The organism is Rhodanobacter denitrificans, from assembly GCF_000230695.2.
Classification (GTDB): domain Bacteria; phylum Pseudomonadota; class Gammaproteobacteria; order Xanthomonadales; family Rhodanobacteraceae; genus Rhodanobacter; species Rhodanobacter denitrificans.
Window position 1 is genome coordinate 451,976 of sequence record NC_020541.1, and the last position, 56,750, is coordinate 508,725.

Sequence of the window (56,750 nt, forward strand, 5' to 3'; positions counted from 1 at the left end):
TGGCGCTGGCCGACGCGCCGCAGGGCGGCTTCTTCTCGCGCCTGTGGGACAGCATCCTGCTGTGGTTCCACAGCGACAAGAAGGTCGACGCGCAAGCACCGGCCAAGGACGCGGGTGCGAAGTGATACGGCCGATCGACTTCAGCAAGGCGAAGCAGGAAGGCAAGGGCTTCCAGTTTCCCGGCGAGTTCGAGATCACCGCGGTCGGCAGCGCCAGCGCGAACCTGCCGACCCACGTGCCGCAACTGCTGGAGCGCGCCGGCCTGCACGTGCTGCACGAGACCGTGCGCCACCGGCACTCCGGCGCGGGCAACTTCGTCTCGGTCACGGTGAGCTTCCGCTGCGACAGCCGCGAGCAGTACGAGGCGGCGCATCATGCGCTGCGTGCCGACCCGGATATCCGGTACACGCTGTGAGGGCAGGGAATAGGGAATCGGAAGCAGGGAAAGCCAGCGTTCCTGGTGCCCGGCTTGGGCAGCCAGCATGAGCACCCCTTGCACGCTTCTCGCCTCAAACAACGATTGCCCGTCCCCTCTTTCCTGATTCCCTTCGCCAACCGTGAACGCCGATTCGCCATTCCCCAATCCCGATCCCCTGCCTTTGGCCATCCGTCGCCTCGGCCGTCAGCCGTACGCGGCGACCTGGCAGGCGATGAGCGCGTTCACCGACAACCGCACCGCCGGCACGCCCGACGAATTCTGGCTGCTGCAGCACGACCCGGTGTTCACCCTGGGCCAGGCCGGCAAGATGGAGCACGTGCTGGCGCCGGGCGACATCCCGGTGATCCCGGTCGACCGCGGCGGCCAGGTGACCTACCACGGCCCCGGCCAGATCGTCGGCTACCCGCTGATCGACCTGCGCCGCGCCGGCGTGGGCGTGCGCGAGCTGGTGCACCGGATCGAGCAGGCGCTGATCGACACGCTGGCGCACTGGAACGTGATCGCGGCGCGCCGCGAGGGCGCCCCCGGCGTCTACGTGGCCGACGCCAAGGTCGCCGCGCTCGGCCTGCGCGTGCGCCGCGGCTGCAGCTTCCATGGGCTGGCTTTCAACGTGGCCATGGACCTGGAGCCGTTCCACCGCATCAACCCCTGCGGTTACAAGGGTTTGGCGGTCACGCAGCTGCTAGACTTGGGCGGTCCGTCGCAGCTGGCCGCGGTCGAGGACGTGCTGGTGGAGGAGTTCTGCCGCCAGTTCGGCTTCGTCGCCGAGCCCGCCGCCCCCATCCTGCCCGAACTCCCCGCCCGCGCCGCGGTCTGAGCTGTCTACATGAGCGAAATCTCCACCTCTCCCAAGGTCATCCCGATCGCCGTCGTCAGCGGCGCGCCCGCGGGTGAAAAGCAGCTGGGCAACGACAAGATCGCGCTGAACCGCGCCGGTTTCGACACCAGCGTGCCGACCCTGCGCAAGCCCAGCTGGATCCGCGTGCGGCTGCCGCAGGGCAACGCCGTGCAGCAGCTGAAGGCGCGCCTGCGCGAGAACTCGCTGGTCACCGTGTGCGAGGAAGCCTCCTGCCCGAACATCCACGAGTGCTTCAGCAAGGGCACCGCCACCTTCATGATCCTGGGCGAGGTGTGCACGCGGCGCTGCTCGTTCTGCGATGTGGCGCATGGCCGCCCGGTGGCGCCCGATCCGCTGGAGCCGGCGCGCCTCGCCGAGACCATCGCCGACATGCGCCTGAAGTACGTGGTGATCACCTCGGTCGACCGCGACGACCTGCGCGATGGCGGCGCCGAGCACTTCGCCGCCTGCATCCGCGCCACGCGCCACGCCAGCCCGAACATCCGCATCGAGATCCTCACCCCGGATTTCCGCGGCAAGGGCCGCATGGAGCGCGCGCTGGAAGTGCTGAAGGAGTTCCCGCCGGACGTGTTCAACCACAACCTGGAAACCGTGCCGCACCTGTACCGCGAGGTGCGCCCGGGCGCCGACTACCAGTGGTCGCTGGATCTGCTGAAGCGCTTCAAGGCGCAGCACCCGCAGGTGCCGACCAAGTCCGGCATCATGCTCGGCCTGGGCGAGACGCACGAGCAGGTGCTGGAAACCATGCACGACCTGCGCGCCCATGACGTCGAGATGATCACCATCGGCCAGTACCTGCAGCCCACGCCGCACCATCATCCGGTGGTGCGCTACTGGACGCCCGACGAATTCGACGCGCTGCGCGAGGAAGGCGAGGCGATGGGGTTCCACCACGTCGCCTCCGGTCCGTTGGTGCGTTCGTCCTACCACGCCGACCTGCAGGCCCATGCAGCCGGTGTCACCGAGTCAGCCTGAGAGCCTCCATGAAATTTCGTCCCGCGCTGGTCCTGCTGCTTGCCTTCACCGCGACCTGCGCGCTCGCGCAGTCGGCCGCCGACCTCGGTGCCGGCAAGGCCCGCAAGGCAGCCAGCTGGCCGCTCACTTCCACCCCCGAGGAGGCGCAGGCCGCACAGCTGTCGGCGCGCTTCCTGACACGTTTCCACTACGATGCGCAGCCGCTCGACGATGCGATGTCGGCGCGCATCTACACCGCGTACTTCAAGTTGCTGGACAGCGAGAAGGTGTTCTTCACCCAGGCCGACATGGCCAAGTTCGCGCCGCTGAAGACCCAGCTCGACGACGCGATCTGGAACCAGGACCTGTCCGCGCCGTTCGCGGTGTTCAACCTCTACGTGCAGCGCGCGGTCGAGCGCATGAATTACGCGCGCGGCCTGCTCAAGCAGGGCTTCGACTTTGCCGCCGACGAGAGCTACACCTTCGACCGCGAGCACGCCGACTGGCCGAAGGACCAGGCTGCGCTGGACGACCTGTGGCGCAAGCGCACCAAGAACGACTGGCTGCGGCTGAAGCTGGCCGGCAAGGACGACGCGGAGATCCGCAAGACGCTGGACAAGCGCTACGCCGGCTACATCGAACGGGTCAGGCAGCTCGACGGCCAGGACGCGTTCCAGACCTTCATGACCGCCTACGCCGAGACTACCGACCCGCACACCGATTACCTCGGCCCGCGCGCGGCGGAGAACTTCGACATCTCGATGAAACTGTCGCTGGAAGGCATCGGCGCGGTGCTGCAGCCGCGCGACGACTACACCCAGGTGCGCGAGCTGGTGCCGGCCGGGCCGGCCGCCAAGTCCGGCCGGATCCAGGTCGGCGACCGCATCGTCGGCGTCGGCCAGGGCGACAATGGCCCGATCGTCGACGTGATCGGCTGGCGGCTGGACGACGTGGTCAACCTGATCCGCGGCAAGAAGGACACCACCGTGCGGCTGGAGGTCATTCCCGCCGACGTCGGCGTGGATGGCAAGCACGAGATGGTCAGCCTGGTGCGCAAGAAGGTCAGCATCGAGGAGCAGGCGGCGAAGAAGAAGGTCGTGGAGATCAAGGACGGTGACGTCACCCGCAAGATCGGCGTGATCGAGCTGCCCACGTTCTACTCCGACTTCGGCGCGCGCAGTGCCGGCGACAAGAATTTCAAGAGCGCCACCCGCGACGTCGCCCGCCTGCTCGGCGAGCTGAAGCATGAGGGCGTGCAGGGCGTGGTGGTGGACCTGCGCAACAACGGCGGCGGTTCGCTGGCCGAGGCCAATTCGCTGACCGGCCTGTTCATCGACAAGGGCCCGGTGGTGCAGGTGCGCGACTCCAAGGGCGAGGTCGAGGAGCAGGGCGACGACGACCCGGGCATGGCCTGGAGCGGGCCGCTGGCGGTGCTGGTCAACCGCGGCACGGCGTCGGCGTCGGAGATCTTCTCCGCGGCGATCCAGGATTACCATCGCGGCCTGATCATCGGCGAGCCGACCTTCGGCAAGGGCACCGTGCAGAACCTGGTCGACCTGGACCGCTTCGCGCAGAGCGACAGCGAGAAGCCGCAGCTGGGCGAGCTGAAGATGACCATCCAGGAATTCTTCCGCATCAACGGCGGCTCCACCCAGCTGAAGGGCGTGACGCCGGACATCGCGTTCCCGAAGAACGGCGACGACAAGGACTTCGGCGAGTCGACCTACGACAACGCGCTGAAGTGGACCCAGATCGCGCCGGCCGATTACCAGGCGGTGGCGAACCTCAACGCCTACCTGCCGCAGCTGCAGCAGAAGCACGCCGAGCGCGTGGCGCAGTCGCCGGCGTGGAAGCTGATGCTGGACGAACTGGCGCAGTACCGCACGATGCGCGCGAAGACCGCGATCTCGCTGAACTTCGCCACGCGCGAGGTCGAGCGCAAGCAGCTGGAGGCGGTCCAGGCCGATTTCCGCGCGCGGCACAAGGCCATCGACGGCACCGACGCCTCGCTCGCCGACGAGGCCAGCAGCCTGGACGACGGCCTCAACGCGAACGAGCGCAGCCTGAAGAGCGAGCTCAAGCAGGAGAAGGAGGCGAAGAAGGCGAAGGACGTGCAGCTCAACGAGACCGCGCACATCCTGTTCGATGCGATCGGCATGATCAAGGCCGACCCGCAGCTGGCCAGCGAGGTGCTGCCGTACGGCGGCAAGTTCTCGCCGCACGCCGTCGCCAGCGTGGCGGCGCCGGCCCCGGCGACGAGCGGCGCCACGCACTGAGCGGGCCTTCCCGCACGACGAAAAAGGCAGCGCGCGGCGCTGCCTTTTTCGTTCCGCGAGCGGGCTCCTACGCCTCGTAGCCGAAGCGGTCGAGCCATGGCCGCAGCAGCGGCAGCACCGGCTCGAACTGTTCGCGATAGTGCTGCCAGCGCCCGACCGCCTTGCGATGGACGCCCTCGGTGACCTGCGCGTAGCTGGGCGTGCTGATGAAACGCTTGCGCCGGGCGTGTTCGGCAAAACGCGTCATCGGCGACGTGTCGGCGATGTCGAGGAATTGCCCCAGGCGGGCAACCTGCGCGTCGAACTGGTCGACCACCGATTCGTAGCGCCACTCCAGCACCTGCGGCGCACAAGCCTCGACGTCACGGTACCACTGCTCGAAGGCGCCGGCGTAGCCCTGCGCCAGGCGCTGCAGCGACGAGCACAGCACCATGAAGGCCGGCGAGCGGAACGGCTGCATGCTGCAGCTGAGCAGCACGTCGCACGGGTGGCGCAGGCACAGGATGATCCGCGCGTGCGGAAACAGCCGCATGATCATCGGCAGGCACAGCATGTTGAGCGGATTCTTGTCCACCAGGCGGCGTCCGCCGAGGTCGGGCAGCACCTCGCCGACCATGCGCCGGTAGACGCTGCGCAGCTGGTCGGCGTCCTGCTGCGTCAGGCTCGCCAGATCCTCGGGATACTGCTGGCCAACCAGCTCCATGCCTTCGATCAGGTCGTGGACGTAGGCGCGCTCGTCCATCGACCGGAAATCCTGATGGGCGTCGAGCATCTGTTCCAGCAAGGTGGTGCCGGAACGGGGGAAGCCGACCACGAAGACCGGACTCTGTCGGCTGCCGGGCGAGGACAGCGGTTTCCAGTCGGCACAGGTGCCGCGCGCGACGTTGCCGCCTGCCACCTGCAACGGTCGGCTGTCGGTGGCCAGCAGTTCCGGCACCACGTTCCGGGCGGTGTCGAGCTGGATCGCGTGCGCCTGCTGCAGGGCCTGCCACGCCTCGGGGTGGCGGCCTTGCCGATCGCGGGCGGAAGCCAGGCCGAAGGCGGCACTGGCCCGGCTCTCGTCGTCGATGGCGCAGGCGAGCACGCGCTGGTACAGCGCGTCGGCCTCGGCATGCGCGCCGCTGCGCATGGCCAGTGCGGCGTGTGCGCGCCAGCCATCGGCGCGGGCTTGCTGTTCATCCGGCGGCAGGGCGTCGAGCGCGGCCAACGGCAACTGCCGCAGTTCGTCTTGCGCTGCGTCGATCCGGTTGTTTCTTTCGTACAGCAGGACGCGTTGCGCAGCGATGCGCAAGCGCATGCCCCCGGCCGCCGCTCCGTCGGGCAGTTGCGCATGTGCCAGCGTGCGCAGCGCCGCGTCCAGGTTGCCCTGGACCGACAGCATGGCGGACAGCACCAGGGCTTGCTCGGCCGGTTGCGCCGGCCAGTCGCCGGCGCCGCTCAGCATGGCTTCCTGGCGGGTGTTGTCGCCGCAGACATAGCAGGCGTACGCCGCCTGCAGCCGGGCTTCGATGAAATGCGGGTCCAGCTGCGCCGCATCCAGCAGCGCCTGCCTGGCTGGCAGCCAACGCCGTTGCTGCGTATGGAGCAGGCCGAGGTTGTAGTGCAGCTCGGCGTCGTCCGGCGCCAGCGTCAGCGCGGTCAGCAGGGCCTGTTCGGCGCCGGCGAGATCGCCCGCCTGGCGGCTGACCACGGCCAGGTTGTTCCAGTAGGCCGAGACGTCCGGTCGCCGCTGCGCCAGCCGCCGGAAGGTGGCCACGGCCTGCGCCAGGCGCGCGGTTGCCTGTTGCGCCAGGCCGAGCAGCAGCAGCACGCTTTCGTCGCTCGCCTGCGCCGGCGTGGCCTGTGCGGCCAGGGCAATCACCCGCTCCGGTTCGCCGGCGTTCCAGGCGCCAGCCATGGCGCCGGCCAGATCCGTGCTCGCGGTGGGCATGCCTTCTCCGTCGATGGTCTTGCGTAACCCATTATGCAAGAGGGCCGCGAATGTTCGCGGCCCTCCCGTTTGCTGCCGGTTTGCTCAGGCGATCAGAACTTGATCGTCGCCCGCGCCCAGTAGTAGCGGCCGAGCACGTCGTACGTGGCGGTATCCACGTTGTAGTTCGCCCCGTTCTGGTAGACCAGCGGCGGCAGCTTGTTGCTGAGATTGTCCACGCCGACGTCGAAGCGGGTGTGGATCGATGGCACCGCGTAGCCCAGCTGGATCGAGTGGTAGATCACCGAAGCCATCGGGATGTTCACCCCGGCGATGGCGGCGTCGGCATTGAGGGCGGTCAGCTTGTTGATGTAGCGCGACTGCCACTGGGCGTTCCAGTTGCCCTTGTCCCAATTGAGCGTGACCGTGCCGCGCCAGCGCGAGATGTTGCCGAATTGCGGGCTCAAGGTGCCGGCGTAGTTGACCGTCTTGGTGTTCGGCTCGCCCGGCGTGGCGTTGACCTTGTAGGTCGAGGTGTAGCTGGTGCTGAGGCCGGCGCGGAAGTTGCCCGGATCCACGCTGCCCAGGTCGAAATGCGGGATCTTGTAGCGCAGCGTGTAGTCGATGCCGGTGGTGCTGAGGGTGCCCAGGTTGACCACCGGCGTGTTGATCAGGAACACCTGGCCGGGCTGGCGGCTGGTGTTGTCCTCGCGATGGATGAACGAGCAGTACGGGCTCGCGTTGTTGTTGTAGCAGGAGCTGACCACCGTGTCGGCCTGGATCGCCGTGAGCGTATCCCGCAGGTAGATGTGCCAGAAGTCGAGGCTGGTGGACACGCCGGGCAGCCAGTCGGGGTCGTAGACCAGGCCGAGGTTGATCGACTTGCCCTTCTCGGGCTTCAGCGTCGCGCCGACGGTGGAGGCGCCCGAATAGAACGTGTTGACCTGCGCGGGCGAGTTGCCGGCCCAGTTCACCGGCACGAACTGGCAGGCGGCCGGATGCGCCGCCAGGTCGGCCGCGGTGCGTCCGACGCAGGGGTCGTTCAGGTTCGGCTGGACCAGGGTGCGGCCGTCGTAGAGCTCGTTGAGGTTCGGCGCACGGAACACCTGGGAGATGGTGCCGCGTACCAGCAGGTCGGCAACAGGGCGCCACTCGATCGCGATCTTGCCGTTGGTGGTGGTGCCGGTGGTGCTGTAGTTGGACGAGCGCACGCCGAGGTCGAGGTTCAGCGAGTGGGCCCATGGCTGGTCGGAAAGCAGCGGGATCAGCGTCTCGGCGTAAACCTCCTTGACGTTGAAGCTGCCACGGCCGGGCGAGCCGCAGGCTTCCTGCAGGATCTGGCAGGTGGTGGTGGTCGGATCGAGCACGGCGAAGTCGCTCACCGTGTAGTTCATGAACTGCTTGCGGTACAGGGCGCCGGCGGACAGCTGCACCGCGCCGGCAGGCAGATCCCACAGCTCGCCGTTGGCGTCGAACTGGGCCTGCTTGGTGGACTGGGTGTAGATGTAGATCGGCGTCTTCACGCCGGTACTCAACACGTTGCCGGCATTCGCCTGGTCGAAGATGTTGGCGCCGGCGTCGACGGCCGCCTGCAGCGAGGGGATGTCCACCTCGTTGGAGTCGCGCTGGTCACGCTTGGTGTGGCTGTAGTTGATCGACGCGTCCCAGTTCCAGCTGCTTTCCTGGCCGAAATTGCCGCGCAGCCCCGCGTTGATCTGCGAGGTGTCCGTGGTGTAGCTGTGCACGCGGGTGCCGGCCCCGGTGAGGCGGGTCTGGAAGTTGTAGCCGCTGTTCGGGTCGCCCGGAACGGGGTTCTGGCTGAAGGTGATGCCGAACGGATTGATCGGGTTGCTGGAGGAGATGATCAGGCCGTCGCCGGTGCCGACCGGCGAGGGCGCGTCCTGGCCGCTGGATACCGTGTGGTTGTAGAACGCATTGACGAAACCGGTCAGATTGTCGGTGAAGTCGTAGCTGCCGAGCACGAAGCCATTGGTGCGCTTCTGCGCGGTCTGGATGTAGTTGAGCGCGGCGTAGTTGAAGGTGTCCGAGCCGAGCCGGCAGCGGTAGTCGCCCAGCGACGAACCGTTGCCCGTGGCCAGGGTCACCTGCGCGTAGCCGCTGGAATTGAGCGTGCAGCCGTATTGGCTGGCGATCGAGGCGGGCACCTGGATGCGGCCGGTCGGGATCGAGCTGGAACCGGCCGGGATGACCGAGCCGCTGGACAGGTACAGCTGCTGCTTGGAGAACTTGCGCCTGGCGCCGAGCGTCGCGTCGTACTTGTTGTAGTCGAGGCCGGCGGCAATGCTGTAATGCTCGCCGGTCATGCCGCCGGTGAGGTTGAACCCGCGGCGCTGGGCGTCGCCGTGGCTGGAGATGCCGTCGTTCAGGCTGAACTGGGCGCCCTTGAAATCCTTGCGCAGGATGAAGTTGACCACGCCGCCGATGGCGTCGGAGCCGTACACCGTGGAGGCGCCTTCGGCCAGCACGTCGACCTTCTCGATCATGTCCGGCGGGATCAGGTTGATGTCCGGGTTGGACATGCGCTGGCCGTTGACCAGCACCAGCGTGCGGCTGATGCCCAGGCCGCGCAGCGAGACGCGCGAGGCGCCATCGCCGGCTTCCAGCAGCGGGCTGGCGACGCCGCCACCGTTGCTGTTGTTCTGCGGGTTGGTCGCGTTGCCCGAAATGCTCGGCATCTGCTGCAGCACGTCACCCAGCACGGGCTTGCCGGAGTTGCTGATGGTCGCGCGGTCCAGCGTCACCACCGGGCTGGCCGTCTCCACATCCACGCGGCGGATCAGCGAGCCAGTCACCACCACCGCTTCCAGATTCTTGGCCTTGCTCTTGGACGGCGGCGTGGCCTGGTCCGTCGAGGTCGGGTTGTCCGTCTGCGGTGCCTGCGCCTGGACGGCGCCCGCCGCCGCGAAAACGCCCGCGGTCAAGGCCAGTCGCACCGCCAGTGACAAGTGATTCATGCCGTATTTCATTTGGTCTCCCCGTTGAATGTTGTTATGTGATGCGTTCCCAGCCTTCGAGCCTGTCGCGTCCCCTCCCCGGGGTACACACTGGGCCACGTCACGACAACCGTCCGCGGTGCCCAGCCGGCAAGAGACTACTCCCAGTATTGGCGCCGCGCACCACCGTCGTCGGCGCGGCCGGCGGTCGACCCGCCCGCGCTCAGGGCTGTCGGGGTGGCGCGGCAGGCGCCGTCCCGCTTTCGCGGTTGAAGTCGCCGATGGCGGCGACCAGGTCGGCCACCGCCGCCCGTTCGGCCTCGCTGAGGTCGGGGTTCCAGCTGTCCACGATCAGCACCACGCGGGTCTGCGTGCTGCGGTTCCACGCTTCGTGCTCGAAGGTGTCGTCGAAGGTGACGCAGCGGCCGTGCTGCCACACGTGGGTTTCGCCGCCCACGCGCAGGGCACAGTCCGGCGGCACGATCAGCGGCAGATGGGTGACCAGGCGCGTGTTGGTGACGCCGCGGTGCGGCAGGATGTGCGTGCCCGGGCCCAGTACCGAGTACAGCGTTTCCGGCGCGTGCTCGCGCACCCGCACCAGTGGCAGCGAGTCCAGCATCGCGCCGGTCTGCGGGCAGCGGGCGCAGTGCAGGTCGTGGCGCAGGCCGTGCCGGTAGAAGAAGAACGCATCCCAGGCCGCCCCCTGCGTACCGGACGAACCGAGCAGTTCGTTGCTGGTATTGGTGCCCAGGAATGGCACCAGCTCGTCCTGGGCGAGCACGCCACGCAGCTCCTCGCCGATCGTCTCGGTGGCCGCCTCCAGCCGCGCATGCTCCGGAAACTGCTCGCGCGGATAGAACGTGCGGCTGGGAATGCCCGGGAAATACAGGAAGGTGGGGCGTTGGCGCGGGTCCGGCAGGTCCGCTTCGCGCTCGTGCAGGTAGATCGCCAGGCACTGGTCGACGCGGGTCAGTTCCGAGCAGCCATAGCGCTGGCGCAGCGGCTCGATGATCGCGTCGAACAGTTCGCGCCGGCCGGCGGCCACGAAGCGTGCGGCCTGCTTCACCGCTTCGCGCAGGCCGGGCGCGGTGGTGGCGTCGCTGAGCCAGCGCCCTTGCGCCTGCGCCGCATCGATCGCGCCGAGGTAGGCCAGCATCGCGTCGTGCCGGTGCCCCAGCCGTTCCAGCGCGACGCCCAGGCGCAGGCGCGCCACGAACATGCCGGGCGCGAGCTGCAGGCCCTGGCGCAGGCTGTCGACGGCGGCTTCGTCTGCGCCGGCCAGCATCTGCACCTCGCCGAGGCGGTGCAGCACGGCCGCGTCCTGCGGCTGCGCTCGGTGCGCCGCGGTCAGCAGGGCGATCGCGCGCTGCGAATCGCCCCGGCCAAGTTCGCAGGTGGCCACGAACTGCAGCGCTTCGGCGTCGTCCGGCAGGACTTCCAGCAGCCGTCGGAAGGCCTGCTCGGCGGTCGCCGCATCGCCGCGCTGCCAGGCGGCCAGCGCCTGCTCGCGGCACGCGGCGGAAACGGCAAGGGGCGACTGCATCGGCAGGATCCATGGCGGGACGTGCGCCGATTATAAGGACGCGCGGCCCCGCGGCCGGTTATTTCCCCGCGCGCGGCGCCGCCCGCTGCTGCTTCAGCCATTGCTGGTAGGCCGCGACGTGCGGCAGCTCGCGCAGCACCTTCGAGCGCGGGTCGACGATCGGCAGGCTGCCGGCCGGCACCTGCAGCTGGCTGCTGCCGTCGCGCATCGGCAGGGTGTGCACGCTGTCGCCTACCTGCACCTCGATCGGCATCGGGAACGGCTTGCCGTGTTCGGTGACCCAGCGCAGTTTCAGCGTGTCGCCCACGCGCTGCTGCTCCAGGCGCGGCAGCGCGGCGTCGCGCAGGTAGACGTCGAAGAGCCAGTCGAGCTTGCGCCCGCTGACCTGGTCGACGATCGCGACGTAGTCGCCGGTGCTGGCGTAGCGCGGGCTGAAGTTGCCGGGTTTCGGGTCGGGGCGGCCGTAGACCAGCCGGCGGATGCTGTCGAAGAAGGCCTGGTCGCCGATCAGCTGGCGCAGCGTGTGCAGCATCAGCGCGCCCTTGTTGTAGATGTCCTGGCCCGGGCCGGCCTTCTCGTCGTAGACCTGTTCCTCGGTGCGGCTGCTGCCGGAGACGATCGGGTGGCGGTTGCGCAACTTCAGGCGCAGCTCGTGCAGCCAGCTGAAATAGTCCATGTCGCCGTTGAGGTACTGGCTGTACAGCGGCTGCATGTATGTGCCGAAGCTCTCGTGCAGCCACATGTCGTCCCAGTCGGCGTTGGTCAGCTGGTTGCCGAACCACTCGTGGGCGAATTCGTGCTGCAGCAGGCTGTCGTAGCCGTATCCGTTCAGGCGGTACTGGTTGCCGTAGGCGTTGAGGGTCTGGTGCTCCATGCCCAGGTGCGGGGTTTCCACCACACCCATCTTCTCGTCGCCGAACGGATACGGGCCGATCTGCTGCTCGAAGAAATCCAGCATGCGCGGGAACTCGCCGAACAGCCGCTGCGCGCCGGCCGCGTGTTCGGGCAGGTACCACAGCTGCATCGGGATGGTGTTGCCGTAGCGGCTGGCGTAATCGCCCTTGAGCAGCTTGAAGGGTCCGACGTTGATCGCGATCGCGTAGGTGTCGGGGTGCCTGGCGCGCCAGTGGTACGTGTGCCGGTCGCCCGCCTCGGTGATGCCGACCAGCACGCCGTTGCCGGGCGCGGCCAGCGTCTTCGGCACGGTGATGAAGGTGTCGACCAGGTCGGGTTCGCCCTGCGGCTGGTCGATGCACGGCCAGAACAGGTCGCAGCCCTCGCCCTCGACCGCGCTGGCCACCCACGGCTGGCCGTCGGCACTGTGGCTCCACACGAAGCCGCCGTCCCACGGCGCCTTCTTCGCCACGTGCGGTTGGCCGCCGTAGCGGATCGTCACGCTGACCTTGCCGCCGGCGGCGAGCATCGCCGGCAGGCGGATGCGCAGGCGACCGTCGGGGTTGCTCCATGTGCCGGCGGCGAGCGGGCGGCCGTCGAGGTCGATGCCGCCGATGGCCAGGTTGCGATCCAGATCCAGCAGCAGCGTGTCGGTGGTGGATGTCGCGGTGAAGCCCAGGGTGGCGACGGCGTCGATGCGCTGCGCGGCCGGCTCGACCGTGAAGTGCAGCTCGGCATGATCGAAGTGCACGCGCGCCTGTTCGGCCGGCATTGCGCCGCCGGAGTTCAGCGTCTGCGCGGTCAGCGCCGGCTGGGCGGTGGCCACGGTCCGGGCGACGGGAACGCCGCTGCAGGCGGCAAGGCCGAGTGCCGTGCAGGCGGCGAGCAGCTGCTGGCGGAAAGGCATGGCGGGTTTCCGGTCGGGGGAACCCGCAGGATGCAGTCTTTCACTCCGGCACGACAACGCCGGAGGTCATGTTGCCGTAGCGCTGCTGCAGGAACGCGAACGTCGCGCGCAGGCCCATCGCCTCGCCGCCGCGCGGGCGGCCGGGACGGTCGGCGTCGTTCCAGGCGTAGGTGTCCAGGTGCAGCCACGGCGTGCCGTCCGGCACGAAGCGCTCCAGGTACAGCGCCGCGGTGATCGCGCCGGCGTGGCGCGACGGGCCGGCGTTGGCGAAGTCGGCCAGGTAGGAATCGAGCATCTTGCGGTACGGCCGCCACAGCGGCAGTTGCCACAGCGGATCGCCGACCGCGCGGCCGGCGGCCAGCACGCCGGTGGCCGCGGCCTCGTCGTTGGCGAACAGCGCGGGCAGGTCCGGGCCCAGCGCCACGCGCGCGGCGCCGGTGAGGGTGGCGAAGTCGAGCATCAGGTCGGGCTGCTGTTCCGAGCCGTAAGTCAATGCGTCGCACAGCACCAGGCGGCCTTCGGCGTCGGTATTGTCGATCTCGACCGAGTGGCCGGCACGGGTGACCACCACTTCGCCCGGGCGCAGCGCATTGCCGGCCACCGCGTTTTCCACCGCGGGGATCAGCAAGGTCAGGCGCACCGGCAGCTGCGCCTGCATCACCAGCCCGGCCAGCGCGATCGCGTGCGCGGCGCCGCCCATGTCTTTCTTCATCCAGCGCATGCCGTCGGACGGTTTCAGGTCGAGCCCGCCGGTGTCGAAGCAGACGCCCTTGCCGACGATCACCAGTCTCGGGTCGGCCTTGCGGCCCCAGCTCAGCTCGACCAGCCGCGGCGCGCGATGACTGGCGCGGCCGACCGCGTGGATGGTCGGGAAGTTCGCCTTGAGCAGTTCGTCGCCGACCCAGTCGCGCACCTTCGCCTGGTGCGTCTTGCCGAGCCGGCGGATCGCATCGCCGAGCTGCTCCGGGCCCATGTGCTCGGTCGGCGTGTTGACCAGGTCGCGCACCAGCGCGGTGGCTTCGACCAGCGGCGCCAGCTGCTGCAACTCGGCGGTCCGCACGGCGAGCCGGGCCGGCGCGCGCTTCGGCTGGCGGTAGCGGGTGAACTGGTAGGCGCCCAGTGCCCAGCCCAGCGCGGCCTGGACCGGGTCGGCCAGCACGCCTTCGTCGGCGAGGTGGTAGCTCGCCTCGGGCAGGCTGCATGGCAGCGCGGCCAGCGCCGCCAGCGGCTCGCGCGGGTCGACGCCGGCCAGCACGCGCACCAGCTTGCCGGCGGCGTCGGACAGCAGCGCGAACGTGCCTGGCGCGGCCGCGAAACCGCTGTCGGCCAGCCAGCGCCGCTGCGCCGCGGTGAGCCGGCGACGGCTCGCCGCGTAGTGCGCGGCGTCGGTGGTCTCGATGGCGATGCTGTGGCGGTTGCCGGACTGGCGTTCGATCAGGGCGGACATGCGGGATCCTTCGGGCTTGCGGCGGCACGGTGCGCCGCGTCATGGGCGATCAGCCGCCAATGATGCGCGCATCGCGCGCAGCTTGCCTATGGTCCTTTGGTCAGCGGGCGCCGTGCGCGTCGAGCCAGTCGGCGAGCGCGGTCATGTCGCGCAGGTCCAGCTCGGGCGGCTGACCCAGTGCGGCCGGCCAGGGCAGGCCCGCGCGGTTGATCCAGGCGGTGCGCAGGCCGGCGTCGCGGGCGCCGGCCATGTCCATCGCCGGATCGTCGCCGACGTGCAGGATCTCCCCGGGCGCCACGCCCAGCCGTTCGGCGGCGGCCAGGAAGATCCGCGGGTCGGGCTTGGCCACGCCGCTGTCGCGTGCGCAGACGTGATGGGCGAAGTGCGCGTGGATGCCGATGCGCTGCAGGTCGGCGTTGCCGTTGGTCAGGCTGGCCAGCGGCCAGCGCGCGGTGATCCGTTGCAGCGCGGGCAGGCTGTCCGGGTACAGTTCCACCCGGTTGCGCGCGGCGAAGTAGATTTCCCACAGCGCCTCGACCGGCGCCTCGTCCACGCCGCAGGCGGCGAACGCCTGCTGCAGGGTGAGCTGGCGCTGGCGGGTGAAGTCGTGCGCCAGGTCCAGCCGCTCGGCGGCGACCTGCATGCGCAGCGCGCGCATGGCCGCGATCGGCCAGGCGCGGGCGACCTCGGGGTGGTGCCGCCGCAGCCATGCGTCCACCGCCTGGTCGGCGCGTTCCAGCGCCGGCAGCACCGGCCACAAGGTGTCGTCGAGGTCGAGCGTCAGCGCGAGGATCGGCACGTCCGCGCGGGCTTAGCGATTGCGGATGCGCAGCACCTGGCCCAGCTTGATCTGGTCGTTCTTCAGGTGGTTCCACTCGCGCAGCTGGGCCACCTCGACCGAGTGCCGCTTGGCGATCGTCGACAGCGTGTCGCCCTTGGCCACCTTGTAGGTGGTCATGGTCTGGCTGGCGTTCGCATCGACCTCGCCGAAGTTCTTGCCCGCGGCCTGCTCGCGCGTGGTGGCGCTGCCGTTGGCGTGGGTCACGCTGGAGACGGTGACGTCGCTTACGCTGCCCTGGATCCGGCTCAGGCGGGCGTTGTCCTTCTCGTCGGCGCGGCGGCGCTCGACCGCCTGCCGGGCCGCCACCGTATCGGGCGAGGTCGGCGCGATCGCGGCGCGTGCCGCGTAGGTGGCGCCCGGCGCCGACACCGGCGTGCCGCGGACCGGGCGCGCACCCACTTCGGCCAGGATCCGGCTGCGCCGTGAAGTGTCCAGCGCCACCAGCGCCGCGCCGTCCTGGTAGGGCAGCACCGCGTGCTTGCGCAGCGCGGCCTCGGCCGGCGCGGTCTGCATGAAGTCGACGAAGGCCTGCGCCTGGGCGGCCTTCGGGCTGCGCGGGTTGGTCACCAGGTACAGCGGAGTGAACAGCGGGTAGCTGCCGTCGGCGATGTTGGCGGCGGTGGCCGGCCTGCCGTTGATCGGGATCGCCTTGAGCTTCGGGTTGCCGCTGATGCTGGCCAGGGTGCTCACGCCCAGGCCGTTCGGGTTCAGCGCGATGCCTTCTTCCAGCTTGCGCGTGTTGACGTACAACCGCGGCGCCGCCACCGGCTGGTTGCCGCGGCCGAACAGCAGGCTGCGCAGGCTGTATTCCACGCCGTCGCCGGGGCTGGCCACCGCGTACACGTCGATCGGCGCGTTGTTGCCGCCGACCTCGCTCCAGTTGTGGATGCGGCCGTAGTAGATGTCGTGCACCTGCTTCAGGCTGAGGTTGCGCACCGGGTTGGACGACTGCGTGACGATCACCAGCGCGTCCCAGGCTACCGGGGTGAAGGTGAGGTTGGCGTTCTGCGCGCTGTTGTCGCTGCCGCGCGCGCTGCCGGCCAGGTCGGCGGTGCCCGAGGCCACTGCGTCGATGCCCGAGGCGGTGTTGAACGGCTGCAGCTCGATCCGCCCGTGGCCGCTCTTCTCCCACGCCTTCGCCACTTCGTTGACCACGCCGTTCGCGGTGGCGACGTCGCCGCGCCAGACCAGGCTGCTCTTGGCGGGAGCACTGGCGTGGTGCGCCTTGGGCTTGCTCTTGGCGAGCGTGGGAGTGGCGAGGCAGGCCCCGATCAGGGCAACGGACAACAGGCGGGCAAGACGGACAGACATGGTGGTGGGGAGCCCCGGCATGATTTGGGTGTGGATGGGAAGGCGCAAGTATGGCGCCTCGCAGGCGCACGCAGGATGAAGCGACGAGGGTATTTCATCGGCCTGAATGCTGGACATCAAGCGCTTTCATGGGTTTGCGCGGAGGCAGGCGCCCAAGCTGTGCGCCCGGACACGGCCCGGAGGCGATCCCGGCCACGCTTTCGCCTGAAGCCTTTCCCGGCAGGGTGTTGAAAACATCCTGCCGGGAAAGGCCCGAACAAGATCCGGGGCGTGTCTAGTTGACCACCACGTAGCGCGTGCCGTCGTCGTCGGCGACCACCAGCACCAGCTGGCGCGGGTTCACTCCGGCCAAGCCGCGCAGCATGTGCAGGCTGGTGATGCGCTGGCCGCCCACGCCGATCACCACGTCGCCGGCGTCCAGCCCGGCGCGTGCCGCGCGGCTGCCCGGCTGCACCGCGTCGACTGCCGCGCCGTACCAGCCCTGGTTGCGTTGGCTCTGGCTGAGTTCGCTGAAGCGGACGCCGGCCAGGCGCGGGTCGAGCTGGCCGCCGTCGACGCTGGCCAGTTTCTCCGCGGTGAGCGTGGCGCTGACCTCGCGCAGCTTGCCCTCGCGCAGCACGCCCAGACGCAGCGTGCTGCCCAGCGGCAACAGGCCCTCGGCATTGTTCAGTTCCTGCACGCTGTGCAGCGGCTTGCCGTTCAGCGAGGTCAGCACGTCGCCGGGCTGCAGGCCGGCGTGCGCAGCGGCCGAGCCGTCGGCCACGCCGGTGACCACCACGCCGTTGCTGTCTTTCAGGCTCAGCAAGCGGGCGATGCGGGGGGTGATCGCCTGGGTCTGTACGCCCAGGCTGCCGCGCTGCACCTTGCCGTGCGCCAGCAGCTGCGCCATCACCTCGCTGGTGAGGTTGCTGGGAATCGCGAAGCCGATGCCCACGTTGCCGCCGGACGGCGAGAAGATCATGGTGTTGATGCCGACCAGCTCGCCGCGCAGGTTGACCAGCGCGCCGCCGGAGTTGCCGGGGTTGATCGAGGCGTCGGTCTGGATGAAGTTCTGGTAACCGCCCGTGCTCGATGAGTTCTGACCCAGCCCCGAGCGGCCCAGCGCCGAGACGATGCCGGCGGTGACCGTCTGGCCCAGCCCGAACGGGTCGCCCACCGCCACCACGTAGTCGCCCACCTGCAACGCGGAGGAGTCGGCCAGCGGCAGCGCCTTCAGGTTCTGCGCCGGGATCTGCACCACCGCCACGTCGGTGGCCGGATCGGTGCCGAGCAGCTTGCCCCTGAACGTGCGCCCGTCCTGCAGCGTCACGCTGATGTCGTCGGCGCCGCCGACCACATGGTTGTTGGTCAGCACGTAGCCTTTCGCCGCGTCCACGATCACGCCGGAGCCCAGACTCTGCTCGACCCGCTCGCGCGGCGTCGCCGGCAGGCCGAAGAACTGGCGCACCATCGGGTCGTCGAAATACGCGTCGCGCACCTGCACCCGCGTGGTGGTGGAGATGTTCACCACCGCCGGCGTCACCCGCGTCAGCATCGGCGCCAGCGACGGCATCGGCTGGCCGCCGACCGCGGCCGGCAGGGTGGCCGCGCGACCGGCGCCCGGCACGCTGCCGAGCATGGCGACGGCCACGGCCAGCAGGCCGGTCAGCCAGGGCACACGACGGGAAGGCGGCTGCGACATGGAGTCCTCCTGAGGCGGTGAAAGCGGCGCTGCTTCGACCGGGGCGCGGCGTCACGGTTCCGTCCGGGCGAATGCTGCCGTGGGACTTTACAAGCATCGACGTCAGGGTTAACTTGCTTACCCGATATCAACCACAACATCTTGTGTTCACGAGCCAGCGCCGAGACAAGCACTGGTGTCGACCGTCGCGCTCTTGAGGGGGAGTTGTTGCCGTCGGGAATCAGCTGGCGCATGGGCCGGAGGGCAATCCTCGCTGGCCCTTCAGGTGCCGCCAACACGGCGTGGAAGACATTGCCGTATCGAATAAAAAAACAACGCCGGCCGCAGGGCCGCCGCGAGAGGTCAGGAAGCCGATGAGCACAATGCGTGCGCCAGCCACAAGTTCAGCCCCCAGCGCGAACCCAGGTTCAACCATGAACCCAGTTACCAACCGTGATGCCGCCGTGGAAATCCCGCTGCAGCCGGCGTCGTACGACATCTGGGACAAGAAGTATCGTCTGAAGGCGAAGTCCGGCGAGCCGGTCGACGCCACCATCGACGAGACCTACCAGCGCGTGGCGCGCGCGTTGTCCGAGGTGGAAGCCAGCGACGAGCTGCGCGGCCACTGGTACGAGCGTTTCCTGTGGGCGCTGCGCCGCGGTGCGATCCCGGCCGGCCGGATCACCTCCAACGCCGGCGCGCTGGCGCACAAGCCGGCCACCTCCACCATCAACTGCACCGTCTCCGGCACCATCCGCGACTCGATGGACGACATCCTGGAGAAGGTGCACGAGGCGGGTCTCACGCTGAAGGCCGGCTGCGGCATCGGCTACGAGTTCTCCACGCTGCGCCCGCGCGGCGCGTACGTGTCCGGCGCCGGCGCGTACACCTCGGGCCCGTTGTCGTTCATGGACATCTACGACAAGATGTGTTTCACCGTCTCCAGCGCCGGCGGTCGCCGCGGCGCGCAGATGGGCACCTTCGACATCAGCCATCCGGACGCCAAGGAATTCATCCGCGCCAAGCGCGAGGACGGTCGGCTGCGCCAGTTCAACTTGAGCCTGCTGATCACCGACGGCTTCATGCAGGCGGTCGAGCACGACCAGGACTGGCCGCTGGTGTTCCCGGTGCACGTGAAGGAACAGGACGAGCTCGACCTCACCGACCCGACCCAGGTGGTCTGGCGCGAATGGCCCACCCACGAGAACTACGTCGACCGCGAGGACGGCCTGGTCGCCTGCAAGATCTACGGCCACATCCGCGCGCGGCACCTGTGGGACATGATCATGGTCTCGACGTACGACTACGCCGAGCCCGGTTTCATCCTGATCGACAAGGTCAACGAGATGAACAACAACTGGTGGTGCGAGCATATCCGCGCCACCAACCCGTGCGTCACCGCCGACACCTGGGTGCAGACCGCCGAAGGCCCGCGCCAGGTCGGCGACCTGCTCGGCCACGGTTTCATGGCGCGGGTGGACGGCCAGGATCACGCCACCGGTGCCGAAGGTTTCTTCCGTACCGCGACCAAGCCGGTGCTGGCCTTGCAGACCGAAGAGGGCCACCGCCTGCGCCTGACCGAAGACCATCGCGTGCGCCGCGTCTCGCGCCTGACCCGCTGGAGCGTGGACACCGAGTGGTGCGCCGCCGGCGCGTTGCAGCCGGGCGACCGCGTGCTGCTCAACGACCACCGCGCCAACGCGCAGTGGCCCGGCGCGCTGAGCGCGGAGCAGGGCTACCTGCTCGGTCTGCTGGTCGGTGATGGCACGCTCAAGCACGAGGCCGCGGTGTTGTCGGTGTGGCCGCAGGCCGCCGTCGTGAACGGCTCGGTGAATGGCGGCGCCCGTGCGCTGATGGCCGAAGCCCTGCGCTGCGCGCAGACGCTGCCGCACCGTACCGATTTCGCCGGCTGGTCGGAAGTGGCCGGTCGCGGCGAATTCCGCATGAAGTCAGCCGCGTTGCGCGACCTCGCCTTCGAGTTCGGCATGGGCGTCGGCGACAAGGCGATCACCCCGGCGCTGGAACAGGCATCGAGCGAGGCCTACCGCGGTTTCCTGCGCGGCTTCTTCGACGCCGACGGTTCGGTGCAGGGCAGCCAGGCCAAGGGCGTGTCCGTGCGCCTGGCGCAGTCGGACCTGCCGCGGCTGGAAGCGGTGCAGCGCATGCTGCTGCGCCTGGGCATGCCGTCGCGCATCTACCGCGATCGCCGCGCCGCCGGCGCAAGCCGGCTGCCGGACGGCCACGGCGGCACGCGGGCCTACGCCACCCAGGCCCAGCACGAGCTGGTCATCGCCGGCGAGTCGCTGCAGCGTTTCGCCGAGCTGATCGGCTTTGCCGACAGCGACAAGGCCATGCGTCTCAAGGCGGCCCTGTCCGGTTACAAGCGCACCCTCAACCGCGCACGATTCGTCGCCACCGTCGAGTCGCTGCAGGCCGATGGCGTCGAGGACGTCTACGACGTGCAGGTGCCGGGCATCAACACCTTCGACGGCAACGGCCTGCACGCGCACAACTGCGGCGAACAGCCCCTGCCGCCGTACGGCTCGTGCCTGCTCGGCTCGGTCAACCTGACCACCTTCGTGCGCGACCCGTTCGGCCCGAAGGCGCGCTTCGACTGGGACGAATACCGCGAAGTGGTCAAGGTGTTCACCCGCATGCTCGACAACGTGGTCGAGATCAACGGCCTGCCGCTGGAGCAGCAGCGCAACGAGATCATGGGCAAGCGCCGCCACGGCATGGGCTTCCTCGGCCTGGGTTCCACCGTGACCATGCTGAAGATGCGCTACGGCTCGGCCGACGCAGTCGCCTTCACCGAGGACGTCTCGCGCGAGATGGCGGTGGCCGGCTGGGAAGTGGCGCTGGAGCTGGCGAAGGAAAAGGGCGCCGCGCCGATCCTGCTGCGCGACTACACCGTCACCGGCGACATGCTGCGCAAGCGCCCGGAAATGGCGGCCGACGGCTACAAGGTCGGCGACAGCATCCCCGGCCGCGTGCTGCACGCCAAGTACAGCCGCTACATGCAGCGCATCGCCACGGTGGCGCCGAACCTGGTCGAGCAGCTGGCCGAGACCGGCGCGCGCTTCACCCACCACAGCTCGATCGCGCCCACCGGCACCATCTCGCTGTCGCTGGCCAACAACGCCAGCAACGGCATCGAGCCCAGCTTCGCCCACAGCTATTCGCGCAACGTGATCCGCGAGGGCAAGAAGTCCAAGGAAAAGATCGAGGTGCTCAGCTACGAGCTGCTGGCTTACCGCGCCCTGATCAACGCCGACGCCAAAGTGTCCACCGACGAGGCGGCCAACAAGCTGCCGGACTACTTCGTCTCCGCCGACGACATCAGCCCGAAACAGCACGTGGACATCCAGGCCGCCTCGCAGAAGTGGATCGACTCGTCGATCTCCAAGACCGCCAACGTGCCCACCGACTACCCCTACGAGGACTTCAAGGACATCTACTTCTACGCCTACAAGCAGGGCCTGAAGGGATGCACCACGTTCCGCTTCAACCCCGCCGCGTTCCAGGGCGTGCTGGTCAAGGAAGCGGACCTTGAAAGCACCCTCTACCGCTTCGAGCTGGAGGACGGTAGTGTTGTCGAACTGAAAGGCAATGAGCAGGTGGAATACGATGGCGAAATGCACTCCGCCGCGAACCTCTTCGATGCCTTGAAGGAAGGCTACTACGGCAAGTTCTGAACCGTCGCACGCGCCCGCGTGCGGCAACTCAAGCGATCCACCGGAGGGGAACACCAGCATGTCCATCGATAACGAAGTTGAAATGAACGCCACCACCACGCCGGTCGCCGCCGAGGCACCTGCCGTCGTCCTGCCGGTTCTGCCGGAAGTGCCGCCGGCCGCGCCGGTTGCCGCACCCGCGCCGGCAAAGAAGAAGCCGGCAGCGAAGAAGAAGGCCGCCCCGAAGAAGGCCGCGGCCAAGAAGGCGGCGCCGAAGAAGGCTGCCGCCAAGAAGGCCGCGCCGAAGAAAGCCGCGGCAAAGAAGAAGGCAGCGCCCAAGAAGGCTGCGGCGAAAAAGGCCGCGCCGAAGAAGGCCGCCGCCAAGAAAGCCGTGAAGAAGGCGGCGAAGAAAGTGGCCCGGAAAGTTGCGAAGAAAGTGGCGGTGAAGAAGACCGCCGCGAAGAAGGCCGTCAAGAAGGTGGCCGCCAAGGCCGCTAAGAAGGCCGGCGCCGCGAAGAAGGCGGTGAAGAAGGTCGCCAGGAAAGTCGCCAAGGTGGTGAAGAAGAAAGCCGCCAAGGTCGCAAAGAAGGTCAGCAGCAAAAAGACGGCCGGCAAGAAGGCCGCACCGAAAAAGGCGGCAGCGAAAAAGTCCGCCAGCAAGAAGGCCGTCGCCAAGACGGCCAAGAGGTCCACTGCCAGCAAGAAGGCGGGCACCCGGTCGGCGGCGCGCAAGCCTGCCGCCAGGAAGGCCGCCGCAAAACGGAAGTAGGCAACACCCATCCGGCCCGGCCGTTGCGCCGGGCCGGATCTTTCGCCGCACGCCGCGTCCACTCCGGCACCAACACCGATAAATAGAAGAAGCGAACACCATGGCGATCAAGATCGACAAGAAGATCACCGGCTACAACGTGGTCAAACCCGAAGACAAGGTTGCCGCCACCCCGGTCACCGCCGCCGCGCCGAAAGAGGCGCCGTCGGCCGAAGTGATCCAGATGCACGAAAGCGTCGAGCGCCCGGAAACCCTGGTCGGCTCCACCTTCAAGATCAAGTCGCCGCTGTTCGAGCACGCGTTGTACGTCACCATCAACGACATCGTGCTCAACGCCGGTACCAAGCACGAGCTGCGCCGCCCGTTCGAGATCTTCATCAACTCGAAGAACATGGACCACTTCCAGTGGATCGTGGCGCTCACCCGCATCCTGTCCGCCGTGTTCCGCAAGGGCGGCGACGTCACCTTCATCGTGGAAGAGCTGAAAGCCGTGTTCGACCCCCGCGGCGGCTACTTCAAGGCCGGCGGCGTCTACATGCCCAGCATCGTCGCCGAGATCGGCGGCGTGATCGAACAGCACATGAAGAACATCGGGCTGATCCACGATCCGGAAATGGACGAGGCCACGCGCAAGCTGATTGCCGAGAAGCGCGCGGCCTACGAGGCGCTGGACTCAAAAAAAAACTCTGAAGTGAGCGGTACGCCGGCTGCCCCGAGCGCCGATGCCGCCGCGTCCGAGACGCTCACGTTTCCGCCCGGCTCGATGATGTGCGACAAGTGCAACACCAGGGCGCTGGTGCTGATGGACAACTGCCAGACTTGTTTGAATTGCGGGTATAGCAAGTGCGGGTGAATGTGCGCATACGAGTGAATTGAGCAAGGGGTGGCAGTCATGCCACCTTTTTTATTCTGCGCAATTCCTCGCAGTAAGTTTTCGCTTGTCGGCGAGACCGCTCAGGCTAACGCACCTGAGCTTCCTCGCACGATTAGGTGATGCGCTTCAGAGTCAACCCGCGCCCGCTGGTTTCGGCAGTCAAGCGGCTTCTGGCAAGTCATCGCTCAGATCCAAGCCCATCCAGCCAAGGAGTACCAGGCTGCGAATCGCATGGGCGACGGCGAGTCGCTTCTCGCCCGAGTCCCAAGCCCTCTTCCATTCGAGGATATAACTGTAGAGTTGCTGCTCGCTGACCTTCTGGTTCGGGTGCGCTGCCTTGAGTTGCCGGCTGGCATACAGGACGGTGATCACCTCTTCAGCCTGCTCGGTGCTCTTGATGCGGCTGAAAAGGTCTACTGTCTTGGCGATTTTCCGTTCGTAGGGACGATAGGCGACCTCAAGCTTTGCACGCTCTTTCTCGTACTGGGGCGTTGCCCGCAGTGAGATCATCCGGCCGAGCGGCTGTTCGTGCAGCCAGTTGCGGTTGGCAAGATCGGCCAAGGCGGGATTCACATCATCGGAAAAGGGGCCATAACTGCCCTTGCCGAATTGGAATCCGGTAGGTACGCCCATCTCGGTGACGACGTAGCAAATCTTCTGGAAGATCGTCCGCCCCACCGGATTGGCGTACGGCTGCCGTTGCAAACGTAGCAAGACCTCCATCAGCACGGTCCACGATGGATTCGCCCTCTCGTGTCTCCGACCTTTGCCGTCCAACGTCATTTGCGACGGACTCGCCAGGAAATCGGGTTCCAGTTGCGAACGCGGCGTGCCGTAGGGCGCGTAGACTTCCACGTCGACAGGCAGGTGGGCGAGTTTGCGATAGATCAGCGGGCCGACCTCTTCCCAGCCCAGGCCGCCATTGCCGCATCCGAGCGGCGGCAGGGCGATGCTGCGGATATCCCATTTGTCGAGGTGTGCAGCGAGGTAATCCAGGCCTGCTTCTATGTCGGCGATGCGCGAGGGCGAGCGCCAATGGCGCTTGGTTGGGAAGTTGAGGATCCAGGCACTCGTCGCGTCGCGGTACAGGTACGGCTCGCCGATGCGCACCCGGCCATCTTTGCAGCGGGATGCATAGTCCTTGAACATCGCCGGGTAGCGCTTCCTGAATTCCTGCGCGATACCTTTTCCCATGACGCCCACGCAGTTGACCGTATTCACCAAGACTTGCGCTTGGCTGGTAAAGAGGTCGCCGATGAGTGCCTTGAACATGATTGCAATCCGTCAACGGAAGAATAAAGCCGGATTGACGCTGACCGGCAGCGTGAACCCGAGCGCGGACAGCTTGTCTCGTGCAGCCGCGTCCACAACGTGTGCGAAACCGGGACGGAGGAGGTTAAATCGTTTGGTTCCTGAGTTCATCGTGCTCTGGCCTTCTGCTTAACTTCCTCCGTCCCGATTTCGGTCCCGATTTCGAACGGCCGGCATCGTGATCGCGGGGGGACGTTCTTCTGCGGGGCTGGTTGATGAGGAGAGGGTCGCAGTACCCGGTTTAGGATAGATCTGGCGCCCGGCACTAAACGCCTTTTTAGAGCGGGCGACATACCATGCGTTCATTCTGATATCCCAGCTTCGAGCAGCACAGAATTGTTGCCAGTCAAGTTCGATGACGCGCTCCAGAGCGAGCTCGTCATTAACCAGCACAATGAGGATGAATTCGAACAGCTGCCGATCTCTGTCTGACGGATCCGGGTAAATGGTTCCCGTCTTCCTGGCTTTCTGGAGAGTTTTGATGGAGTAGCGGTTTCCTTCCCGAGATATAGCATCGATGTTCTTGGTGCCGCGGGGAGCGGCGGCGAGCAAAGAGAGGTCCGGTCGCTCTTTAAACAAAGAGATGGCAAGCTTTTCGCCGATTTCCCCGACATTGAAATTCAGGCCGCGTTTCCTCGCCTCTGTGTCAACAGCGGCACGTAGTTCCATAAGCTGTACGTCGCTGAGGGAATGCAGGTCTGCAGGTTCCCTGGAAATCTTGTTGTCACTCTTCATGCGTTCTGGCCGCTCCCCGGATATTGATCAATATAGCCTCCTCCGACAGCAGGAATGCTCGGCATTGTCTGATTACTTCGTCTTCGGGGAGCCTGGCGGGACCTTTGAGGCTGCACCCCATACATTTGCAACGCGCCATCCCGACTCCAGCAGGACAGTCGTGGTCCGCTCATCCCCGAAACCGAAATCGGGACGGAGGAGGTTAAATCGTTTGATTCCTGAGTTCATCGTGCTCTGGCCTTCTGCTTAACTTCCTCCGTCCCGATTTCGGTCCCGATTTCGCGAGCCCATCGGCTCGATCACGCGCCGGCTCGACATTCGGGATCATGCGAAATACGAAGGAGCGGGGGCTCTAGCCTAAGCGTAGGCGTCACCGGTGAGAAGAAGACAGCAAACCTCCGGCGGCGAACTTTCACAGCTTGGGGATCCACGACATACCGCGTCGGCGCGGCGCCTCCCCATTGCGTGGAGCGCCGACTTTTCGCCCAGCCTGTCGTCCGATACTGTCGATGGCGAACCAGATCACGTCGGTGCCGTGCTTGCGGTCCACCCATAGCTCGGTCCGCAATCCGTAGGCGGAGTCGGAATGGCCCACGTGCGCACGCCATCGCCGAATGGGTCGTTGCGACAGCTTGGCGCCGACGTGGCCAGCATCTGCACGACGAGGCCGTAGCGGCAGAAGAAATTAAAGAGGACGTCGAGTTGCAGCTAATCGCCTTGTGGGTGGCCCCCACCATTACGGTCGTTCCACCATGCATGCAGCAGCATTTCACCGAGCAGGACAGAGGCGTCCACTTGCCGTCTTGAGCCCTCCAATTGCTCTACCAGTCGCCTCTGCAGCTCCTCGCCGAAAGGATCCGTTGCAAAGGTGCCGCCAGTTCTTCTGGGAGTCCATCGGGCCAGCCGTTCGATTTCCCGGATGTCCAGGCCATCGACTTGCTCTCTCAGGATCCGCAGCAGGTCTTCCAGTGGCAGTTCCGAAGTTCTGATCCAGGAAGGATCGAGCCCGACTAGCGAGCCCAGTTCTTCTACGGAAAACCCCAATGCCTGCATTCCTTCCGGGGTGAGCGCCGACCGAGGGCAGGCATGAAAGGGAAATCGCTTCGTACAAGCGATCACCACTTGTGCCAGTTTGGCGATATGTTCCCTGCAGCAGTCGGTGACATCCCTGTGCAGAAGTGTGTCCGGAACCTGATCCTCGGTCCCAGCGAAGCAGTGGCTCCAGCGTCGGGATGCGCCATGGCCACGGCTGACGCCAACCAGCGAGATGCGTCCTTCCTTCTGCGAATAGTTGCGCAGCTTCAGGAAGAATCGCATTGCCGGGTCACGCGACATTGCCGTCTGCTGCATGGCCCACCATGCGTCGAAGCCGGGAACTCGCGCCATCTCTTTCTGGGTCAGAAAGGTGACGCTTCGGGAGGCGGATACGAAGGCATTGAGGCAATATCCGAACTCGGCGCCTCCACGCCTTCGCATCAGGCCTGTGAAGTATTCGGCTTCGAGAAGCCGTTCCTCCACCAAAAGGAGACTGGTGAGCGGACGACGGGACTTGGTCATGCTTCTGCCAAGTTCGTGACCCAATCAATCGCTTGAAAAGCTCGGGGTGCCGATGCGGCTGAAGTAACCGCCGAACCTCTCGACCAGGGACGGAACGAAGAGCGGAGAGAGCGAGGCGAAGCGGAGGCTAGGCAACTCCTTCAATGCCTGTTCCGCAGGAAGAGCCAATATGTCGTGGAACTGGATCATCCACGGGCCGCGCTGGTTGGAGTCCAGGTCACGCAAGGGAAACAGGAAGTGCTGTTTTGGCGATCGGGCGTGTTGTATCAGGTTGGCGCACTCCTTTTCCTTTTTCGAGTCGGTCAAGTCCCTCCATTTCGCAGAGATGTCATCGCAGGCGGCGAGAAGGATCGTGTTGACCTTTCCTTCGTTGGCTAGATCACAGCGAGGGCTGACCACGATCCATGTTTTCCCGTCGCGATCGAGGAGATCGCCTGTATCCAGACGACTCTTCAGGGGCGGAACGAAATACGACTCCTCGGGATGAGTGGCATCCCCGCCCGCACTCAGCAGGGCATCATGGACATGGGCGACGACATGACGGGCAACAATGTCTGCCAATGCAATCCCGTTCTCCGCACCACCGTTGGTCCAGTGCTTCCAGCGAGGCCAGATGGACTGGAAGAACACTCTCGCCGTTTCCCGGTCAAATGCCGCCCTGACCATGCGAAGCTGGAGGAACATGTCCATGTGTTTGGCCAGCCATTTGAAGACTTGGTCGAGGCCATCTCCCTTGTCCATGATCTGGACCTGGGGAACACCATAGCCATCCCTGTCGGCTTCGGACTGCTGTCCTGTGTGCACAACCACACCGAGAGGCTGTGTGGCAATGATGTGGCGGACCAGCTCGTTGCCGTGGCTGTTGTTCTCCGTGACACCTTCTTCGACCTGCAATCGGAGATCGACCACCGCAGCGTCAAACCGGTGGAAATCGAGCTTTCGCTTTGCGTCCGGCACGGATTTGGATACGACGTGTTCGACCTGGAATCCCTTGTTCCCGGCATCGGCATTGTGTGCGGCGATGGCGTCGTTCCACTCGTCGATCTTAGAGTCGTCGTCCTCGACGATGAGTACCTTCAGGATGTGGGCGACATCGGTCATTTGGCTGGGGCTCTCCGCATCTCGATCACAAATGTCGTCTCTTCCGCTTCGGAGTCAAAGGCGACGTCTCCCTTGCTTGCCCGCATAGCCTCCCGGGCTATGGCCAAGCCGATGCCGGAGCCTTCCGTCTTCAGGGAAAATCCCGGATTGAACAGGTTTGCGTGGAATCTTTCCGCAACTACCGGGCCGTTGTTGGATATGGCAAGGCGGACATACTGCTTGGACTGGCTGATAGCGAACCTGATTCTGCGTGGACGCACAGGACTGCTTCCGAGCCAGTGCACGGCGTTGTCGATGATGTTGAGCACCGCAGCCATCAGATCGGATTCGTATCCGGTGACGAGTGCGGTATTGCCGGCGCTCTGAATGTCCGATTCGATCGACAGCTGGCCGAGAGCATCGCCGTAGAGGTTGATGCAACGATCGATGATCTCTTCCACGCTGAAGATCTTGGGACGTCCCCGCTTTTTCCCCGATATGGGATCGAGCGATTTGAAGAGCTTGCTGAGGTGTCCCGCCGAACTGTGGACCGACTTCGCCTCCTTGCCGAAGCTGGCTCTGAAATGTGAGCCGAATGCGGATTGTTCCTCCAGCCGCGGCGCACCATCGGCCAGGCGTTTGGAGCGGGTCGAGATATCCGAGAGGTACCGCCGTCCGTCATGAAGTACCTGGGAGACGACAAGGCCCAGTGTGGAGCGTGAAGCCAGCACTTGCTGGTAGGTTTCGAGCTCCGCAATGGACGTCTTCAGTGCGACGCTGTCCTGCTTGATGGCCCGTTCGATCCGGTTGCGGTAACGAAGGGGAAGGTCGGCGACAGCACGGGTGGTTGCCCTCAGGTTCGCCCGGTTCCGCATTTCGCCGGTATCGACGGTGCTTTTGCGGCTCAGTCCGGCCGTCTGGCGAAAGTCCTGGCGGATGGATTCGACTTGGGCCAGCAGTTCGGTTACAAGACGCTTCAGGCGCTCGAAGGCCCCATTGTGTTCGAGCCCTTCGCGGCTGCTGCGCTCGACCAACCCGGATTCCTTCTCCCCCTGGATTTCCACCAGCCCCCAGACCTGGTTCAGTCCGAGTTTGCGGGAAGGGTTCTGCACCCTCATCCGTTCCAGTTCGAGCCAGTCGGTTTCGGCATCGCCGTAAGGTCTGATGCGAAATCCGTTCCTGTATATGCCGATGCCTATGTTCTCGTCGAGCACGCGCTTAGCATCGAGTCGGCCGATGCCCCCCAGGCCAAGTTTCTCGAAGAGTTCGACGATGGCGTTCCCTTCGCGGTCATAGATGTTCAGACGCAGATTTACCTTGCCGCAGGAAGCCTCCTCCGGCTGGAGCTCGGAGGCAGGTATGTCGATCGGCTGCGCCTTGGCATCTCCTCGCTGGTTGACGAGGGTACCCTTGAAGCGGCCCTTCGAATCGAAGGTCCCCTTGACCATGTAATGGAAGACGCGGTCGATCCCGAATGGTCGGATCTCGGTGGGGTCCGGTTGCCCGCCTTCCTCCTCGATGCCCGCCAGCAGGCCGGATACGAGGGGCTGACCGTCGAATCCGTGGATCTCCTCGTGAAAACCGGACAGATCCAGGTATATCCGGAATTCGTCTTCCCTTGTCCTGATCGGGGAGGCAAGCCTCCGCAGCTCGCGTATCAGCTGCTCAAGCTGTTTTTTCGTCCACTTGTCGCGCAGGGCGTGGATTTCCAGGCGCACTCCCTGGGCCTCCCCACGTCCACCGGGCTTGGTTGATATGGGGATGTCGATCTGATCGAGATACGTCGCTTGCTCGAAGCGATCCCAGTTCACGTCGATCTCGCTGATCTCCAGCCGATGGCCGGGGATCTTCCTGGCGGTTCGCAGGTGCAACCGCTTGCCGAGTCGCGCTGTGGCAAAACGCCCGACTCCCTTGGCGCCGAGCATCGTGCGGTTTTTGGGGCTTAGCCGTCGCTCGACCTTGTCGCTGGTGGCTGGCTCGAACCACTTTTCCAGCAGGTCGTTGCCGGACATGCCGTGGCCTGCGTCGGAGACGGTGATGGTCCCGTTGTCGCCTGTCCAGATACCGTCAGCCGGTGGCGAAATCGTGATACGGACCGACGGGGAATCGGCATCGAAGGCGTTCTTGACCAGCTCGATCAACGCGGCCTCGGGACCGCTGATCAGCTGGTCACCGATGGTTCTGACAATCCTGGCTCGTGGCCGAAGTCTGGGCATTGCCTCTCCTGATGGCAGTCTCTGGCGGTCCGGGAGCGGAACCGATCACAATGCCCCTGTTACCACCTGGTCAGGTCGAAACGAGCCTGGTAGGCTCGCTCCTAATAATGTACAAGATGAATCCATCGTGAAAACATTTGCGGATCTGTTCTGTGGCGGAGGGCTTGGCGCCCGGGGGGCGGTCAATGCGGGACTGCAGCCACTGGTTGCCGTGGATCTGTGGGATATCGCCTGTCAGACCTACAGCCACAATTTCCCGTCTGCGACAGTGCTGAACCGCCGCATCGAGGAGATCGACCCTTTGCAGTACGCGAGGCCGGGGGGGGTGGACCTCCTGCTTGCGTCGCCCGAGTGCACGAACCACTCAGTTGCGAAGGGGGCCGCTGTAAGGGATGAGGGCAGCCGCGAGACCGCACTGCATACGATCAAATGGATCGCAGCGCTCAGGCCGCGCTGGTTCGTGATGGAGAATGTCAAGGAAATGAGGGCCTGGCCACGTTACCGGGAGCTTCACAACACATTGTCGGCGCTCGGCTATCAGGTGCGCGAGGAAGTGATCAATGCTGCCCAGTTTGGTGCCCCGCAGGCGCGAGTCAGGCTGTTCCTGATCGGTGGATTGAACATGCTCCCCCCAGCGATTACTCCATTGCCCTGTACGCCTGTCAGGACAGTCAGGGACATTCTCGACCCCGACGGGACGTGGCCCGAGCAACCCCTGTTCGTTGCGGGACGTGCGGCGAACACCGTGGTAAGAGCAAGGAATGCCATCAGGACACTGGGTCGTGACGCGGAATTCCTGCTCGTCTATTACGGATCCGGCGGGGAACGGAGCTGGCAGACTCTGGATCAGCCGTTGCGGACGGTTACCACGATCGACCGGTTCGCGCTCGTCCGGAAGCGGCGTGGGCGGTACATGATCCGGATGCTGCAACCCTCGGAACTGGCAAGAGCCATGTCGCTGCCTGATGCCCACGCCTTTCCGGTAGGAACGCGGCGTGAGAAGGTCAAACTGTGCGGCAACGGAATCTGCGCAACAGTCATCGAGACGATCGTGGAGCACCTGAAGGCCGTCGAGTTGGCCGAGTCTGACGCGATACAGAGGCAGGCAGAGTGTCAAGACCGAATAGCTTTGCCAGCCTGATCTCCAATGCGGCCATGTCTCGGGTCTCGCATTCCCAGATCACGTGCACGGTCCAGCCATCGATTTCAAGCGCAGCAATGTTCCGTCGGTCCCTCGACTGGTTGGCCAGGAACTTCTGCCGCCAAAATTCCTGGCGCGTCTTCGGCGTGGTGGTCCACTTGCAGCCGTGTCTGTGCCAGAAGCAGCCATGAACAAAGATTATCTTCCTGTGCTTTGGGAACACGAGATCAGGCCGGCCGGGAAGGTTGCGTACATGCAGCCTGAAGCGTAATCCGAGTCTATGTGCACAGGAGCGCACAGCCAGCTCGGGGGCGGTGTCGCTACCCCGGATTCTGCTCATCATCCGGCTACGGATGGCTGGTGAAACTGTGTCCATTTGGGCTCGGTTGTAACCAGTCCGTATCAAATTCTGTACCAACAAGCTCGGAGCGAGCCAATGAACCAGGAGATGCCCGAATGGAAGCTATACGAGCGGCTGGTGGCGCGCATGCTTGTCGAGCAGTTGGAAACCGACCTCTGCGTTACGCCAAACGCGTATATCGTCGGCAGGATAACCGGTGTACCCAGACAGATCGATGTACTCATCGAGACACGGCATGACACCGACAACAGTCGCCGCATCATCGTGGATGCAAAGAAGAGATCGCGGAAGATAGATGTCAAGGATGTAGAGAGTTTCAGGGGGCTCATGGAGGATGTCGGTGCGACCCACGGTTACCTTGTAAGTCCGGCCGGCTACACCAAGGCCGCGGGAAAGAGGGCCCAAGCCGCCGTCTCCATTCGCATTGTGCCGCTGGATCGCCTGGAGGACTTCGACCCCTCTACATGGCCACGTTGCCAGAGGGAGGGCTGCAAGCACGGTCGCGTTTTCTGGGACGGCTATCCCGAACTCACCGTGGTCCTCCGGCCGCTTGATGATTCAGAGCCGGTGCACCAATCGTCGGTGCACTACGTCGGGAAATGTGATCGCTGCGGGCGGTTTCATGTGCGGTGCCTCGTTTGCAATGACATCCTGGCTCCTCCCGAGGACGATGAAGACGATTGCGGCCACCAATGCAGTTGCAGACCTCCTTGGTTCTGGCTCGCTTCCATCGAAGAGGACGAGGATGGCCATGACTCGGCCGAGCTGCATGCCTGCCTGATGACTGGCCGAGTCATAACCGTCGACCGGCGGTCGCTTTGAGGTGGTGAAGCCGAATCCTTGGCGCGGCACGAATCGCAAGAATTGGAGCCTCCGAAAAAGCCGGGTCACGTCGCATCCACAGCAAGATCATGCTTATCGACGTCACGGGGTTCTGAGCTGCGTGTGGCCAAGTACAGCCCGACAAGGCCCACTGCTGTGCTGTCCATGATGCGCACTGCGCTGGACAGCTCTGCATCGCTGCAGCTGAAGTTGCCGCACCAGTAGGCCCGAGAGAGTGGGCTATCCATGTCGATATGCTCGTCCATGGCCGTCATGTTTCCGCAGCTTGGGCGTCGCGGATATCAGCGGCTGGATCGGTGTTCTGTAGGCGTTTGCCGCAGCTCGGTGGTATGGGCTCCCAACGCTAGAGTCAGCCGCTCAGTAGCGTCAATCGAAACTCTGGTGACGCGTCGCTCGAATCTGCATTGAGTCTTCCCGTTCACCCAGCGCAGGTAGCGACTGTTCGCGGAAATGCGATCAGGTGCCCGGTAGAGAAGGGTCGATCACTGAGAAGGCTTAGGCATGGACCCACTTGCGCTAGCGAGAGGTCCGGCCTGTTGAACGCGGTCCACCATCAACAAGCATCTTCTCAAACCGCTTTACGAAGCCAACCAAATCTTGATCGCAGGCTTGGCAGTATTCACGCAACTGAAGCAGATCAAGCCGTCGCCCACCGCGCTCGACGTCGCTGATGTAGGACTGCGACCGCTCTAGCAATGCGGCGAGTTCGGATTGCTTCAGACCAGCCTTGTCCCGGACTTCGATCAGCAGTTCGAGTAGCGCTTGGTACTCGGGTTTGTGAATCGATTTGGCGGACATTGCGGCTTCATAAGTGAAAGGCCGCTCCTAACCTATATCTAGTTTTGAGGTATCTGAAAAGGAGATATTGGCGGATGGGTCGGTCTGTTAGTGATCAGCCGCCTTTTGAAGCTTGGGCGCGCTAGTTCCATCAGCGATCTCCTCCTCAAACTTCCTTACAAAGCCGACCAAATCTTGGTCACAGGCCATGCAGAACTCGCGTAGTTGGAGCAAATCCAGCCTTCGGGAGCCTCGTTCGACGTCGCTGATGTATGGCTGCTTCCTTCCCTTAAGTAGTGCGGCCAAGCTTGCTTGGTTCGGATGGGCTTTAGTCCGCATCTCGCGTAGCAGCCTCAGCAGCACTTTGTACTCGGGTTTGTAGATCGACTTACGAGTCATCACGGCGTCCCACAGGGTAGGCCGCACCCAACCTATATCTGATTCTCAAATATCTGAAAATCAGATATACTCATTTCCGCGGGATGCCAATCACCACGCTGGACAAGGCGTGCGGGCCTCCATCTATCGGGAGCTACCGGGAACACCCGGGGCGATCTACAGGACAGCCTTGCCAAAGGTCAGTCGAACAACCGGAGACACAGCATGTTGAAGAGCTCATCGGTTCGTAGTGGCCAGTCCAGCTCAGGGACAGAGCGACCTAACGCCACTGAGTCTGGGGGAGGAAGCGTGAAAGCTATGCCAGATGGAGTTGGGGTCACGAGGCATCGCTACAGAGCAGAGGCATTTCCCAGTGACTTTGGAATGGAAGCGGTGCCACACGCGCGGCGCCGATGAAATGGCGACACGTGGCCCCGCCAGCGGCATAGCCGGTGTATGGGCAAGCCATAAACAAAACAGATCTCGCCCGACGACCTTGCCAACTCCGGAACACCACCGGATTGGCAGGCTAAGGGGCCAACCAAGGGGAAGGGAATCATGAAGATCAGCACGTTACGCAAGGCCATTTCTATCGCATTGCTCATGGCTGCCACCAGCAGCGGCGAGTGGGCCATGGCTCAGGACATCACGAAGGATGCGACCGGGCAGGGCAGGGTGCCCGCGACCGAGGCGTCCGCCAAAGCGCAATCGAAAAAATCGAAAGACACCGCCTCGCCACCCGCAACCACCGATCTGCAGTCCGTGACCGTCACTGGCACGCGCATCCGCGGCGGCACCACACCCTCGTCGGTGATCACCATCGGCAGCGAGCAGATCCAGCAGGAAGGTTTCGCGGATCTCGGCGACGTGATCCGCAGCGTGCCGCAGAATTTCTCCGGGGGGCAGAACCCGGGCGTGATCGGCGTTGCCAGCGGCGTCGGTAACCAGAATCTCACTGGCGGCTCCGCATTGAACCTGCGCGGGTTGGGTGCCGACGCATCGTTGACGCTGCTCAACGGGCGACGCCTAGCCTACGACGGGTTTTCCCAAGCCGTGGACATCAGCGCCATCCCGGTGGAGGCGGTCGAGCGCCTGGAGATCATTCCGGACGGTGCGTCGGCAATCTACGGTTCGGATGCGGTGGGCGGCGTGGCCAACGTGATCCTGAAGTCCGACTTCGATGGGGTGACCTTGGGGGCGCGATACGGTGGCGCGACCGATGGCGGGCTGGCGACGCGCGAATACGCCGCGACCGCCGGCACCACTTGGGCCGGCGGCGGACTGATCGTGACCCTCAAGGATGTCGATGTCGATCCCATCTATGCGCGCCAGCGCAGTTACACCAGTCATCTGTTCGAGCCGTATACGATTTACGGTGGCAGCGATTCACGCAGCGGCCTTGTCAGCGTGCACCAGTCGATGGGCGATGTGGCCGAATTGAGGCTTGACGCGCTTAGGACCGAGCGCGACATGACGAGCTATGTTGCCACTCGGGCGAACTCTTACTATCACTACAGCCCGGAGAACTCGATCACGCTGGTCTCGCCCAGCATCGCATTCAACCTTCGCAATTATTGGTCCCTCACCTTGAGCGGGACCTATGGCGAGGACGACACCGTCTATGCGCGCGATCTCGTCTCGGCGGCGGGTAGCGTCTTGGTCAGCCGGAACTACTACCGCAACATAAGCCGTTCCGATGAGATCGGCGCCGAAGGCCCGCTGTTCCCCGTGGGGGGAGGGGACGCGCACTTGGCCATCGGTGCCGGGGCGCGGAACTATGGATTCCACTATGTGCCGAAGGTTTCCGGCAGCCCTTTCGGTGGCGACGAAAATGTTCGTTTCGCCTACGCCGAGCTGGCTGTTCCGTTCGTTTCGCCTGCCTCGAATATTCCGGGCATCCATCGCCTGGAATTCAGCGCTGCGGTGCGTGGCGAGAACTACGACAGTTTTGGACGGGTGACCACGCCGAAATTCGGGCTGATCTATGATCCCACCGCCGACTTGACGTTCAAGACCTCCTGGGGAAAATCGTTCAAGGCGCCGACAATGTTGCAGCGCTATGAGGGCGGGGACGCCTATTTGTGGAGCGCCCCTGCGGTGGGCGCAATCGGCAGTCCTGCGGATGCCACCGTATTGATGTCCTATGGCGGTAACGCCGACCTGCGTGCCGAACGAGCACGCACCTGGACGGCCTCGCTGGCCCTGCATCCGGAAGCCTTGCCGGGGTTTGACGCCGAGCTGACCTGGTTTGACATCGACTACACCGACCGGGTGGTCGAACCGGTCAACTACCAGCAGGCACTGAGCGACCCGGCCTATTCGGACTTTGTGGTTCGATCGCCGACGCCCGAGCAGATTCAGGACCTCCTTGCAGTCTACGACAGCGCTTTTTACAACCTGTCGGGCGTGGCCTATGACCCGAGCAAGGTGGTGGCGATTATCCACGACGAGTACGTGAACGCGGCACGGCAGCGGATCAAGGGCCTCGATTTGTCAGGTTCGTACCGCTTCGGTCTTGGCAGCGGTCAGCTGACAGTACGCGGGTCGGCCAGTTGGCTCGATAGTGCGCAGACAACCAGCGCCGGCCAGCCCGAGCAAACACTCGCCGGTACCGTGTTCAATCCGGCCAGGCTCAAGGGCCGCGTCGGTGCGGTTTGGGTCTCGGGGGGCTTCAGCGCGTCGGGCTTCGTCAACTACACCGGTGGGGTAACCAACCGCCTCCCGACGGTGACGCAGAAGACCTCGTCGTTCACCACGGTGGACACCACGCTCAATTACGACATCGGTAAGCGCGCCGGCGCCTTATCGGGGCTAACGCTCGGGTTGTCGGTGCAGAACCTGCTGAATCGCATGCCTCCGCTTTATACCGCGCTGTATGCGACATACGTGCCGTACGACGCTACCAACTACTCGGCAATCGGACGCTTCGTCAGCGTTTCGGTTTCCAAGCACTGGTAGGGGAGGGGACATGGAACTTTTCCATCAATCGGCCGCGTGGGCGGCCGTGACGGCACGCATGCGTCTGGATCCATCGTTCAGAAAGCGCCGCACGCGTTGGTTTCCGGCACTTGCGCTGGTGTTGGGCATGGCTGTCGTCGGCCTGTCGCCCGCGGAGGCGATTTCGCCGCGGCGCCTGCTGGAGGTGACCGACCTGGGTAACCCGGTGGTCTCACCCGATGGGCGATACGTGGCGTTCCGCGCCGAACAGGCCTCGGTCGAGCGCAACACGTACGACACCACGTGGTACGTACAGGGCTTGGATGGGAAATCTCCGCCGCTCCGTGTAGCGGACGGAGGTGTACCGCTGCGCGAGTACGTCAACGGGGTCGGGTTGCCATCACCAGCAGTTTGGTCTCCGGATGAAAAGTGGATCTACTATCGCGCCCGCCTTGATGGCCGGATTTCCGTCTGGCGTGCGGCAGCAGATGGCTCCGGGGCTCAGGCGGTGACGTCGGATCCGGCGGACGTGCGGGATTTCGCGCTGAATGCTGACGGGCAAACGCTCACATACAGTGTTGGCGCGAACCGGGAAGATGTCGTCGCTGCGGAAGAGGCCGAGTACTACGGCGGCATTCGGATCGACGACACGGTGAATATCGCTGCCGGGCTGTTCCGGTCGAGCAAGTTCGATGGACGACCGGCGACGCAGCGGTTCCTCGGAGATTGGTTCTCGATGGGGCCATTGCTGGCAAAGGTGCCGGACCATTGGAAGGCCGTTGACCTGTCGACGATGACAACCCGGGGCCTATCCGCATCGGAGCTGCTGGTGCCTCCACTGACACCGGCTGACCTTGCACCCGGTCTGCCGGCGGCGCCGACCAGGATCGCCCGAAGTCCGGGCGATGAGCGCATCGCGCTGCTGATGCCCGGAAAGAAAGAGAGGGGGGTGCTGACGAGTCGATATGTGGAGCTGGCCATGCTGCCGGACAGGCGCGCTTCGCACCCTATCCGGTGTATGGCCGAGCTGTGCCGCCACAAAGACATCACGGGTATCCAGTGGCGACCCGGGACCGATGAGATCCTGTTCACGGTTACCGACTATGACCGAACCCAATCGATCTATGGATGGAACGTCATAACGGGCATGGTGCGGCCGATCGTGCTTTCCAATGGACTGGTCAGCGGAAGCCAGCGTTACTGGGACATTCCCTGCGCATTGTCGTCCAACACACTGGTGTGTGTCGCGGCTGAGGCCGATCGCCCGCCCCGTCTTGAGGCGATCGATCTGAAGAGCGGCTATCGACGGATACTGTTCGAGCCGAACAAGAAGCTGGAGGCGGATATCGCGGCTACGGTTCCGGCAAAGCTGATCCACTGGAAGGACGCGCAGGGGAGGGAATTCACCGGTCAGCTATTCGAGGCGCGCGGAGCGAGCACTGAACATCCACCACCGTTGTTTGTGAACTTCTATAACTGCTATGGCTTTCTGCGCGGCGGGGTGGGTGACGAGTGGCCGCTTGCCTCCCTTGCCGAAGGTGGCATCTCGGCGCTGTGCATCAACGCGGTTCCGGAGTTTCGCCTTGACGTCGTGGCGCATTACGACCAGGGGCGCTCGGCCGTCGAGAGCGTCGTGAAGCTCCTGGCTGCTGAAGGGCGCATCGATCGAACCCGTGTCGGCATGGGCGGACTCAGCTACGGCAGTGAGGTGACACTGTGGACGATGGCGCATTCGGATGTAGTGAGTGCCGCTTCCGTAAGCGGCATCTCGGTGACGCCAACTTATTACCTGTTCAACAGCCTGCGGAATGCCTTCCGTTCCAGTCTTCGCGAAATGTGGCAGCTTGGCGCACCAGATGAAACACCTAAACGGTGGAAGGAAATCTCGCCCGCGTATCAGCTCGACAGGATCAAGGCGCCGATCCTGTTCCAGTTGCCTGAGCAGGAATATCGGATGACGCTGGACTACGTGCTACCGCTGGAGCGCAGGCACCAAGCGGATATCTATGCGTTCCCGGACGAGCCCCATATCAAGTTTCAGCCCAGGCACAAGCTGGCGGTGTATGAGCGTAACGTCGACTGGTTTCGCTTCTGGCTAGAGGGATATCAAGACCCAAGCCCGGAAAAAGCTGGGCAATACCGCATTTGGCGTGGAATGAAGGGCAGGACCTCGCGATCACGTTCTGGTACGGGCGCCTACCATGGATCGTGACCTTGTTGACGCGCCCAGTTCTCGGCCGCGCACAGGTCGAAGATGCGAAGAAATGACAGATCCCGGGGCGCAAGTTCATTGGTGAAGAAATTCGCCAATGCGGAACGGTCTAGCAGGTCATGCGCGCGTAGCTGCCCATCCTCCAGGGACTCGCGCATCTTCGGCTTGTTGCGCGTGTAGATAGCAGCCATGTGGCCGGTGTACGAGCCCTTGCTGCGTCGATCGAGAATTTCGCTCGGTAGTTGATCGGCAAAAGCCTCGCGGGCGATCGCGCGGTTTCGCCCGTCGGCGATCCACATCCAGGTCGGGACTTTCAGGCACGCCTCCATGACGGGTTGAGACAGCAGCGGAAAATACATGGAGCGTCCCAGACCGCGTGATGCAGCATCCCTGAACAACTGGGTTCCGATCAAGTTATGAATTTTCTCGCGATCACCCGACAGCGCGTCCGAGGGCGCGTCCATCCAGGGGTGGTGCTCAGGCACAGTTGTCACCCAGGATGGGTTGAGCAGAGTGCGATCCGCCTTCCAGGCCGTGCGTGGCCGACGCAGCATTTTCTTGAGAGTCAATCGGCCGGCCTTGAAAACCGTGCATCGGTGAAGGGTTGCGAGATCCTCGATGGCTGTAATGCCTGCCATGACGCCACGTTCCCGGAACGCGTCGGCGGCGGGCGCGGCGGTCTTCAGATAGCAGAAAATGGTATCGCCGCCGACACCCGAAAAGAAGCCATCCGCGCCATGTAGGGTACCTGCTGCCTCCCAGGCTTCGTTCAAGGCATTCTGCGGAATCCCTATCGCAGGAACGACGGATGAGCGAGGCACGGCAAATTCAACTTGTACATCGTCGAATCCAACTTCCACGGGGAAGAGCCCTTGGCCCAACGTGTCCGTCACCAGTCGGGCATATGGACGCTCGTCGGTTCCGGCCACGGGCATGACCAGCGTGCAAAAAGTGGCGCGCAGCGAAGCATCACGCAGGCAGGTGGCGACGACGGAGGAATCCAGTCCGCCCGATAATTCGACCACGAATTTGTTGTCCCTCGCAGATAGAGCCCTGACCACGTTGGATACGGTGGATCGGACATCTTCGGCTGCTTCACGAGGATATTTGTGCCGGACGCCTTTCTCCACGAAGTGCCAAGGCGACCATGCGGAACGGATTGAAGCATCCCTCCCTCGGCAAGTCAGCATGTTGCCTGGAAGTAATTCCTTGACGTGCTTCAATGCCGTATGAGACGTCTTCAGGCAGGGGAAATTGAGGCAGTGTGCGATGATCTGCCAGTTCACCTCCCTGCGATAGAGTCCCAGATCGACTGCAAGGCCGATATCCGAAGTGATGAAGCCTTCACCATCGGCCAGCGAATAGACGCATGGCACGGCGCCCGAGGGGTCGCGCAGCAAGGTGATCGCCGAGCGATCGTTGCGGTCGACAAGAATGGCGAGATAGTCGCCCCAAATGTTATGCAGCAGGTGATTGCTGAGTTCGCACGTCGAACCGTCGATATCCAGACGTTGCGAGATTGGCTGGCCGGCATTGGTGAAAGCCTGGCCGATAAGCAGGCCGTGCCCGGGCATTTCAAGGATAGGGGCATCAGCGGAAACGAAGACCTTGGCCGAGGCTGATTCAAGCCTGCAGATCATTCCCGCAGCGCGCAGGAGCGTGTCCAGCTGCGGCGTGTAATCGGCGTTTCGATTCAACCTCCCGCCGAGCAGAATGATATAGCGGCATATCATCAGACGCTCCTGATGGGAGTATGCGCATTGGCGTCGGAGAGCGTTTCATTCAAGACAATGTCTCCAGCCTGCACCCAGCAGTGCGCCGCAAATGGCTCCGAAGTCACGCCGAAGACAATGTTTGTCGGCATTCCCCGCCGCGCAAGGAACCGGAGCAGGGACAAGGAGTCTAGAAGGCAGATCGGCTCGATCGGCGCGTAGCGTCGCGCATAAGCGAACTGCCAGTTTGCATGGATCAGGTTGTCCTCAAGAGCGGCGGGCTCAGCGACTTTGCGTAGAACGCATTTTCTGTCGCGATATGCGCTGGCTTCGTCGAGATTCGTTTTTAGTGGGCGAACCTTCAGCTGACGACACGTAGACCAGACGATCGCCATGACTTCGACGATAGCAGTCATGTTGAGCCGGCGATCACCGATTGTAGGGGGTCGTTCGATTGCGCTACGGGATGGGCGTTGGATACTCGCTGTCGCGACATACACTCCGTCTGGTGCTTCAACCAGTATTCCCGCAGTTGTGAGGTCCTCCAGAAGCATGGGAGCGATATCTTCATTGGCCTGGAAGCGTCGCATGGTTTTCTCGCGATGACCGGTCAGTCTGAAGTACCGGTCTCGCGCTATGTCGAGAAAAATCATATGGCCGTCCACGTCACAGCACGAGAGATCTTCTCTAAGTTGGTAGCTCATCGTCTGCCTCCCAAGAGTAGGGCGCGCACCTTGGTGCGCGCCCGGAGCCCTTATTCCTCGGAAATGCCGGGAATCATCGGCTTGCCTTGCCCGCCCCCCTCGGTTACGCCAAACTCGCCCTTGGTTTCAACGCTGGCGATGCCGAGCTCGATGACGTCTTCCGGCGCGTTGGTACGGATGTTCTCGTTCGTGTTCATCTCAGTCTCCTGCGGTCACGTCATGGCAGTCCCATGACGCGATCAGCGTAGGAGTCGGAATTTTTGATTTTCAAATGATTTTTGCGCTGTCATCCGATGATTATTCCGGAAGCGTGACCGCCGCCCTGTAATGCCGGGCCCTGCTTCGACGCCTCTTCGGCTGGCGGCATAGCCGCACGTTGCGCACGCCGCTGAACTCGATCGCCCGAACCTGCCGCTCGTAATCAACTCGCTGGCGCTGATCAGCCTCGGGCTGCGCTGTACGTGAGGTTCCTCGACGTTAGTTCCGAGGCATTCACCCACGCATCGCCACCCATGCAGTGAAGTAAGCGGGAGCCGTGTAAGGGAATGCCCTTTCCTTTTGTAGGTGAATTCCTATTCACTCGGGTAGACTCTCGTCTTTGACCCACTGCCGAAGAGCACAATCATGGCCATTAATCTCGACACGCTGTCCCCTGCCGAACTCAAGGCGCTCATCGCCAATGCCCAGTCGCAGATGCAGGCTGCCCACACCAATCACGTCAACGAGGTACGGGAAAAAATCGAGCGTTTGCTGAAAAGCAGCGGCCTCACCCTGGCCGACGTGTATCCGGCACGTAGCGGCAAAGGCGCCAAGGGGCCGAAATCGGTAGTGGCCCCCAAGTATCGCAACCCTGCGAACGCCGCCCAGACATGGTCGGGTCGTGGCAAGCGGCCGCTGTGGTTCGTGCAGGCCTTGAAGAAGCGCGGTACCACCGCCGAGAGCCTCCTGATCGAGGGCGCACCCAAGGCGGCTCCGGCGAAGGCCGTCAAGAAGGGCGTAGCCAGGAAAGTTGCAAAGACCGCTGCCAAGAAAGCGGCCTGAGGGACCGGCGAGATACGTTCCGCGGCGCAGGTGAAAACCTGCGCCCGGAATTCGGGCATCTTTCCAGCCCCCCGAAAAGCGGCTGTTTGAGACCCACTTGCCGGCAGGGCCACGCCGAAACGGGCAACCGTTGTGGTCGCGCAAAAGCGGATCCGCTGGCAGGGGACATCGGCGAGGTCTAGTGAAGGTAATCGCTGCCGTCGCTCAGCAAGGCCACGATGCACGGGACGAGCTGTTTCCGTCGCTCGTGATAGTCGCTTAGGGCAGACCTCAGGGCCTGGATGTCGCGCGTCTCCCAATGCCGGTTCAGCTCCGAAAGCTCTTCGAAGCGGTTCTTGAGCAATCCTTGCTTGGCCCGGCGTATCGGCGCCAGTCGGTCGTTGGCCTGCTTCACTGCAAGGTGCAGCGACCCGTGTGCCGTCGCGCGGGCGATCGCATCGAACAGCTGCCACGTCAGCTTGACCAGATCGCCATCGGCAGCCACGAGTTCCAGTTTCCCTGTCTTCTGGATTGCCGGCGGCTCGCCGATATCGCATGCCATCAGCAACAGCCGTTCCATCCAGTCGTAGAGGTTGCGCAATGCGACTTCGTTGAGCAGCGGCACGTGCAGTCCGTTTCGGGCATGGTCGGTGACCATGCCTTCACCAACCAGGCGGTACAGCGCGAATCGAACCGGCGTAGGACTGGTCTTGAATTCGGAGGCGAGCTTGGCCGGATCGATCCGCTGCCCGGGCGTGTAGCGTCCCGCCTGCAGGGCACGCCTGACCTGTCCGTACACGAGTGTGCTCTTGGAGTCCATTCGGGCGGACCTCCCGGCCTGCTTTTAGCACGAAGGTTATTGCGGCGCAACGTAATATCTTGCAAACCGAAAACCAAGGGCAGGCAGGACTGAATGAACTGCACTTCAGTGGGAACTACGAGCGAGTTCCTGATTGGTAGTGCCATCGAAATTTCTTGCTCATTGACGCTGGCGCGCGGGCAACACGATGATGCGTACCTTCGTCACCCGCCACTCGGCCTGTGACGACACATCGAAATCAGGGCTGGGGGGCGCTGATGTCAGGGATGACAAAGGATCAAAGCGGAACCGCATGTTCCGGAAACCGGGAGACGGAAACCGGGACGGAGGAGGTTAAATCGTTTGGTTCCTGAGTTCATCGTGTGCTGGCCTTCTGCTTAACTTCCTCCGTCCCGGTTTCACCCGATGGTAATCCGTTGCAAGAATAACCCTTGGCGCCAAAGCATCTGCTTTATCGCAATTCGATTAGGCATGATTGCGTTGCCTCTGATCGGTGTGGCCGGCGTTTCCGTCGCCTCGACGGCAAAATGCTCGCAGGAGATGGCCATGAAGGCTATGGATGAGGCTTCAAATCTCGGGACATGGAGTGCCGTCTTCGAGTCGTACAAGCGCTACGGGCAGTGCGATGACGGAGCTATCGCCGAGGGATATAGCGCTTCTGTTGCCGACTTGCTTGCGAACCACTGGGCCGATACCAGCAAGTTGGTGACACTAGCAAATGCCAATCCGGATTTTGGCCGTTTCGTCCTGAAACACGTCGACGAAAGCATGAGCTTGGATCAAGGCAAGAGCATCAGGGACAGCGCTACGAACAACTGCTCAGCAGGAGCAAGGAAACTGTGTAGGGCGATCCTGAAACGTTTCATGGAATTTGATGCTTTTGATGCGCCGAAGAAATAGCGCAACAGGGAAGAACACCCGCCACGCGGGCGATGAGTCTTCAGGGGCAATTTCTGCGGCATGCGAGCTGGCGGGGCTGCGGGGCTTCACCGAGCGGCCTGTGACGCGCTGACCCGCCTTTCCAGCATCCGATCCTGAGGGGCGCGGTCATTTGCCTCGACGCCGACCCGCGCGACCCCGGTACCGAGGTAATTTCCCTCGGAGTAAAAGTGCTGGCGACCATTTCTCCAAGAACGCCCCGCGGGCAACGCCGCCGCGGGGTGGTTTAGCTGGCGCATGGCTTGAATACCCCGCCGTCCGGTCGGTGCCGGTGTGTCCATGGCCGAGCTGATCCGGCGCCTGCGAAGGGGACTAGACTGGCCTTGGCAGACGTTCCCGCCTCCGGCGTGGAGGGTTTCGGCATGGTGATCTGGGCGTACACGGCAATCCTGACATGGTCGGTTGCCGTGCCTGCAGCGGTCACGTCGGTGGCGCCAGCCCCCTCGATGGTGCCAGTGGTGCCCGTCGTGCCGGCGGTGTCGCCGATGCCGCGCCCGGAGCAGGTCATGGCGGTGCCGCCGGAGTTGCGTACGCAGCTGCAGCAGCAGGTCATCGACGCCAGCGGTTCCGGCAGGCCGCGGCTGGAGCGGTTGGTGGGCTTCCTGTTCCAGAAGCCGGGCCTGGGCATGGCGTATTCGACCGACGCCACGTTGACCATCGAACAGGCCTACCGCACACGCAAGGCCAACTGCCTGACCTTCACCCTGCTGACCGTGGAGCTGGCACGCGAGTCCGGCTTGCAGGCCTACGGGCAGGAGCTTGACGACATCGTGGCCTGGCGCGTGGGTGGCGACATCGTGTACCGGTTCAACCACGTCAACGCGGGAATCAACCTGGGTCGTGCGCGCCTCACGGTCGATGTGGCGCAGGATGTGGTGGGGGCGCGCAAGCCGCCCGAGCGGATTTCCGACCAGCGCCTGCTGGCGCTCTATTACAACAACCGCGCCGTCGAGCTGTTTACCGAGGCCTCGCCCGCGGCCGCCGCCCCGTACATGGCCATGGCGCTGCAACTCGATCCGCGCCATGCCAGCACCTGGGCCAATGCCGGTGTGTTGCGCCTGCGCCAGGGCGACCCGCAAGCGGCCGAGCGCGCCTACCTGAAGGCGCTGTCGCTCGACCCGGCAAACGCGGGTGCGCTGGTGAACCTGATGGCGCTGTACAAGGGCAACGGCGACGAGGCGCGCCGCGCGATCTATGCGCTGCATCTGCAGAAGATCCAGGTCAAGGACCCGTATTTCCAGTTCCTGCAGGCCGAGGATGATGCGCGGCAGGGCGATTACGCCGGCGCCGTGCAGCACTACCAGCAGGCCATCCGTCTGTTTGACGGCGACTCGCGTTTCTACGTCGGGCTGGCCCACGCCTATCGGCAGCTGGGCGAGGAGCGCCGCGCACGGCGAGCCACAGACCGTGCCGCCGCGCTCAGTCGCCGCAGCGCAGGGAACAGGAACTAGGGGCGGTTCCCGAGTGCGCCAATAAAGGGGACGAATAAAGGGGACGGAGGTAATTAAATCGGAATAACTACCTCCGTCCCCTTTGATTCCGGGGTCGTGGCCATGCCGGGAAACGCATCGCCGTCGCGGCGCGTGCTCACGCCTCACGCCTCGCGCTTGACGCGGTGGACCGCGCATAGCTTGTTGCCGTCCGGGTCGCGCACGTACGCCAGGTACAGCGCGCCGAGGTCGCTTTCGCGCAGCCCGGGTGGCTGCTCGATCGAGGTGCCGCCATGGGCCACGGCCGTGTCATGGAACGCCTGCACCTGCGCGGGCGAGTTGCACTTGAAGCCGATCGTGCCGCCGTTCGCGAACGTCGCCGCGCCGCCGTCGATCGGCTCGGTCACGCAGAACGTGTTGCCGTCGTGCCGATAGAACAAGCGGCGATGACCCGTGGCGGCGAGGTCATGGTACGGCTCGCCCGCGCCGAGCGCGCCCAGTACCGCGTCGTAGAACCGTTTCGCGCGCACGATGTCGTTCGAGCCGACCATCACGTGACTGAACATGGTGTGCTTCCCACGATGGAGTGTCTCGTCCCCGTCGCTCGTCCAGGGGCCGAGGCCTAGCCTGCACGGGACGGCAAGCCCGACGCAAGCGCGAACCCGGGGCGGAGCAGATCAAATCGTCTGGTTCCTGGATTCGTCGTGCTCCGGTCTTGTGCTTGACTGCCACCATCCTGCTTTCGATGCCGTTGCGTCCTTCGGCAGCAGGGTCCGCGCGATCAGGACGGCCAGCAGCGGGATGCCGATCGCGTAGATGTACTGCGTCCGCGACACGCCGATGTTGAACGGAAACCAGATGCCCGGCACGCCGAGCGGATCGAGCAGCTCGCCGCCGAACAGGGCGGCCAGGACCGAGGCCGGCGTGACCAGCGCCAGGGTGCGCAGCGGGCCGCCGCGGACGATGCGCACGACGATCACGGCGAACAGCGCGAGCGAACCCAGCCGGCTGATGCTCGCCCAGGTCGGCAGGTGGGCCAGGGCGCCGACGATGCCGGCGGCGCCCAGCGCGATGGCCAGCGCGTCGATGCTCCGCCATGCGGGCAGCCGCCAGCGGTTCCAGGCCAGCAGCCAGGCGGTCATCGTCGGCGCCCACATCACCTTGGCCAGCCACGCATAGGTGCGCAGGTCCTGCAGGTCGGTCCAGGACACGATCGCATTGTCGAGCCGCCTGGCGGCCGTAAGCGCGAGCGCGATGCCGGCAAACAGCAGGAAACCCTTGCGGCGGCTGCGCGAACCGACCGCGAGCGCCAGGCCGGCGAGCGCCAGCATGGCGGCCGGCTCGACCGCATCGACGACGTAGCCGGCGATGGTCCGCTGCCATTGCGCGCGGTGCAGCGCCTCGCCGACCGGCCGTGGTGCCAGGATCGGCGCGGCATGCATGCCGCCGCCGTCCGCGCTGGGGCCGGGGCGGGGCAGCATATAGGTGCGCACGGCGAGCACGCCGCTGGTGCCGGCCGCGCCGGCGGGCAGGGCGAAGCGCAGCGGCCGCGTGCCGACCAGGCGCGGCTCGGGGCCGAGCCGGCCCGAGCCGCCCAGCCGCTGGCCGTTCCAGTACAGCTCGTAGCCGTCCTCGACCAGGGTCGGCCCGAGGATGTCCCACGACGCGCTGCCGGCCGGCACCGTCACCGCGCGCCGGTACCAGGCGTAGCCGTGATAGCCGCGATGGCCATGCGCACTCCATCCGCCCACGTAGTCGGGCAGGCCCACGTCGCCGTCGTGACTGCCGGGCGGGGCGGTCAGGTCGATCGTCTCCCAGCCGCTGGCGTCCAGGTTGGCGGCCGCCCAGCGCGGATCGTCGCCGGTATGGAATCGCCAGGGGCCGTCGAGCAGGGTGGACGCGGCGCGCAGCGGCGCCGGATCGGGGCGGCCGCCGATGGCCAGGCCCGCGATCATGAGGGCCGCGATCAGCAGCGTCACGATGACGATGCCGACGATCAGCTTGCGCTGCGTTGCATCGATTAATGGCGCCGCCGGGGGCGTCGATTCGGGCATCATGCAGCGACCTCGCCGCCAGGGTCTTGATGTTGACAAGCAAGCTACCATCTAAAACAATTTAGAAGGTAGTCCGAAGGTCACGGCCCGGAGGATCGAGCAGAACCGCATGCCATCCGAAAACCGTCATCTGCCGCCACGGCCGATTGCCGCCATCCGGCTGGACGGGGGGCGCCTGTGCCTGGATTTCGTCAACACCATCCACGACCGTGGCGCGGTGGAGGTCGAGGATTACCTGCAGCAGCCGCGCCGCTTGGTGGAGTGGTGCGCGCGTGCCGGGGCGCTGCGCCCGGACGATGGCGTTCGCGTGCCGCGCACCGCACGCGAGCGCGCGGCGCTGATGCGCGAGGTGGAAACCCTGCGCCGACACCTGCATGCGCTGTTCGCCGCGCGGGTCGACGATCTGCCGCTGCCTGCGGACGCCTTGCGCGGCCTGGATCGCTGGCTGCATCGGGCCTGGGAAGGCCAATCGCTGGGCGCGGACGGGCAACTGCACTGGCGTGCCGATGCCCGCGACGCGCGGTTGCCGCTGAAGCGCATCGCGCTGGATGCGCTGGACCTGCTTGGCGATCCGCACGCCTCGCGGCTGCGCCGCTGCGCCAACACCCGCTCCTGCGGCTGGCTGTTCCTCGACACCAGCAAGAACCAGCGCCGCCGCTGGTGCGCCATGGAAACCTGCGGCACCGCCGAGAAGATGCAGCGCTATCGCCAGGGCTGACGAACGGCGGCCGGCGCTGGCGCCCTGTTGCGCCAGCGCCGCCGCTCCCGCACCGAACACCGGCTTCCCGCCCAGCCGCTGATTCAACCTCCCGACAGCGAACCGGGCCACGCCGGTACCGCACGGGTCGTTGCGGCAACCTTTGACGGGGATGCCCGGCGTCCGCACGGCGAGGTCGCAAGCCAAGGGACAACAGGGTGCGGCTGGTTGAATGCGCTGCTCGCAGGCCGCGGCTCGACGTGATTGGCCACGCGCTCTTTCTCGGCGACTGCCGGCGGCGAGTATGCTGGTATGTCGCCGTGGGCCACCGGGCCGCGGAACTTCCAGGCCTGACCATCGGATACCTTCCCATGAACCTGCATCGTTCGCTGTTTGCCGCCGTACTGGCTGCTGCCGCCGGCCTTTCCATTGCCCCCGTGGCGCCGGCGCAGACCGCCGCGCCCGCCAACAATGCGCTGGGCGGCAATCCGGTGCCGGGCGTGTGCATGCTTTCGCGCGAGGCGGTGTTCGCGCAGTCCAAGGTGGGGCAGGCGGCCAGCGAGCGGCTGAAGCAGCTGGCGACGCAGCAGCAGACGCTGCTGGAGAACCAGCGCAAGCCGCTGGATGCCGAGGTCCAGGCCTTCCAGCAGAAGGCTGCGTCGCTCACCGAGGCGCAGCGCCAGCAGCAGGGCCAGGCCCTGCAGCAGCGCATGCAGGGCTACCAGGCGCAGGTGAACCAGATCGGCGAGCGCATCCAGCTCACCCGCGCCAAGGTCATGGCGCAGATCGGCGCGCAGGCGCAGCCGATCATCGCCAGTTCCTACGCCAGCCATCACTGCAGCCTGCTGCTGAACCGCGACGCGGTGCTCGGCGGCAACACCAGCAACGACCTCACCAGCGACGTGGTGCACGGCCTGGACGGCAAGATCAGCACGCTCAGCTTCAACCTCGAGCCGGCACCGGCGAACAGCGGCAAGTAATCCGCAGACAGGGCCGGCTGGCCGGGTTCGCTTTTCCGGGCGACGCCGGCCCGCGGCCGCCGCAGGAAAACCGGAACATCGCCGCCGCGGCGTTGTCCGCCCCGCGCTGGCGCGGACGTATACTGATTGTCCGCTGCGTCATGGCCGCGACACCCGTCCGTCCCGGCCGCCCGACCCGTTGCGGGAGAGCCGTCATGAAATCTTCTCCGCTGCTGCGCCTGTTGTGCCTGGCCTGCCTTGCCCTCGCCGCCGCCGTCGCGCAGGCCGCGACCACGCCGGAGGCCGTCAGTGTGCGCTACAAGGACCCGCAGCACTTCACCGAGGCGACGCGCAGCCGCGGGGTGCACCTGGTCAATCCCGACGCCTACCTGGTGCCGCTCAAGGCGCATATCGTGCAGCGCGCCGCGCGCATCCTGGCGCCGGGCCAGCGGCTGGAGATCGAGGTGACCGACGTGGTCCGCGCCGGCGCCTACGAACCCTGGCGCGGCCCCGACTTCAACGACGTGCGCATCGTCAAGGACATCTATCCGCCGCGCATCGACCTCGACTTCACCCTGTACGGCGCCGATGGCAAGGTGCTGCGCCAGGGCCAGCGCAAGCTGCGCAACGCGGCCTTCCTCAGCAGCAGCTCGCCGATCGACCAGGACTCGTTGCGCTACGAGAAATCGCTGATCGATCTGTGGCTGCGCCGGGGCGTGGACAATCTCTAGACGGCCGCGCGGCGCGGGCCGGCAAGGCCCGAATTTCCGTTACGCCGCCGGCAGGCCCGCACGATGCCTGCCTGGTGGTCCACCTGTCGACAGGAGACCCCATGGATCCCGAGTTCTGGTTGCAGCGCTGGCGCGAAGGCCGCACCGGTTTCCACCAGGCGACACCGACGCCGCAGCTGCTCCGGCACTGGCCGGCGCTGGCACTGGCGCCGGGCAGCCAGGTGTTCGTGCCGCTGGCCGGCAAGTCGCTGGATCTGCTGTGGCTGGCCGGGCAGGGGCATCGCGTGCTGGGGGTGGAGCTGTCGCCGCTGGCGGTGGCGCAGTTCTTCGACGAGCACGGCCTGACGCCGCAGGTGCATGCCTCGCGCTACGGCACCCACCACGTGGCCGGCGAGATCGAGCTGATCTGCGGCGACGTGTTCGAGCTGGATGCCGCGGCGCTTGCCGATTGTGCGGCGGTGTACGACCGCGCCGCGCTGATCGCCTTGCCGCCGGACCTGCGCCGTCGCTACGTGCGCGAGCTGCACGCACGGCTGCCGACCGGCTGTCGCGGCCTGCTGGTCACGCTGGAGTATCCGCCGCACGAGAAGCAGGGTCCGCCGTTTCCGGTGCCGGAAGCCGAGGTGCGCGAGCTGTATGGCCGCGACTGGACGGTGGCGACGCTGGAGCGATGCGACATCCTCGCACAGCAGCCGGGCTTCGCCGCCGAAGGGGTGAGCGCGCTGGAGACGGTGGCGTACCGGCTGGCGAAGCGATAGGCGGTCCGGCGCGCTCCGCGCGTCCGGGGCGACGCCATGCCAGCGGCGGTTCCGCCGCGCGAAAGTGCGATCGGGTTCCTTTTTCCGGCAGTGCGGCCCTGCGCTCGGCGGCAGCCAGGCCGAAACGGTGTCAGGATGCTTTCCGTTCCGGCCTTGCCGGACACGTCGGCTTGCGCCCGCGGGAGACGCACCGGGTAGACGGAGGCGCGTTTGTGCGAGTCGACGCGACCCCCGGTTTCGCTGCACTCTTCGCAGATATGTCCTGCGCGAGCCAGGGGGGCTTCGTGATCGTGAGGTTGTCGCCAGTGAACTGCAAGGTGGTTGATGGGATTTGCGCGCATGAGGGATGAGCGTACGGGTGTTCCCGGCTGGCTGGCTCTTGCGTCCTTCGCCCTGATCACCCTGCTGGCATGGCTGGCGCTGGTGCCCCCGCGCGTGCACTTCGCGGTGGAAGGCGGTGTCATCCTGGTACCGCCCCCGCCGGAGGCCGCGGTCAGGCTGTGGCTGAGCACGGCGGATCGCCGGCTGCGCCTGGCGCGGCAACCCGATATCGAGCCAAGCGCCGGCGAGCCGTCGTCCGCCGACGTGGTGGTCGACATCGACCGCAAGTACCAGTCCATCGTCGGCTTCGGCGCGGCGCTGACCGACTCCTCGGCGTGGCTGCTGCAGAACCGGCTGAACGCGCCGCAGCGCGCCGCGTTGCTGCGCGAGTTGTTCGGCCCGCCGCCCGGGCTCAACTTCAACATGACGCGGCTGACCATCGGCGCCTCGGATTTCTCGCTGCAGCCCTACACCCTGGACGACCTGCCCGCCGGCGACACCGATCCGCAGCTGCTGCATTTCAATGTCGCGGCGAACCTGCAGGACGTGATACCGAGCGTGCGCGAGACGCTGTCCGTCAACCCGCAGCTGCGCATCATCGCCTCGCCGTGGAGCGCGCCGGCGTGGATGAAGACCAGCGCGAACCTGATCGGCGGCGGCCTGCTGGAGCAGTTCGAAAGCACCTACGCGGACTACCTGGTCAAGTACGTCGACACCTACCGCAGCTACGGCATCCCCATCTTCGCGCTGACCCTGCAGAACGAGCCGGCCTTCGTGCCGCTGACCTACCCGGGCATGGAACTGCCCCCGGCCACGCGCGCGCGCATCATTGCGCAGTATCTCGGTCCGGCGCTGGCGCAACGCAGCCCGAAGACGCTCATCCTCGGCTGGGACCACAACTGGGACCAGCCGGACCAGCCGCTGGGCGTGCTGGGCGACCTCGACGCCGAGCGCTACGTCGACGGCATCGCCTGGCACTGCTACAGCGGCAGCCCGTATGCGCAGGGCCAGGTGCATCGCGCGTTTCCGGCCAAGGACACCTACATCACCGAGTGTTCCGGCGGCGACTGGGAGTCGGCCAGGAACGGCGAGCTGCTGTGGTTCACGCGCGACCTGCTGCTGGTCGGGCTGCGGCAGTGGGCGCGCGGCATCGTGTACTGGAACCTGGCGCTGGACGAGCAGCATGGCCCGCATCTGGGCGGCTGCGACCTGTGCAAGGGCGTGGTCACGATCGACTCGCGCACCGGCGAGGTGAGCCGCAACGATGAGTACTACGCGTTTGCGCACTTCAGCCGCTTCGTGCTGCCCGGCGCGGTGCGGGTACGCTCCAGCGATACCGACAAGGGCCTCGCCAACGTGGCGTTCCAGAACGCCGCCGGCGGATCGGTGGTGCTGGTGATGGTCAACAGCGAGGCGCAGCCGCGCCGCGTCACCGTGGTGCAGGAGCAGACCCGTTTCCACTACACCTTGCCGGCGCAGAGCGTGGCGACGTTCGAGTGGAAGCCGCGCCGGCCGGAGCGGTCCGCGAATGCGGCGCCTGCGTCGCCGGCCAGTACCGCGCCGGCCGGGACGCCGCCCGGCGGCGGCGCCGGTTGAGCCCGGTGCTACAGTGCTCCGCTCCCCCTTGCCACACGAAGCGAGCACCGCGATGACCAGCCCGGCCTTCTACCCCATCGGCACTCCCGGACAGCCTTGGGGCGGGGCGGACGTGGCGGTGTGGCGCTCAAGGCAGGCCGTCAGGCGCAGCTACGCGGCGGAGGTGGCGAGCCTGATCGAGACCCTGCGCGCGCGCTTCGACGTATCCGACTACGGCCGGCTCGACTATCCCTCCGGCAGCTATCCGCTGTTCGCGATCAAAAGCCGTGACTGGCGCGACGAACTCCCCATCGCGCTGGTGACCGGCGGCGTGCACGGCTACGAGACCAGCGGCGTGCACGGCGCGTTGCAGTTCGTCGAGCGGCACGCGGCGCACTACGCGGGGCGGATCAACCTGCTGGTGGCGCCCTGCGTGAGCCCGTGGGGCTACGAGCGCATCCATCGCTGGAATCCGGATGCGCTCGACCCGAACCGCTCGTTCCGCGCCGACAGCCCGGCGCAGGAATCGGCGGCGCTGATGCGGCTGGTCGCGCCGTGGCGCGAGCGCGTGCGGATGCATATCGACCTGCACGAAACCACCGACAGCGACGAGAGCGAGTTCCGCCCGGCGCTGGCCGCGCGCGACGGCAAGCCGTACGAGCCGGGCACTATTCCCGATGGTTTCTATCTGTGCGCGGACAGCGCCAATCCGCAGCCGGCGTTCCAGCAGGCGGTGATCGCCGCGGTGGCGAAGGTCACCCATATCGCACCGGCCGACCCCGACGGCACCATCATCGGCTCGCCGGTGGTGGCGCATGGCGTGATCGAGTACGACTGCCGCAAGCTGGGCCTGTGCGCCGGCATCACCGACGCGCCGTACCGCACCACCACCGAGGTCTACCCCGACAGCCCGCGCGCCACGCCCGCACAGTGCAACGCCGCGCAGGCGGTGGCGGTGTGCGCGGCGATCGACTACGCGCTGGCGCACGGGGCCGGCTGAGGCGGAGACGGGCATGTCGCTCAAAGCCGACTTCGAGCTGATGGCCCGCTACAATCAGTGGATGAATGCGCGGCTCCTTGCGGCGGCCGCGCAGCTGGACGAGGCGCAGTGGCATGCGGACCGCGGCGCGTTCTTCGGTTCGATCGCCGCCACGCTGGAACACATCCTCGTCGCCGACACGCACTGGCTGAAGCGCTTCGCGGCGGCCATGCCCGGCCTGACCTCGCTCGACTACGTGCGTGCGCTGCCACTGCCCGAGCCGGTCCGCGGCATCACGTTTCCTGGCCTCGCGCAGCTGCGCGGCGAGCGCGACGCGATGGACGCGGCGATCGTGGATTTCACCGGCGAGGCCAGCGACGACCTGTATGCCCTTCCGCTGCGCTACGTGAACAGCGCCGGCGAGCCGCACAGCAAGCCGTTCGGGCTGGTGCTGCGTCACGTCTTCAACCACCAGACCCACCACCGCGGCCAGGTCACCGCCTTGTTCAGCCAGCTCGGCATCGACGTTGGCGTGACCGACCTGTCCGCGTTGATAGTGGAAATTCCGGCATGAATCGGCGGCATCGCTGACCATGTCGCGCGACGCCACCCCCGCCGACTTCCCCGCGATCCTCGCCCTCAACGAGGCGTTCGTGGCGGTGCTGAGTCCGCTCGATGCCGCGCGGCTGGCGCGGCTGCATGCGCAGGCGGCGTGGCATCGGGTGGCCGAGGTCGAGGGGAGGGTGACGGCGTTCCTGCTCGCCTTCCGCGAAGGCGCCGACTACGACAGCCCCAACTACCGCTGGTTCGCGCAGCGCTATCCGCGCTTCCTGTACGTGGATCGCGTGGTGGTGGCGGGCGACGCGCAGGCGCGCGGCGCGGGCACCGTGCTGTACCGCGAGCTGCATGTGCAGGCGCGTCGCGATGCGGTGCCGTGGATCACCTGCGAGTTCGACCTCGAACCGCCCAACCCGGCGTCCGCGCGTTTCCACGCGCGGCTGGGCTTTGGCGAAGTCGGCGGGCAGTCGCTGCACGGCGGCAAGAAGACCGTCTCGCTGCAGGCGCTCGATGTCGTCGCGGGTGACACGCCGCTGGCGGCCGTCGACGCCGGCTGATTTCCCGCTGCCGCCGAATGGTGCGGCGACTGTCGTCGAACGGGTACTTGCGGACATGCCGGGGTGGCCGGCGCGGACCGCATTGCGCGACATGCGCGTGTGCTAGCATCGCCGCAGAAGGGGAGTAGCTCCCAATCGCTGTCGCCGTCATGACGAGCTTCCGCTCCGGTGCAGCAGCAAGCCACCCGCTGGTTTGCGAGCAAGACCTTCGCCGTTCCACGGCGAAGGCGCGTCCATCACCGATGCCCCTGGCCGTGGCCTTTCGAGACTTGCCGGAGCCTTCGCATGCCCATGGACGTCCACCCGCCACCGTGACACGCGCCGGCTCCATCCTGTGCGCCGGCCGGCTCCTTCCGCCGGTGCCGAACCCCATCCACCGAAGAGACTTCCCATGGAACTGCTGGCCAACCCCGAAACCTGGATCGCCCTTGCCACGCTGACCGCGCTGGAGCTGGTGCTCGGCATCGACAACATCATTTTCATCTCGATCCTGGCGGGCAAATTGCCGCCCGCGCAGCGCGACAAGGCGCGCCGTGCGGGCATCGTGCTGGCGGCGGTCACGCGGCTGGGCCTGCTGCTGGCGATCGCGTGGATCGTCGGGCTGACCGCGCCGCTGTTCTCGCTGTTCGGCCATGCGTTCTCGTGGCGCGACCTGATCCTGCTCGGCGGCGGGCTGTTCCTGATCGGCAAGGCCACGCACGAGATTCACCAGAAGCTGGAGGGGACCACCGAGCAGGTGACGATCGGCACGGCGGCGGCGACGTTCGGCGGCGTGGTCGCGCAGATCATGCTGCTGGACATCGTGTTCTCGCTCGACTCCATCATCACCGCGGTCGGCATGGTCGACGAGCGCTGGATCATGGTCACCGCGATCCTCGCCTCGATCGGCTTCATGCTGGCGTTCGCGCGACCGATCGGCGAGTTCGTCGAGCGCCACCCCACGGTCAAGGTGCTCGCGCTGAGCTTCCTGATCATGATCGGCCTGGTGCTGATGGCGGACGGCTTCGGCCAGCACATTCCGAAGGGCTACATCTACGCCGCGATGGCCTTCTCGGTATTCGTCGAGCTGGTCAACCTGGCGATCCGCCGGCGCGCGAACCGAGCGCTGGCGCCGGTGGCGCTGCACGAGAAGTACGCTCGCGACGAGGCCGACTGAACGCCTGGGCCGTGCTCGCCGCGCGGGGCACGAGTCGGCCGCCAACGCGTCAGCCGCGGCCGGACGCTTTTGCGCCCGGCCGCGTTTTCGCGGCGGCGACGACGTCGCACCCTGGCACGATGCGAGTTGACCTCGGTCAATACCACCCGGTGGCCGGCGAGTACGCTCAAACATGGTGCCGCTTCGTGCGCATGCGGTGCGTGCGCGTGCAGCGGGTTGGCCCGGCTTCCGCGAGGGGGTGGCTGAAGCGGGGCGTCTTGTGTGTCGAGGATCAGCCCATGTCAAACATTGCACGATGGAATCCCGTCAAGGCCGTGACCAGTTTCGATCCGCTGCTCACCTTCGAGGACATGTTTCGCGGTCTGCGCCAGCGCGCGCCTTGGCGCGAACTGGAGACGACGGCGCCGGACATGCGCCTGGACGTCTCCGAGGACGACAAGTCGTTCCTGGTCAAGGCCGAGGTGCCCGGCGTCAGCAAGGACGACATCCAGGTCTCGATCGATGGCAACCAGGTCGCGATCAGCGCCGAAGTGAAACGCGAAACCACCAAGAAGGGCGATGACCGGAAGGATCTGTACACCGAGCGCTACTACGGCAGCGTCTATCGCGCCTTCACGTTGCCCAACGACATCGACGACAGCAAGGCGGACGCCCGTTACGACAACGGCGTGCTCACCTTGAGCCTGCCGAAGAAGTCGAACGGCAGTGCGCACAAGATCAAGGTCAGCTGAACCGGCCAGGCCGTTGCACGGCGCCGCCGCGCGGCCCGGGCAACGGTCGGCATGCCGATGCGTTCCCGGGCGCGGCGGCGCGATCGGGTCATCCGCCCTGTCGCGGTGACAGGGGCGGATCATCACGCCAGCAGGTTCCCGCCATGGGCACGGTCTCCGGCAAGACGAAGAACGGGTTTACCTACCAGGG

General features: G+C 65.4%; 48 protein-coding genes (2 of these 48 running past the window's edge). 26 read left to right on the plus strand and 22 right to left on the minus strand.

Going from position 1 to position 56,750, the window contains the following annotated elements; translation table 11 throughout:
• The 5 genes from R2APBS1_RS01940 to R2APBS1_RS01960 form a co-directional block, all read left to right on the plus strand.
• Window positions 1–125, plus strand: partial view of a D-alanyl-D-alanine carboxypeptidase family protein gene (locus R2APBS1_RS01940; protein ID WP_015446648.1) — the 3' portion only. 1,126 nt of this gene lie to the left of the window's left edge; 125 of the gene's 1,251 nt are visible here — the last part of the coding sequence; the start codon falls outside the window, past its left edge; its stop codon occupies window positions 123–125.
• On the plus strand, window positions 125–415 hold the full coding sequence (locus tag R2APBS1_RS01945) for a DUF493 family protein (RefSeq protein WP_027485589.1): 291 nt from the start codon (window positions 125–127) through the stop codon (window positions 413–415). Before R2APBS1_RS01940 ends, R2APBS1_RS01945 begins: the two co-directional genes overlap by 1 nt.
• 235 nt (window positions 416–650) lie before the next feature.
• Window positions 651–1,256 (plus strand): lipoyl(octanoyl) transferase LipB, encoded by a 606-nt coding sequence (lipB, locus tag R2APBS1_RS01950; protein WP_231378353.1) that lies wholly within the window; start codon window positions 651–653, stop codon window positions 1,254–1,256.
• A 9-nt stretch (window positions 1,257–1,265) separates the two neighbouring features.
• Window positions 1,266–2,273 carry a lipoyl synthase gene (lipA, locus tag R2APBS1_RS01955; protein WP_015446651.1) on the plus strand — a complete coding sequence of 336 codons (1,008 nt, stop codon included), beginning with the start codon at window positions 1,266–1,268 and terminating at the stop codon, window positions 2,271–2,273.
• Between the two features lie 8 nt (window positions 2,274–2,281).
• Window positions 2,282–4,528, plus strand: coding sequence for a carboxy terminal-processing peptidase (locus tag R2APBS1_RS01960; protein ID WP_015446652.1), 2,247 nt, complete (start codon window positions 2,282–2,284; stop codon window positions 4,526–4,528).
• 67 nt (window positions 4,529–4,595) lie between these two features.
• Here R2APBS1_RS01960 and R2APBS1_RS01965 read toward each other — a convergent pair whose 3' ends face one another.
• The 8 genes from R2APBS1_RS01965 to R2APBS1_RS02000 form a co-directional block, all read right to left on the minus strand.
• Window positions 4,596–6,458: a tetratricopeptide repeat-containing sulfotransferase family protein gene (locus R2APBS1_RS01965; RefSeq protein WP_015446653.1), complete on the minus strand. Its 1,863-nt coding sequence runs from the start codon at window positions 6,456–6,458 to the stop codon at window positions 4,596–4,598.
• A gap of 92 nt (window positions 6,459–6,550) precedes the next feature.
• A complete protein-coding gene (locus tag R2APBS1_RS01970; RefSeq protein ID WP_081602835.1) occupies window positions 6,551–9,412 on the minus strand; it encodes a TonB-dependent receptor plug domain-containing protein in 2,862 nt (953 codons plus the stop codon).
• A gap of 202 nt (window positions 9,413–9,614) precedes the next feature.
• On the minus strand, window positions 9,615–10,934 hold the full coding sequence (locus R2APBS1_RS01975) for an aspartyl/asparaginyl beta-hydroxylase domain-containing protein (protein WP_015446655.1): 1,320 nt from the start codon (window positions 10,932–10,934) through the stop codon (window positions 9,615–9,617).
• Between the two features lie 58 nt (window positions 10,935–10,992).
• Window positions 10,993–12,735: a M1 family metallopeptidase gene (locus R2APBS1_RS01980; protein WP_015446656.1), complete on the minus strand. Its 1,743-nt coding sequence runs from the start codon at window positions 12,733–12,735 to the stop codon at window positions 10,993–10,995.
• A 40-nt stretch (window positions 12,736–12,775) separates the two neighbouring features.
• Window positions 12,776–14,182 (minus strand): leucyl aminopeptidase family protein, encoded by a 1,407-nt coding sequence (locus R2APBS1_RS01985; protein ID WP_015446657.1) that lies wholly within the window; start codon window positions 14,180–14,182, stop codon window positions 12,776–12,778.
• A 100-nt stretch (window positions 14,183–14,282) separates the two neighbouring features.
• Entirely contained in the window at window positions 14,283–14,981 is a 699-nt protein-coding gene (locus R2APBS1_RS01990) for an HAD family hydrolase (protein ID WP_015446658.1), read from the minus strand.
• 12 nt (window positions 14,982–14,993) lie between these two features.
• Window positions 14,994–16,334: a LysM peptidoglycan-binding domain-containing protein gene (locus R2APBS1_RS01995; protein WP_041676654.1), complete on the minus strand. Its 1,341-nt coding sequence runs from the start codon at window positions 16,332–16,334 to the stop codon at window positions 14,994–14,996.
• A 274-nt stretch (window positions 16,335–16,608) separates the two neighbouring features.
• On the minus strand, window positions 16,609–18,015 hold the full coding sequence (locus R2APBS1_RS02000) for a Do family serine endopeptidase (protein ID WP_015446660.1): 1,407 nt from the start codon (window positions 18,013–18,015) through the stop codon (window positions 16,609–16,611).
• Window positions 18,016–18,428: 413 nt separating this feature from the next.
• Here R2APBS1_RS02000 and R2APBS1_RS02005 point away from each other — a divergent pair, with 413 nt between their 5' ends.
• From R2APBS1_RS02005 to R2APBS1_RS02015, 3 genes are all read left to right on the plus strand, one after another.
• Complete coding sequence (locus tag R2APBS1_RS02005; protein ID WP_007511746.1) at window positions 18,429–21,689, plus strand: LAGLIDADG family homing endonuclease; 3,261 nt, start codon at window positions 18,429–18,431, stop codon at window positions 21,687–21,689.
• Between the two features lie 58 nt (window positions 21,690–21,747).
• Window positions 21,748–22,437 (plus strand): hypothetical protein, encoded by a 690-nt coding sequence (locus R2APBS1_RS02010; protein ID WP_015446661.1) that lies wholly within the window; start codon window positions 21,748–21,750, stop codon window positions 22,435–22,437.
• 100 nt (window positions 22,438–22,537) lie between these two features.
• Window positions 22,538–23,290, plus strand: a complete 753-nt coding sequence (locus R2APBS1_RS02015; RefSeq protein ID WP_015446662.1) for a TSCPD domain-containing protein — start codon at window positions 22,538–22,540, stop codon at window positions 23,288–23,290.
• Window positions 23,291–23,470: 180 nt separating this feature from the next.
• Here the strand turns inward: R2APBS1_RS02015 and darG are convergent, their stop codons facing one another.
• From darG to R2APBS1_RS02035, 5 genes are all read right to left on the minus strand, one after another.
• Window positions 23,471–24,583, minus strand: a complete 1,113-nt coding sequence (gene darG / locus R2APBS1_RS02020; RefSeq protein ID WP_015446663.1) for a type II toxin-antitoxin system antitoxin DNA ADP-ribosyl glycohydrolase DarG — start codon at window positions 24,581–24,583, stop codon at window positions 23,471–23,473.
• A 168-nt stretch (window positions 24,584–24,751) separates the two neighbouring features.
• Window positions 24,752–25,357, minus strand: a complete 606-nt coding sequence (locus R2APBS1_RS19480; protein WP_015446664.1) for a hypothetical protein — start codon at window positions 25,355–25,357, stop codon at window positions 24,752–24,754.
• Window positions 25,358–26,065: 708 nt separating this feature from the next.
• A complete protein-coding gene (locus tag R2APBS1_RS02025) occupies window positions 26,066–26,914 on the minus strand; it encodes a hypothetical protein (RefSeq protein ID WP_015446665.1) in 849 nt (282 codons plus the stop codon).
• A gap of 24 nt (window positions 26,915–26,938) precedes the next feature.
• Window positions 26,939–28,015: a response regulator gene (locus R2APBS1_RS02030; protein ID WP_015446666.1), complete on the minus strand. Its 1,077-nt coding sequence runs from the start codon at window positions 28,013–28,015 to the stop codon at window positions 26,939–26,941.
• Entirely contained in the window at window positions 28,012–30,135 is a 2,124-nt protein-coding gene (locus R2APBS1_RS02035) for a sensor histidine kinase (RefSeq protein ID WP_217154269.1), read from the minus strand. Before R2APBS1_RS02035 ends, R2APBS1_RS02030 begins: the two co-directional genes overlap by 4 nt.
• A gap of 202 nt (window positions 30,136–30,337) precedes the next feature.
• Between R2APBS1_RS02035 and R2APBS1_RS02040 the strand changes: the two genes are divergently transcribed.
• The gene (locus R2APBS1_RS02040; protein WP_015446668.1) at window positions 30,338–31,351 is read left to right on the plus strand and encodes a DNA cytosine methyltransferase; all 1,014 of its coding nucleotides are present in this window, start codon (window positions 30,338–30,340) and stop codon (window positions 31,349–31,351) included.
• Here the strand turns inward: R2APBS1_RS02040 and R2APBS1_RS19485 are convergent.
• Window positions 31,248–31,727, minus strand: a complete 480-nt coding sequence (locus tag R2APBS1_RS19485; protein WP_015446669.1) for a very short patch repair endonuclease — start codon at window positions 31,725–31,727, stop codon at window positions 31,248–31,250. The genes R2APBS1_RS02040 and R2APBS1_RS19485 overlap by 104 nt on opposite strands.
• 60 nt (window positions 31,728–31,787) lie before the next feature.
• Between R2APBS1_RS19485 and R2APBS1_RS02045 the strand changes: the two genes are divergently transcribed.
• Window positions 31,788–32,534: a restriction endonuclease gene (locus R2APBS1_RS02045; protein ID WP_015446670.1), complete on the plus strand. Its 747-nt coding sequence runs from the start codon at window positions 31,788–31,790 to the stop codon at window positions 32,532–32,534.
• A gap of 65 nt (window positions 32,535–32,599) precedes the next feature.
• On the opposite strand, the gene R2APBS1_RS02050 is transcribed toward R2APBS1_RS02045, so the two are convergent.
• The gene (locus tag R2APBS1_RS02050; protein WP_157769691.1) at window positions 32,600–32,800 is read right to left on the minus strand and encodes a DUF3606 domain-containing protein; all 201 of its coding nucleotides are present in this window, start codon (window positions 32,798–32,800) and stop codon (window positions 32,600–32,602) included.
• Between the two features lie 271 nt (window positions 32,801–33,071).
• Complete coding sequence (locus R2APBS1_RS02055; RefSeq protein ID WP_015446671.1) at window positions 33,072–33,353, minus strand: helix-turn-helix domain-containing protein; 282 nt, start codon at window positions 33,351–33,353, stop codon at window positions 33,072–33,074.
• A gap of 915 nt (window positions 33,354–34,268) precedes the next feature.
• Here R2APBS1_RS02055 and R2APBS1_RS02065 point away from each other — a divergent pair.
• Window positions 34,269–36,668, plus strand: a complete 2,400-nt coding sequence (locus R2APBS1_RS02065; protein WP_015446673.1) for a TonB-dependent receptor plug domain-containing protein — start codon at window positions 34,269–34,271, stop codon at window positions 36,666–36,668.
• 10 nt (window positions 36,669–36,678) lie between these two features.
• Window positions 36,679–38,859, plus strand: coding sequence for an Atxe2 family lasso peptide isopeptidase (locus R2APBS1_RS02070; protein ID WP_015446674.1), 2,181 nt, complete (start codon window positions 36,679–36,681; stop codon window positions 38,857–38,859).
• Here the strand turns inward: R2APBS1_RS02070 and R2APBS1_RS02075 are convergent.
• From R2APBS1_RS02075 to R2APBS1_RS19990, 3 genes are read right to left on the minus strand one after another with little or no spacing between them, the layout of a single operon-like run.
• Window positions 38,844–40,592: an asparagine synthase-related protein gene (locus R2APBS1_RS02075; RefSeq protein WP_015446675.1), complete on the minus strand. Its 1,749-nt coding sequence runs from the start codon at window positions 40,590–40,592 to the stop codon at window positions 38,844–38,846. The two genes, R2APBS1_RS02070 and R2APBS1_RS02075, sit on opposite strands and share 16 nt — an antisense overlap.
• Window positions 40,592–41,275, minus strand: coding sequence for a lasso peptide biosynthesis B2 protein (locus R2APBS1_RS02080; protein WP_015446676.1), 684 nt, complete (start codon window positions 41,273–41,275; stop codon window positions 40,592–40,594). Before R2APBS1_RS02080 ends, R2APBS1_RS02075 begins: the two co-directional genes overlap by 1 nt.
• A 50-nt stretch (window positions 41,276–41,325) precedes the next feature.
• Window positions 41,326–41,472 carry a benenodin family lasso peptide gene (locus R2APBS1_RS19990; protein ID WP_015446677.1) on the minus strand — a complete coding sequence of 49 codons (147 nt, stop codon included), beginning with the start codon at window positions 41,470–41,472 and terminating at the stop codon, window positions 41,326–41,328.
• Window positions 41,473–41,899: 427 nt separating this feature from the next.
• On the opposite strand from R2APBS1_RS19990, the gene R2APBS1_RS02085 reads away from it, so the two are divergent.
• Window positions 41,900–42,316 (plus strand): H-NS histone family protein, encoded by a 417-nt coding sequence (locus R2APBS1_RS02085; RefSeq protein WP_015446678.1) that lies wholly within the window; start codon window positions 41,900–41,902, stop codon window positions 42,314–42,316.
• Between the two features lie 178 nt (window positions 42,317–42,494).
• Here the strand turns inward: R2APBS1_RS02085 and R2APBS1_RS02090 are convergent, their stop codons facing one another.
• Window positions 42,495–43,115 carry a GntR family transcriptional regulator gene (locus R2APBS1_RS02090; RefSeq protein WP_015446679.1) on the minus strand — a complete coding sequence of 207 codons (621 nt, stop codon included), beginning with the start codon at window positions 43,113–43,115 and terminating at the stop codon, window positions 42,495–42,497.
• A 471-nt stretch (window positions 43,116–43,586) separates the two neighbouring features.
• On the opposite strand from R2APBS1_RS02090, the gene R2APBS1_RS02095 reads away from it, so the two are divergent.
• Together R2APBS1_RS02095 and R2APBS1_RS02100 are read left to right on the plus strand one after the other, a co-directional pair.
• The gene (locus R2APBS1_RS02095) at window positions 43,587–44,015 is read left to right on the plus strand and encodes a hypothetical protein (protein WP_041676656.1); all 429 of its coding nucleotides are present in this window, start codon (window positions 43,587–43,589) and stop codon (window positions 44,013–44,015) included.
• A 362-nt stretch (window positions 44,016–44,377) separates the two neighbouring features.
• On the plus strand, window positions 44,378–45,505 hold the full coding sequence (locus R2APBS1_RS02100) for a tetratricopeptide repeat protein (RefSeq protein WP_236126989.1): 1,128 nt from the start codon (window positions 44,378–44,380) through the stop codon (window positions 45,503–45,505).
• Window positions 45,506–45,648: 143 nt separating this feature from the next.
• Here the strand turns inward: R2APBS1_RS02100 and R2APBS1_RS02105 are convergent, their stop codons facing one another.
• Both R2APBS1_RS02105 and R2APBS1_RS02110 read right to left on the minus strand, forming a co-directional pair.
• Window positions 45,649–46,050, minus strand: coding sequence for a VOC family protein (locus tag R2APBS1_RS02105; RefSeq protein WP_007511718.1), 402 nt, complete (start codon window positions 46,048–46,050; stop codon window positions 45,649–45,651).
• Between the two features lie 111 nt (window positions 46,051–46,161).
• Window positions 46,162–47,541 (minus strand): hypothetical protein, encoded by a 1,380-nt coding sequence (locus R2APBS1_RS02110; protein ID WP_015446682.1) that lies wholly within the window; start codon window positions 47,539–47,541, stop codon window positions 46,162–46,164.
• Between the two features lie 106 nt (window positions 47,542–47,647).
• Between R2APBS1_RS02110 and R2APBS1_RS19260 the strand changes: the two genes are divergently transcribed.
• The 11 genes from R2APBS1_RS19260 to R2APBS1_RS02165 all read left to right on the plus strand — a co-directional run.
• Window positions 47,648–48,256 (plus strand): CGNR zinc finger domain-containing protein, encoded by a 609-nt coding sequence (locus tag R2APBS1_RS19260; RefSeq protein WP_015446683.1) that lies wholly within the window; start codon window positions 47,648–47,650, stop codon window positions 48,254–48,256.
• 350 nt (window positions 48,257–48,606) lie between these two features.
• Window positions 48,607–49,215 carry an OmpH/Skp family outer membrane protein gene (locus tag R2APBS1_RS02120; RefSeq protein WP_015446684.1) on the plus strand — a complete coding sequence of 203 codons (609 nt, stop codon included), beginning with the start codon at window positions 48,607–48,609 and terminating at the stop codon, window positions 49,213–49,215.
• Window positions 49,216–49,409: 194 nt separating this feature from the next.
• Window positions 49,410–49,925: a DUF3016 domain-containing protein gene (locus tag R2APBS1_RS02125; protein ID WP_015446685.1), complete on the plus strand. Its 516-nt coding sequence runs from the start codon at window positions 49,410–49,412 to the stop codon at window positions 49,923–49,925.
• A 101-nt stretch (window positions 49,926–50,026) separates the two neighbouring features.
• Window positions 50,027–50,683: a thiopurine S-methyltransferase gene (locus tag R2APBS1_RS02130; protein WP_015446686.1), complete on the plus strand. Its 657-nt coding sequence runs from the start codon at window positions 50,027–50,029 to the stop codon at window positions 50,681–50,683.
• Between the two features lie 339 nt (window positions 50,684–51,022).
• Window positions 51,023–52,600 (plus strand): glycoside hydrolase family 30 protein, encoded by a 1,578-nt coding sequence (locus tag R2APBS1_RS02135; protein ID WP_007511706.1) that lies wholly within the window; start codon window positions 51,023–51,025, stop codon window positions 52,598–52,600.
• Window positions 52,601–52,652: 52 nt separating this feature from the next.
• Entirely contained in the window at window positions 52,653–53,579 is a 927-nt protein-coding gene (locus R2APBS1_RS02140) for a M14 family metallopeptidase (protein ID WP_015446688.1), read from the plus strand.
• Between the two features lie 13 nt (window positions 53,580–53,592).
• On the plus strand, window positions 53,593–54,132 hold the full coding sequence (locus R2APBS1_RS02145; protein ID WP_015446689.1) for a DinB family protein: 540 nt from the start codon (window positions 53,593–53,595) through the stop codon (window positions 54,130–54,132).
• A 19-nt stretch (window positions 54,133–54,151) separates the two neighbouring features.
• Window positions 54,152–54,673: a GNAT family N-acetyltransferase gene (locus R2APBS1_RS02150; RefSeq protein WP_015446690.1), complete on the plus strand. Its 522-nt coding sequence runs from the start codon at window positions 54,152–54,154 to the stop codon at window positions 54,671–54,673.
• Between the two features lie 391 nt (window positions 54,674–55,064).
• A complete protein-coding gene (locus R2APBS1_RS02155; protein WP_007511697.1) occupies window positions 55,065–55,829 on the plus strand; it encodes a TerC family protein in 765 nt (254 codons plus the stop codon).
• Window positions 55,830–56,107: 278 nt separating this feature from the next.
• Window positions 56,108–56,560 (plus strand): Hsp20/alpha crystallin family protein, encoded by a 453-nt coding sequence (locus R2APBS1_RS02160; RefSeq protein ID WP_007511695.1) that lies wholly within the window; start codon window positions 56,108–56,110, stop codon window positions 56,558–56,560.
• A 143-nt stretch (window positions 56,561–56,703) separates the two neighbouring features.
• On the plus strand, window positions 56,704–56,750 hold the 5' end (the start) of the coding sequence (locus R2APBS1_RS02165) for a hypothetical protein (protein WP_007511693.1). It continues 175 nt past the right edge of the window; the window shows 47 of its 222 coding nt (coding positions 1–47); it begins with the start codon at window positions 56,704–56,706; the stop codon falls past the right edge of the window.

Excerpts from the sequence above, each read along its gene's own strand:
- R2APBS1_RS02140 (WP_015446688.1), top strand. The coding sequence starts at position 52,653 with ATGACCAGCCCGGCCTTCTACCCCATCGGCACTCCCGGACAGCCTTGG.
- R2APBS1_RS02065 (WP_015446673.1), top strand. The coding sequence starts at position 34,269 with ATGAAGATCAGCACGTTACGCAAGGCCATTTCTATCGCATTGCTCATG.
- R2APBS1_RS01960 (WP_015446652.1), top strand. The coding sequence starts at position 2,282 with ATGAAATTTCGTCCCGCGCTGGTCCTGCTGCTTGCCTTCACCGCGACC.
- R2APBS1_RS02090 (WP_015446679.1), bottom strand. The coding sequence starts at position 43,115 with ATGGACTCCAAGAGCACACTCGTGTACGGACAGGTCAGGCGTGCCCTG.
- R2APBS1_RS02030 (WP_015446666.1), bottom strand. The coding sequence starts at position 28,015 with ATGACCGATGTCGCCCACATCCTGAAGGTACTCATCGTCGAGGACGAC.
- R2APBS1_RS02125 (WP_015446685.1), top strand. The coding sequence starts at position 49,410 with ATGAAATCTTCTCCGCTGCTGCGCCTGTTGTGCCTGGCCTGCCTTGCC.
- R2APBS1_RS01970 (WP_081602835.1), bottom strand. The coding sequence starts at position 9,412 with ATGAATCACTTGTCACTGGCGGTGCGACTGGCCTTGACCGCGGGCGTT.
- R2APBS1_RS02160 (WP_007511695.1), top strand. The coding sequence starts at position 56,108 with ATGTCAAACATTGCACGATGGAATCCCGTCAAGGCCGTGACCAGTTTC.
- R2APBS1_RS02015 (WP_015446662.1), top strand. The coding sequence starts at position 22,538 with ATGGCGATCAAGATCGACAAGAAGATCACCGGCTACAACGTGGTCAAA.
- R2APBS1_RS02095 (WP_041676656.1), top strand. The coding sequence starts at position 43,587 with ATGATTGCGTTGCCTCTGATCGGTGTGGCCGGCGTTTCCGTCGCCTCG.
- R2APBS1_RS02130 (WP_015446686.1), top strand. The coding sequence starts at position 50,027 with ATGGATCCCGAGTTCTGGTTGCAGCGCTGGCGCGAAGGCCGCACCGGT.
- R2APBS1_RS19480 (WP_015446664.1), bottom strand. The coding sequence starts at position 25,357 with ATGAAGAGTGACAACAAGATTTCCAGGGAACCTGCAGACCTGCATTCC.
- R2APBS1_RS02120 (WP_015446684.1), top strand. The coding sequence starts at position 48,607 with ATGAACCTGCATCGTTCGCTGTTTGCCGCCGTACTGGCTGCTGCCGCC.
- R2APBS1_RS02010 (WP_015446661.1), top strand. The coding sequence starts at position 21,748 with ATGTCCATCGATAACGAAGTTGAAATGAACGCCACCACCACGCCGGTC.
- R2APBS1_RS02025 (WP_015446665.1), bottom strand. The coding sequence starts at position 26,914 with ATGACCAAGTCCCGTCGTCCGCTCACCAGTCTCCTTTTGGTGGAGGAA.
- R2APBS1_RS02070 (WP_015446674.1), top strand. The coding sequence starts at position 36,679 with ATGGAACTTTTCCATCAATCGGCCGCGTGGGCGGCCGTGACGGCACGC.
- R2APBS1_RS19260 (WP_015446683.1), top strand. The coding sequence starts at position 47,648 with ATGCCATCCGAAAACCGTCATCTGCCGCCACGGCCGATTGCCGCCATC.
- darG (WP_015446663.1), bottom strand. The coding sequence starts at position 24,583 with ATGTTCAAGGCACTCATCGGCGACCTCTTTACCAGCCAAGCGCAAGTC.
- R2APBS1_RS02075 (WP_015446675.1), bottom strand. The coding sequence starts at position 40,592 with ATGATATGCCGCTATATCATTCTGCTCGGCGGGAGGTTGAATCGAAAC.
- R2APBS1_RS02045 (WP_015446670.1), top strand. The coding sequence starts at position 31,788 with ATGAACCAGGAGATGCCCGAATGGAAGCTATACGAGCGGCTGGTGGCG.
- R2APBS1_RS02080 (WP_015446676.1), bottom strand. The coding sequence starts at position 41,275 with ATGAGCTACCAACTTAGAGAAGATCTCTCGTGCTGTGACGTGGACGGC.
- R2APBS1_RS02135 (WP_007511706.1), top strand. The coding sequence starts at position 51,023 with ATGAGGGATGAGCGTACGGGTGTTCCCGGCTGGCTGGCTCTTGCGTCC.
- lipB (WP_231378353.1), top strand. The coding sequence starts at position 651 with ATGAGCGCGTTCACCGACAACCGCACCGCCGGCACGCCCGACGAATTC.
- lipA (WP_015446651.1), top strand. The coding sequence starts at position 1,266 with ATGAGCGAAATCTCCACCTCTCCCAAGGTCATCCCGATCGCCGTCGTC.
- R2APBS1_RS01995 (WP_041676654.1), bottom strand. The coding sequence starts at position 16,334 with ATGTCTGTCCGTCTTGCCCGCCTGTTGTCCGTTGCCCTGATCGGGGCC.
- R2APBS1_RS02050 (WP_157769691.1), bottom strand. The coding sequence starts at position 32,800 with ATGGACGAGCATATCGACATGGATAGCCCACTCTCTCGGGCCTACTGG.
- R2APBS1_RS02145 (WP_015446689.1), top strand. The coding sequence starts at position 53,593 with ATGTCGCTCAAAGCCGACTTCGAGCTGATGGCCCGCTACAATCAGTGG.
- R2APBS1_RS02055 (WP_015446671.1), bottom strand. The coding sequence starts at position 33,353 with ATGTCCGCCAAATCGATTCACAAACCCGAGTACCAAGCGCTACTCGAA.
- R2APBS1_RS02005 (WP_007511746.1), top strand. The coding sequence starts at position 18,429 with ATGAACCCAGTTACCAACCGTGATGCCGCCGTGGAAATCCCGCTGCAG.
- R2APBS1_RS02150 (WP_015446690.1), top strand. The coding sequence starts at position 54,152 with ATGTCGCGCGACGCCACCCCCGCCGACTTCCCCGCGATCCTCGCCCTC.
- R2APBS1_RS19485 (WP_015446669.1), bottom strand. The coding sequence starts at position 31,727 with ATGGACACAGTTTCACCAGCCATCCGTAGCCGGATGATGAGCAGAATC.
- R2APBS1_RS01975 (WP_015446655.1), bottom strand. The coding sequence starts at position 10,934 with ATGCAGTCGCCCCTTGCCGTTTCCGCCGCGTGCCGCGAGCAGGCGCTG.
- R2APBS1_RS01985 (WP_015446657.1), bottom strand. The coding sequence starts at position 14,182 with ATGTCCGCCCTGATCGAACGCCAGTCCGGCAACCGCCACAGCATCGCC.
- R2APBS1_RS02105 (WP_007511718.1), bottom strand. The coding sequence starts at position 46,050 with ATGTTCAGTCACGTGATGGTCGGCTCGAACGACATCGTGCGCGCGAAA.
- R2APBS1_RS02000 (WP_015446660.1), bottom strand. The coding sequence starts at position 18,015 with ATGTCGCAGCCGCCTTCCCGTCGTGTGCCCTGGCTGACCGGCCTGCTG.
- R2APBS1_RS19990 (WP_015446677.1), bottom strand. The coding sequence starts at position 41,472 with ATGAACACGAACGAGAACATCCGTACCAACGCGCCGGAAGACGTCATC.
- R2APBS1_RS01980 (WP_015446656.1), bottom strand. The coding sequence starts at position 12,735 with ATGCCTTTCCGCCAGCAGCTGCTCGCCGCCTGCACGGCACTCGGCCTT.
- R2APBS1_RS02085 (WP_015446678.1), top strand. The coding sequence starts at position 41,900 with ATGGCCATTAATCTCGACACGCTGTCCCCTGCCGAACTCAAGGCGCTC.
- R2APBS1_RS01965 (WP_015446653.1), bottom strand. The coding sequence starts at position 6,458 with ATGCCCACCGCGAGCACGGATCTGGCCGGCGCCATGGCTGGCGCCTGG.
- R2APBS1_RS02155 (WP_007511697.1), top strand. The coding sequence starts at position 55,065 with ATGGAACTGCTGGCCAACCCCGAAACCTGGATCGCCCTTGCCACGCTG.
- R2APBS1_RS02110 (WP_015446682.1), bottom strand. The coding sequence starts at position 47,541 with ATGATGCCCGAATCGACGCCCCCGGCGGCGCCATTAATCGATGCAACG.